This is a genomic window from Agathobaculum ammoniilyticum (assembly GCF_025567315.1).
Taxonomy (GTDB): Bacteria; Bacillota; Clostridia; order Oscillospirales; family Butyricicoccaceae; genus Agathobaculum; species Agathobaculum ammoniilyticum.
Genome location: NZ_JAOQJE010000003.1, coordinates 1 through 54,799, shown reverse-complemented (window position 1 = coordinate 54,799; position 54,799 = coordinate 1). Strand labels below are relative to the sequence as shown.

Below are 54,799 nucleotides of genomic sequence, written 5' to 3'. Positions count from 1 at the left end.
GTTTCGGCGCTGCTGACCCATATCCGCTCCTACGGCGCGCTGTGCAGCGGCTACACGGTGGATACGGTCTATATCGGCGGCGGCACGCCGACATGCCTGGGGCCGAAATACCTCGGCCGCATCCTGCAGGAGGTGCGGAACAAGTTTCCCCTTGCGGATGACGCGGAGATCACGGTCGAGTGCAATCCGGAAAGCACGGATAAAAAAATGCTGGAAATGATGAAAAAGCAGGGCGTGAACCGGCTGTCGTTCGGTGTGCAGTCCGCACATGACGACGAACTGAAGGCCATCGGCCGCCTCCATACGTTCCAGCAGGCGAAGGATGCGGTTGACCTGGCGCGGGAGAAAGGTTTTTCCAATATCAGTCTGGACCTGATGTACGGCCTGCCCGGGCAGACGCAGGAGCGGTTTCTCGACTCGGTGGAGCAGTGCCTTGCGCTCGGTCCGAAGCATCTGTCCTGCTACGGGCTGAAGCTCGAACCGGCCACGCCGATGGGGCGCGAAAACCCGACTCTGCCCGATGACGACGCGCAGGCGGACACCTATCTCGCCATGTGCGAGCTGCTCCGCAAGGACGGCTTTGAGCATTATGAAATATCCAACTTCGCCCGTCCGGGCTTTCGGTCGCGCCACAATCAGAAATACTGGGACCTGTCCGAGTATCTGGGGCTGGGGCCGGGCGCGCATTCGTTTATGAACGGGCGCCGGTTCGAGTTCGCGCGCGACATCAAGGCCTACATAAGCGGCGAGGATATCCTGCGGGACGAGGACGAGGTGCCGACGTTCCAGCGGCAGGGCGAATACCTGATGGTACGCCTGCGTACCTCGGACGGGGTGGACTTCCTCGATTTGGAGAAACGGTATAACATCGACTCCACACCCTATGAGGAAGCGTTCCGCGGCCTGATGGGAAACGAGCTGGTCGCCCATCAGGGTACGCGCTGGTACCTGACCGAAAAGGGGTTCCTGGTATCCAACAGTATTATCAACACCATTGTCGCGGCTGGCCAGCCGGACATGGGGGAACAATAATCAATTAATTTTTTGGAGGAATAAAACATGCGCGCAGTTATCACGGTGGTCGGTAAGGACCGCACGGGCATTATCGCTAAGATATCCGACACGCTGTACAGGCATCGGGTGAATATTGTCGATATTTCGCAGAATGTTATGGAGGATATGTTCGCCATGGTCATGCTGGTGAATATCGATCAGTGTACGGTGGATTTCACCGCGCTGGCCGACCTGCTCGATCAGGACGGAGAAACGCTTGGCATGAAGATCCATACCATGCATGAGGATATCTTCGACGCGATGCACAAAATATAAAAAACGACATTTTCCGCCAAACGGCGCTGCGCGCGGGAAGAGTGCGTGCGGAAGAAAAAATATCCTGTTATGGGTAAATACGAGGACTATTATTATGTCAATGATCAACACAAAAGATATACTGGAAACCATCAAGATGATAGAGGAGGAGCACCTCGACATCCGCACGATCACGATGGGCATTTCGCTGCGCGACCTGGCCAGCAGCGACATCCATGTGCTGGCGGACAAGGTGTATGACAAAATCACCCGCCGCGCGGAAAAGCTGGTCGCGACCGGCGAGCAGATCGAGCGCGAGCTGGGTATCCCGATCATCAACAAGCGTATTTCGGTCACCCCGATCGCGATGATCGGCGCAGTGACGGATGCGGACAGCTATGTGCCGCTGGCCAGGGCGCTCGACCGCGCTGCGTCGGCTACCGGCGTCAACTTTGTCGGCGGTTTTTCCGCGCTGGTGCAGAAAGGTTTTGCCAAGGGCGACGAGATCCTCATCAATTCCATACCCGAGGCGCTGGCTGAGACCAGTCTGGTCTGCTCGTCGGTCAACGTGGCCTCGACCAAGGCGGGCGTCAATCTGGACGCCATTGCGCTGATGGGGCGTATCATCAAGCAGACCGCCGAGCTGACAAAGGACAACGAATCCATGGGTTGCTCCAAGCTGGTCGTATTCGCCAACGCGGTGGACGACAACCCGTTCATGGCGGGTGCGTTCCATGGCATCGGCGAGCCGGAAACCGTTATCAATGTCGGCGTATCCGGCCCGGGCGTGGTGCAGTCGGCTATCCGACGCGCAGGCGACTGCCCGATTAACGAGGTGGCTGAAGTCATTAAAAAGACCGCGTTCAAGATTACCCGCATGGGCCAGCTTGTCGGCACGCTGGCGAGCCAGCGCTTAGGCGTGCCGTTCGGCATTGTAGACCTGTCGCTCGCGCCGACGCCGGCAATCGGTGACTCGGTCGCGCGCATCCTCGAAGAGGTCGGACTGGAGGTCTGCGGCTGCTGCGGTACGACTGCTATCCTGGCGATGCTCAACGACGCGGTCAAAAAGGGCGGCGTGATGGCGTCGTCCAGCGTCGGCGGGCTGTCGGGCGCGTTTATTCCGGTGTCCGAGGACGAGGGCATGATCGCCGCCGCGCAGGCGGGCGCACTCACGCTTGAGAAGCTCGAAGCCATGACTGCGGTCTGCTCGGTCGGCATCGACATGGTCGCCGTACCCGGCGACACGACCGCCGAGGTCATTTCCGGCCTGATCGCGGATGAAATCGCCATCGGCGTTGTCAACTCCAAGACGACCGCCGTGCGCGTCATTCCGGCCATTGGCAAAAAGGTGGGGGATATGGTGGAGTTCGGCGGCCTGCTGGGTAGCGCGCCCATCATGCCGATCGCCACCGGCTCGCCCGCGAGGTTCATCCACCGCGGCGGCCGCATTCCGGCGCCCATCCAGAGCTTGAAAAACTAAAACGAAACGCCGCATCAGGCCGATGCGGCGTTTTCCTTTGCGCGTTCGAGCAGAAAACGGCCCGCGGCGCTTAGATCCGTGCTGTGCTGCTTTAAGAAGCAGCCGGTGCGGGATACCGCCGCGAGAAACGTGTGGTTGTCCGCCGCGGGATCGGCCGGATAATGCACAAGCAGGTCGCAGAGGAATAAATCGATTAGTAGATCATCGGTCAACTGGTGCAGTTCTTCTTCCAGCTCTGCGATAGTTGGTTTGTGGAACATAAAAACACCCCTTTGCATATCTTTTGAAGTTATTATATAACGCATAAAATAACTTGTCAAGTTATAATAAAACTATAAAAGATATATATGGGCGTAATAATTGAAAAAAGTAACTTTTAATGCTAAGATTTTGATTATAAAGAGGTGATTTTATGCCGATTAAGATAAAGGTTTCCAACCTTTTAGGGGAACATAAAATGTCCATGAAGCAACTCTCTGAGATAACAGGTATCCGTCCCAATACGATTTCAAACTTGTACTATGAGGACATAAAGCGGATTGAAATTGCACAGATTGAAGCGTTGTGCAAAGCATTTCATTGCAGGGTGGAAGATATTTTTGAATATGTAGATGATTAAAAAGACCTGTTCCGACCGGAACAGGTCTTTTATATAATAGCTTTCTCTCATTCCCACGATGCCCAGACCTCGGGCTGGTATCCCACCGTCGCCTGCCGACCGTTGCGCACGACCGGCGTTTTCATCAGCGTCCCGTCCTCGAGCAGCTTTTCTTTTTTGTCCTCTTCATATGCGAGATAGGCGAGGGCGGCATAGCCCCTGCTTTTTTCGTCGAGCAGTGTATCCAGCCCGCCGACCGCCTTCAAAACGCTGTCCAGCTCGCCGCGGGACATGCCTTTCTGCGCCAGATCGATCATTTGGAATTTAATGCCGCGCTCCTTGAACCACCGCTGGGCCTTTTTGGTGTCAAAGCATTTGTTCTTGCCGAAAATCTGAATATTCATTTCGCCGCTCTCCTTTTTGTCTGCTATTATAACAAAAGCAGCCGGATAAAACAAGGGTTGACAAAACAATTGCATTATTGTATTATTTATACAGAACAATAACACGATGGAAAGGGAATCAACATGGAACAATCCGTATCACTGGAGCGGCGGCGGGGGCTGGACGGCTTCCAGCTCAAGCTCATGGCGCTTGTCATTATGACGATCGACCATATCCACTATTTCGGCTCGGCCTTAACCGATATGCCGCTGATTTTGACGCTAATCGGCCGTATTGCCGCGCCGGTTTTTGTGTTTTTCGTGGCCGAGGGCTTTGCCCATACGCACAGCCGATGGAAGTATCTGCTGCGTTTGTACATAGGCGGCGTGCTGATGTATATTATAAATACCATAGTGAATATCTATTTCCCGCTGCCGGGCGGGATGATTGTGATGAACGGCATTTTTACGACTATGGCGGTTATCGTCATTTACCTTTGGTGGATCGAGAACACGCGCAAGGCCCTGCGCGGACGCAGGTACGGCCTCGCGGCGCTGTACATACTGGCGATGGCAGCGCTTCTGCTTTCCATTGTGCCGGTGCAGATGCTTTTGCCGGTGTCGCCGCTGGCAGTGCAACTGGCAACCATTTTCGTACCCAGTCCGATCTGGTGCGAGGGCAGCATACTGATTGTGATGATCGGCATAGGCTTTTATTATTGCCGGAATAACAAACGGGCGCTTGCGATTTTCTATACGGTGTTCCTGGGGATCGTACTCGCCCTGCAATGCCTGGCTGCTTTTGACTGGGAGGTCGTTGCTTCGGTTTTCTTCATGTGGCTGGCGCTGCCGTTCCTTCTGCAGTATAACGGAAAGCGGGGGCGGGGCATGAAGTACCTTTTCTACCTCTATTATCCGGCGCATGTATATATTTTTGCAATAGCGGCCTCGCTGCTGGGGCGGCTGTAGCAAGGGGAGCGGGATGCGGAAGCATCCTGCTTTTTTGTGGGGCGGAGGCTTGAAAAAAGGAAGAAATATACTATAATAGATTCAGCCGAAACGATAAGGAGGGGCGGCAATGCGTATTTTAGTTGCGGAGGACGAGCGCGACCTGAACCGGCTGATCTGTCAAACGCTGGAGCGCGCCGGCTACAGCGTGGATACCTGCTATGACGGCGAGGCCGCGCTGGACAACCTGCTGGGTGCGGAATATGACTGCCTGCTGCTGGATATCATGATGCCGAAAAAGGACGGGCATGCCGTGCTGCGTGCGGTGCGTGCGCAGGGGAGTACGGTGCCGGTCATTTTCCTGACCGCGCGGGACAGTGTGCAGGACCGGATCGAGGGGCTGGACCTTGGCGCGGACGACTATCTGGTCAAGCCGTTTGATTTTGACGAGCTGCTCGCCCGAATCCGCGCGGCAACGCGGAAATACAGCGTGCAGAAAACCAGCGTGCTGACGCTGGCCGACCTGACGGTGGATACCAGCAGCCGCACGGTCACGCGCGGCGGGAAGGAGATCCGGCTGTCTGCCAAGGAATATGCAATCCTGCAATACCTGATGCAGCATAAGGGGACGGTCATTTCGCGCGCCCGCCTGGAGGACCATATATGGAATTATGACTATGCGGGCGGCTCGAACGTGGTGGACGTCTATATCACCTATCTGCGCAAGAAGATCGACGGAGGGTTTGATAAAAAGCTCCTCCATACGGTCCGCGGCGCGGGCTGGATATTAAAGGAGGAGCCGTGAAGCATCTTTCCGTCAAGCAGAAGCTCACGCTGTGGATCACGCTGCTCATGCTGCTGCTCAGCACGCTGGTACTGGGGTTCATGGTGGCGGTCAGCAGCTCGGTGGTGACAGAGAACGCTTACGACCAACTGACAAGCGCGGTGCAGAACAACCTGTCCGGCATTTCGCGGGAGAACGGTAGCCTAAAATTCAGCGAAGGGTTTTCCTTTACCAACAACGGCGTTTATACCGTCATATACAGTGACAGCGGCGCGCTGCTCGCGGGGCAGCTCCCGTTGGCTTTTCCAGAGGGGACGGCGTTGGAAAACGGTGCCATCCGACCGGTGCAGGGGGTGGACGACAGCTATTATGCGCTTGACCTGTGGCTTCCGTTCGGATGGCAGGATGGCGTCTGGGTGCGCGGTATCTTGCCCGCGCCCGATATTGCTGATGTACTGGACGACCTGGTCGGCATCGCGCTGCTGCTCCTGCCGCTGATGGTCGTGGTGAGCGGGCTGGGGGCGTATCTGCTCGCGCGCTCGACCTTCCGGCCAATCGGGCGCATCATCCAAGCGGCGGAGGCGATCGGCGAGGGGCGCGACTTGTCGCGCCGCATTGGGCTGCCGCCCGGGCGAGATGAGATCAGCCGTCTGGGACAGGCGTTCGACAATATGTTCGCCCGCTTGGAGGCTTCCTTTGAATCCGAGAAGCAGTTTACCTCGGATGCCTCGCATGAACTGCGCACGCCGACTGCGGTCATCCTCGCTCAGTGCGACTATGCCCGCAAGCACGCGGAGGACCCCGCGCAGTACGCGCAGGCGATCGAGGTGATCGAACGGCAGGCCGGCAAAATGTCCGTGCTGATCAGCCAGCTTCTGCAGATGACCCGCCTGGAGCAGGGGACGCAGCGCGCCTGCTTTGAGCAGGCGGATCTGAGCAGCCTGGTGGAAGTCGTTTGCACGGAGCAGCCCGAGTTTCCCAAGGATATTACCCTGCAGGCTGATATCCAGCCGGAGGTCGAAGCCTGCTTCGATGTCACGCTGATCAGCCGTCTGCTGCAAAACCTGATCGATAATGCCGCGCGGTACGGTAAGCAGGGCGGCCATATCTGGGTCACGCTGCGCAGGGAAAGGAAGGATATTCTGCTCGCTGTGCGGGACGATGGCATCGGTATCGCTCAGGAACAGCAGGAGAAGATATGGCAGCGGTTTTACCAGGTGGACGCTTCGCGCGGTAGCGAAGGGGGAACCGGACTGGGGTTGACCATGGTGCGCCAGATCGCCGCCCTGCACAGCGGAACGGTCACGGTGGAAAGCGCATCCGGACAGGGGAGCTGCTTTACTCTCCGATTTCCTGCGGAGAGCCGTCCGGAAGCGGACGGAACGTCCAGCTGAAAAATTTTCAGAAAAATTCACTTTTTTAATGTTCTTTTAATGTTGGGCTGGTATGCTGTATATGAACTTAAACGAAAGGTGTGAGCAGGATGAAAAAACAGCTTGCCATTATGACTGCCTCGCTGGTGCTGGCCGCAACTTTGGCCGGCTGTGCGCAGCCCGCGCAAAGAAGCGCCGCTCATATGAACTATATCGGCGCGGACGCGGCGAAAAACATGGCGGCAGCGGACGCGCAGGTCGATACCGCGAACGCGAGCTTTTCCGGCGCCAACTTGGGCGAAAAGAACGGGCTTTCCTATTATCAGGTTGACTTTACCGCAAATGGAAGGGAGTACCACTATGCGATTGACGCGATGACGGGTACGGTCATTGAATTGAGCAGCGCGGCTTCGGCGCAGCAGACCACGGGTACGGGCCAGCAGACCGCAACGGCAGGTCAGCAGGCCGCTGCCGCGGGGCAGGTGGATGAAAACCAAGCCAAGCAGATTGCGCTCGACCACGCCGGCGTCGCGGAAAGCGATACGTCGTTTTTGTGGGTAAAGCCGGATTATGAGGATGGCGTCGCGGTCTATGAGGTGGAATTCTACGTTGCGTCAACCAATACCGAGTATGACTATGAGATCGAAGCCGCAACCGGAAGCATCCGCAGCTACGATTACGACGCGGAAAACTACCGGCCGGGGCAGCAGGGCGTGACCGGAGAGACGAAAAGCGAGCAAGAGATTCGCGACATCGCGCTGGCCAAGGTGCCGGGGGCGACGGAAAAGGATATCCGCCTGAAGCTGGACCATGATGACGGCCGCCTGCTTTATGAAGGCAAGATCGTGTACCAGGGGATGGAATATGAATTTGAAATCGACGCTTACAGCGGCGCTATCCAGGAATGGGATGCGGAGTCGATTTTTGATTAAACCAACAAAAATAAAAGGAGGACAATACAATGAAAAAACTGATCTGCACGATGACGCTTGCCGCGCTGCTCTGCGGTGCTGCCAGCGCAGCAAACGGCTCTTACACAGTGTCTGCGGAGCTGAGTCCGGATATCACGGTCAAAATCGACGGTGTGGAGCGCATATTCTATAACGCGCAGGGCAAAGAGGTCCACCCGATCAGCTATGCAGGCACCACCTATGTGCCGATCCGTTCGATCGGCGAACTGATGGACAAAAATGTAAACTGGGATGAAGCGACCAGCACGGCGACGATCGGCGGCACGCGCGTCACACCGGATGCCACCGGCACGCCGGACCGGAATGCGAGGGAGCAGGAGATATCTCTGCGCATGGAGCCGTGCTATACCATTGTGATCGATGGGGTTAAGCGCACATTCTATGATGTGAATGGCAAACAGGTCGATCCCGCGCTGTATAATGGTTCTATCTATCTGCCCATCCGCGCGATTGGCGAGATCATGGGGAAAACGGTTTCCTGGAATGAAGCAACGGAAACGGTATTCCTTTCCGGCGGTTCGGCGGATGGCAGCGTGACGGATTTTGATACCTCTAACCCCACAAAGCCGACCAACCCCGTAAATCCCACGCAGCCTACCGGCTCGGTAACGCTGGAGCAGGCCAAACAGACCGCGCTTGACCATGCGGGCAAAACGGCATCGCAGGTCACCTTTGTCAAGGCCTATCAGGATTTTGACGATGGCCGCTGGGTTTACGATGTCGAATTCATCGTCCGGTCCGGCAGCGGTTATCTGGAATACGATTATGAGATCGATGCCTCGACCGGCAAGATTATCAGCTATGACTATGATGCGGAGGGCTATCAGCCTTCCGGCAGCGGGAATTCCAGCGCAGGCGTATCAATCAGCGAGTCCACCGCCAAGCAGACCGCGCTGAACCGTGTACCCGGCGCGAGCGCATCCAATATCTACAAGTTCAAGCTGGATTTTGACGATGGCCGCTGGGAGTACGAGGGAACGATCATTTACAACCAGATGGAGTACGAGTTTACGATCGATGCGAACACCGGCTCGATTGTCGAATGGGATGTGGAATCCATCTACGATTAAGGAGCGGTAAAAGGCAGGGAGACGTATCAGTCTCCCTGCCTTTTTATCTATTGCTGCCGGTGCGCCGGGCGGTCGGCCTCTTGGCCGAGCCGGAGGACGCCGTAAGAGTGCGTGACCGGCAGAAGTAGCACACAGGCCAGAGCCGCGCAGCGTCCCAGCTCGCATAGCAGCAGGGGAACGGCGAAAAACACCTCGCCATGCCGTGCAAAATCGCCGATCGCGGCCAAGCCGGCCGCGGAAAAATTGGGGTAGGGCAGCAGCGCGGCGGTATGCGGGCCGAGCAGCAGGAGGGCGCGCAGGGAAAGCAGCGCGAGCAGCGTGCCGCCTGCGCTCAGTCCGCGGGAGGCAGCACCGGCCAGCCCGTCCGGAAGCGCAAGAGAAAGCGCTAGCGCTGCAGGCAGCAGGGCACGGAGGATTGCGCCGGCCTGCCCGAGCAGCGGGGCGGCGGGCGCCTCCCAATAGCTGATACGAAGCTCGCCGAGCGTGAGGATGCCAGACAGCGCCAGCACCGCGCCCGCAGCCCACGCCACCGGCAGCGCCCACATGGCGCACCGGTTCAAACCGGTCGTGGCGGTCAGGAGCGTACACACGGTAAGAAGCAGAATAAGGCTCCAAAGCGGGCGGGCCGGAAACACGGTGTTCCGCAGGAAAAGCCCCATGCGCGCGAGGGACTGGGTCAGCGGCCAGAGCGCGAACAGCGCGAGCGCCCACTGCAATATACGGTACCGGCACCAAAATGGCGCGATGCGCGCCCCGCCGGCACAGAGCAGTGCGCAGACCAGGCTGGCTAACGCGGCGGCATACATGGTCTGGCCATCGACCGGCAGATAAAGAAGTTCGCTGAGCGGCAGCAGCGCGAACAGCGCCGCGCCCCAGCGGGGAAACAGCCGCTCACGCATCTGCGCCGCCTCCGATCTCGCCGCCATCCAGGAAGCAGGAAAGGCGCTCCTCAGAAAAAACCGCCGTGCCTGCGGGGGCGGTCTGGCCGAATTCATCCAGATACAGCGCGGGTAGGATCGCGGTGCCGTTGGCGTGCAGCACCTCGGTGGCGCGGTAAAGCGGCATGTCGGGTAGTGTGCCGGAGCGCGCGGCCTGGTCCAGCATTTCGCTGAGAGCGTAGACCTCGTCGTCGTTTTCCAGCAGCACATCCGCCGCGCCGCCGCGAACGACTGCAACGCGCAGGGAAAGGCGGACGTTGTTGTCCTCGCAAAGATAGTCCGCCAAAGGCAGGATGCTTTCCGAGGCCACGTCTTCTGAAATCAGAAGCACCTGCGCATGGCTGAGATACAGCTCGCCCGGCAGAATGTTGCGGAGATTGCGCACCAGTTCAGGCAGGTCGTGGCCGGTAACGGAAAGATAGGCGGGCGCCGCGGCGTCGTCCAGGCTGTCCTGCCGGACGACCTCGGCGGTGAGGCGGTAGCCCGCGTCGATCCGGTCGAGCGCCAGAGCCGATACGGGCGATACCTCGCGCGAACAGCCGCACAGCAGCAGCAAAAGCAAGGGAAAAAGCAAGTTTCGAACGGTTTTCAAGGATTGTCCCCCTTTGCAGATTTTCGGCTTCGTTTGACCGGAAAACGATCATACCGCATAAAGAACCAGGGGGAGCGGAGCCAGGCGTCCTCCTGTTCGGAACGGATACGTGGGACCAGATTGAGCAGATACGGGATGGAGCAGGAGTGCATGCGGCAGAGCCAGGCAAGAATGAGCGCAAGCGCAAGCCCCACGCCGTACAGGCCGTAGGCGGCCGCCGCGGCCAACAGGGCAAAGCGTAGCCAGAGCGCAGCGGCCTGCAGCTTGGGGACCATCAATCCGGTCACGCCCGCGATAGCGACAACAATGACGGTGGGGGCGGCGGCGAAACGGGCGGATACGGCGGCTTGTCCGAGTACGAGACCGCCGACGATGCTCATGGTCTGCCCCATGGCGCCGGGGGTGCGCGCGCCGGCCTCCTTGAGCGCTTCCAGCACCAGCAACAGCAGCAGGGTCTCCCAGCCGATCGGCAACGGCACGCCGCGCTGCGCGGCCGAAACCGCGAACAGCAGGCGGGCGGGTACCAGCTCCCGATGGTACAGCATCAGCGCGACATAGACCGCGGGAAAGGCGATCGTAAAGAAAAAACCCAGGACGCGCAGTACCCGTGAGAGGTTGGCCTGTAGAAAGCTGATATAGTAGTCGTCATTGGACTGAAAGCATTCCTGAAACAGGAACGGTGCGGTCAGTACCACAGGGCTGCCATCCACCACGAGCGCGCAGCGCCCTTCCAGCAGGCGGGCGGCCACGACATCCGGCCGCTCGGTCGTACCCAGCGTCGGGAAAGGAGACCAGCGGTGGTCCCGAATGCGCTCGGCCAGGTAGTTGGCATCCAGCACGCTGTCGATATCAAGCTCTTCCAGCTTGCGGCGCAGGTGCGCGACCAGCTTTTGCTCGCACACGCCGGACAGATAGCAGAGACAGACGACCGTATTGGTGCGCCTGCCCGCGCGCAGGAAGGTGAATTTCAGGCGCTTATCGTTCAGCCGGCGGCGGATCAGCGCAAGGTTGGGCATGAAGCACTCGGTAAAGCCCTCGCGCGGGCCGGAAAGCACCCGCTCGTTTTCCGGCTCGGAGGCGGACCGGACGGAAAAACCCTTGGTATTGACCACGACTGGCCGCGCGTCCCCCTCGGTGAACACGACCGAGTCGCCATAGAGGAAGGAGGCGAACAGTTTGCTGGCGTCGGTCTCCACGCGGCTGTCGTTTATTTGGAGGATGGTTTGGGAAAGCTCGTCGGCGGAGACGCGCTTGCAGTCCGAGCAAACGATCGGACGGATCACGCTCTGGTTGATGGCGATGGAGTTGACCATGCCGTCGAAGAAGAACACAGCGCAGGAAAGCCCCTTGTGACCTACGGCACGCCGGACCACAAAGGTATTATCTCCCTGGAAAATCGCCTGCATCAGGCGGATGTTGGTTTCAAGATCGGTGGAAAACGTTATTTTATCCATAGCTTCACCCCTTTGCCAGGGGTATTTTGCACCAAACCGCGAAAGCTTATGCACCGGTGAGGTCCTCGGCCAGCGTTTTGCCAAACAGGCGGATCGCCGCAAGCGCTTCGGGCATCGTATTGCCGGAGGAGCCGACCTCGACCAGCATCGAGCCCGGCCGCGCATGCTGGTTAAAGCGCTGGGTGCGCAGGTTGACCGGCCGCATCAGGCCGGGATAGGTGCGGTTGAGCTTATATTGTAAGCTGGCGACGTAATTGAGATTGTCGCGCCAGTCCGGATGGTTCAGGCCGCCGTCGTCCGTGCCGACAACGAACATCAACTGCGCCATTTCCTCTCCGTCGATCGTACAGGAGGTCTTATAGGCGCGTCCATCGTCTGTCAGAATGGAATCGCGGTGTACGTCGATCACGATCTGGATAGAAGGGTATTCGGTCAGCGCCTCCTCTATCGCGGCGAGGGAGCGGTCATAAGAGCCGGAATAGGCGGGGGAATCAAAAATATCGCGGATATGCACCGCCTGTACGCCGTTGGCCTCCAGAACCTTTTGCAGCTCGTCGCCGACGCGTACAACGTTGTATTTGGTATCGGTTGTGCGCTCGGTTTCGGTTGGCGTGTAGGGGAAAGCCGCGTCGGGCGTGTAGCTTTCGCTGCCATGGGTATGTACGATCAACACCTGCGGGCCTTCCCCATTGTCACGGATCGAGGTGTTGGCCGCGAGACAGGAGGAGACATCCACCTTATAAGAGGTTTCGTTGTTGATCGTTACGGTGGCCGCTTTATCGGCCGCGTGAAGGACGGGCGCGTCGTTTTCCTCCTCCAGCGGGATGTAGGCGCTTTCCGCAATCGGGTCTGATGCCTGTTCGTCGCGTGCCGCAGCCGCGGTGCGCGGGGCGAATACCTCGGTGGTTTCCGGAAAAAAGCCAAGCTCGAGGGAAACGGCGCGGGCGATGAAGCCTGTGTTGCCGGCCAAGCGGTCGAGTGCCTGCTGCGCCAACTCCTCGCCGCCCGCGCGGGCGAACATCAGGAGCGATACGGCCAGACACAGGGCGACAGCGGCGGAAAGCTGTATGCCGCCCCGCCGCTGGTGTTTGTGTCTACGTCTTCTCATATCCGCCACCTCCCTAAGTCTTGTCTCTATCATACGCGCGGCAACGTGCGAGTATGACCGAATCGTGACGATTGTTTCAGGACAGATACAGGTCGATATCCGAAACGGTGAGATGCGGGTGCAGAGCCATATTGACCGCGTAGCCGATCATACGGGAGATATCCGCGACCTCGCGGTCGATATCGCGCGTGGTAATCATCACGGGACGGGAAAGGTCTTCCAGCGCTTCGCAGGTCGGCCCGCCGAGCTGCCCCGCGATCTCGTGCGCGAGCGTCGCGCCATCCACGACGGTTGGCACACCGATGGCGATGACCGGCACGCCGAGCGTCTGTTCGTTCAGCGCGGCGCGTGCGTTGCCCACGCCCGCTCCCGGCGTGATGCCGGTGTCCGCAAGCTGAACCGTGCGCAGCAGGCGTGAGAGGCGTCCGGCCGCTAGCGCGTCGATAGCGAGCACGGCCGAGGGGCGGATACGGTCGAGTACGCCGCAAACCACCTCGCCCGTCTCAACGCCGGTTTGTCCCAGGACACCGGGCGCCAGCGCGGAAACCGGACGCCAGGAAGAAAACACATCGGGTACCTGTTCGACCAGATGTCGTGTGGCGATCACATGGTCGGCCGCCTGCGGGCCGATCGCGTCCGGCGTGATCATGCGGTTGCCGAGTCCGGCGACCAGAACGGGGCCGTCCGGAGCTTGGGAGGGAAGCAGCTCGCGCAGCAGCGTACTCAGTGCGCGGCAGGCGCGGGGGAATGCGTCCTCCTCACGGCGGATCAGCGCGTCTAACTCCAGCGTCAGGTACCGGCCGCGCGGCTTGCCGATCTCCCGTGCCGCATGATCGGTGCGGATCTCTACCTCATTGACGGAAAAGCCCTCCAGCGTACGTTCGGTTTGCCTGACCTGCTGGTGATCAGCGGCCTGATCCATGTTTTCGATCGCCTCGACCGCAAGGTCTGTGCGAAAAGACATGTCGCTCCCTCCTTTTTTTGTAGTTTGCGAGAGGCGGCCGGTTTTATACAGGGCGCGCGGGAAGAAAGGGCGGCGTCGGGGCGCCGCTGTCAGTGAGGGAAAGCGGGTGGGAGAATTAAAATTCGAAAAAGAGGAAAAAATGCTTGCAATTTGAAAAAACTGATGGTAGAATAGAACTACTGACGAATAGAGAAAAAAGGAGGTGTTTTCGGAATGCCCAACATCAAGTCTGCAAAGAAGCGCGTCAAGGTGAACGCTGTCAAGGCGATGAACAACCAGATGGCGAAGAGCGCGCTCAAGACCACGCTGAAGAAGTTCGATACGGCCGTTGCTGCTGGCGATAAGGCGGAAGCGACTGTTGCTTATACGACTGCTGTCAAGGCGGTTGATCAGGCGGCTGCCAAGCACCTCCTGCATAAGAACAACGCGGCCAACAAAAAGAGCAAGATGACCGTTAAGCTCAACGGCATGGCGTAACCTGCCTTCCAAAATCCCAAGGCTTTTGCCTTGGGATTTTTTATTGTAAGCGAGAACCACCTGCTAAGCCGGTGGTTATGATTGCCGGGAAATAGCCTTGCGGACAATCATTTAGAAAAATATCAAAATAATGCTTGACATCTTGAAGAAGGGATAGTATCTTTTATTTAGATAATTATCTAAATAAAATGCAGGCGCGGCTATGCGCCGGAAAGAGGTGTGCGGGAATGGGGTTCCAAAAAAGTTTTAAGGCGCTCAGCGACCCGATCCGGCGGGATATCCTCGCGCTGCTGCGCGCGGGTCCGATGGCGGCGGGTGATATCGCGGCCCATTTTCAGGTTTCCGGAGCGACGGTTTCGCACCATTTGTCGATTCTGCGTGACGCGGGGCTGGTGCTGGACGATAAGCAGGGAAAGTACATCTACTATGAACTCAACATGTCTGTGGTCGACGAGATCCTGGAATGGGTCACGGCATTGAAAGGTGGAGATAAGCATGAAAAAAATCGGTAAAGCCCAAATTTTTGTCTGGATATTGGCGCTGGTGCCGCTGGTACTGGCCGCGGCGGTATACAGCAGGCTACCGGCGCGGATCCCAATGAGCTGGGATTTCGGCGGCGAGGTGGGCTATGAGCCGAAGTGGCACCTGTGGCTGGTTGCGGGCCTGTCGCCGCTGCTAGCGGCGCTGTTCTATGGTATGCCGGCGCTCGACCCGAAGAGACGCAATTATAATAAGTTTTTCGGGTCCTATATCGGCTTCCAGCTCATGATGATGCTGTTCCTGATTATTATGAACGGCATCTGTGTGGTTGAGGGACTGCGCCCGGGTACGGTCAATGTGGCGATGGCGGTATGTTTGGTGGTCAGCTTGGTCATGGTGTATGTGGGGAATATGATGCCCAAAATCCGCATGAATTGGTACTGCGGCATCAAAAATCCGTGGACATTGTCCAGTGAAGCGGTATGGACACGCACACACCGCATTGGCGGCCGCATGTTTTTCGCGGCAGGCGTGGTCGGTCTGCTGGGCGCGTTTATACCCAATAATACGGCGCGGATCGCGCTGCTGTTCGGGCCGCTGCTGCTGGCGGCGTTGGTGCCGACCGTGCTGAGCTACCTGTGGTTCCGCGCGGAGCAAAGGGGGCGGGCATGAAACGCATCCTGATTTACTTGGTCACGACCTTCGGGCTGACATGGACGTTTTGGAGCATTGGCATCAGCGGACCGGTTGTGATGGGGATGCCTGTTGCGGAGCTGGCTGCGGCAGGGCTGGGAATGTTCGGCCCATCCGCAGGCGTGCTGGCGGTATGGATAGTAACCCGAAGCGAGGGAGGACTGGACCTGCCGCTGCACCCGCGCTTTCAAGGGAACGGGCGCTGGTATCTGACGGCCTGGTTCGCGCCCGCGCTGGCGGTGCTGCTGGGAGGCATTTTGTATTTTGGCTTGTTCCGCAGCCAGTTTGATCCCTCAATGGGATATATGCGCGCGTTTAGCGGTGCGGCGGCGCAGGCTTATTCGAATGGCCAGATTCGCGGCATGGCAGCATTGCAGATCGTGGTGGCGGTTTTTATGGGGCCGTTTCTCAACGTGGCCGCCGGCGCGGGAGAAGAGCTTGGCTGGCGCGGGCTGCTCTATCCAGCGCTGCGGCGCCGCCTGACTCCAGTGCCGGCCTGCCTGCTCGGCGGTGTTATCTGGGGCGTGTGGCATGCGCCGATGACGGTGCGCGGCCACAATTATGGCCTGGGTTATGCGGGATTTCCGTGGATGGGGGTCGTCATGATGTGTGTGTTCTGTACGGCCGTCGGCACGCTGCTGCATGCGCTGACAGAACGCTGTGGCAGCATTTGGCCCGCCGCACTGGCGCATGGCGGATTGAATGCAGTGATTTCGGCGCCGATGATGTTCCTGCCCTCGGCCGAGGCTGGAAGTCGCCTGCTGGGCCCCACGGTGGCTGGACTGGTGGGCGGAGTGCCGCTGCTCCTTGCCGCGGCGGCCTGGCTGACTGTAAAATGTCGTCCATCTGGGGAAAATACAGGGAAAATAGCGGGAAATGGTGCGTGAAAAGTTGGTAGCAAAGGCAGATGTGACATTTTTAGTCAAGTTATAACTTGTCAAGTGGGGAGCAATGTGTTATAATCTTGCAGTAAGTTTGCATGGGTGGTGAATACAACCCATGTTTTCAACCTTACAGCAAGGAGAAGATTATGACAAGAACGCGTAAGCTGGCAGCGTTGCTGCTGCTTGTTGCCGTCGTTGCGGTGAGCGTGCTGACTGCGGCGTTCGCGACGGACAACACAAAGACCTATGCGTATTTGCCCGATCACTCGGTTTATTTTTATGATGTTGCAGAGGGCTACGCATGGGCTCACCGCGAGATCGATACGCTGGCAATGAACGGCGTTGTCAAGGGCGGCGGGAACCATCTGTTCTATCCGGGCAACTCTATCACACGCGCGGATTTCATCGTTATGCTGGATCGGGCGTACGGCATGAGCGAGGCGTTGGACAGCGGTGCGATCGCGCCTCAGGGAAGCTTTGCCGATGTGCCGCAGGATGCCTATTACAGCAAGGCGGTGACAGCGGCCAAGGCCTTTGGCGTGGCGAACGGGACAGCGGATAACCGCTTCCTGCCCAGCCGGCCCATGACGCGCGAGGACGCGATGGTATTTCTCAAGCGCACGATCGACCGCACCCAGCTCGACCTGAGTGCTGGAACGCTCTCGGGCTTTTCGGATGCCGGCCAGGTTGCCGTGTATGCAGCGGATTCCGTCAGTGCGCTGGTGGCTGCAAAGGTGATCGGCGGCTCGGATGGCAGGCTGAACCCCAAGATGAACGTCACGCGCGCGGAGATGGCGGTCATGCTGTATCGCGCCACCCATTTGCGCGAGCAGGGCGGCGGCGCAGCCTATCAAGCCCGCGGCGATATTGTCAACGTCTGCATCGGCGCGCAGAGCTACTGCGACGTGGTGATTGAGAATTATGACCCGACCGTCCATTATGGCGAGCTGATGCGCTATTCCAAGCTGCGGCAGGAAAATGGCGTGATGTATATTACGCTGGAGGAAAACCAGCCGATCGACCGAACGGGTGTTTATACTGCCGGCCAGCTTGTACTGAATCATCAGGCCGGAGAGGCAGCGGGGACTACCGCTTATCCGGTCGCTGCGAGCTGCGTGGCAATTGATGTGTCGCAGCCTTATCATCAGATAAAATCGCCGGTCAGTACGGGCAGCATTTATAACTACTGCTATCCTTCGATCGTAAACGGAGAAGTGACCGTCATTTATTATACCCGCCCGTAAACAACAGATCCATCGGAAAAATCCGGTGGATCTTTTTTTGTTCAAGGGCTTGACTCTGACACGGTGTAAGGGGCTATACTGGCCGTGAGCTCAAGAAAAGACACGGATATCTGTGAAAGGAGAATAACCATGCTAAAAATCGGCGAGTTTTCCGGCCTTTCCCGCATCAGTATTCGCATGCTGCGGTATTATGATGAGAACGGCCTGCTCTGTCCCGCGTATATCGATGAAACATCCGGATACCGCTACTATGAGGAGTGCCAGCTTGTGGAAGCGGCGCGAATCGCGGCGCTGCGCGATATAGGGTTTGGTGTGGCTCTGATCGGAGAAATCATACGGGGTGGGGAGCGGACGCTGGAGCGCGCGCTCCGCCAGCGGAGAAAAGAGCTGCTTGAGGAACGGGAGCGGGCAAACAGCCAGCTTCTACGGCTGGAAAGCGCGCTGCATCGATTGGGAAAGGATGAATGCAATATGAAATACGAAGTGACGTGTAAAACCTTGCCCGCAAGATATGTCGCGAGCGTGCGGGATATCCTGCCGGCGTACAGCTATGAGGGACGGCTGTGGCATACGCTGATGAAAGAAACCGCCGCGCTGGGGCTGCAGCCGGACGGCCCGTGCTGCGCGGTGGGCATATACCATGATACGGAATATCGGGACCGCGATGTGGACGTGGAGATACAGTATTCGGTCAAGGGCAGGTATCAGGATACGGAGCATGTCAAATTCAAGACAGTGCCGCCGGTTTTCATGGCTTCCGCCGTTTACACGGGAAGCTACGAAAAGATCAGCGAGGTGAACGCCGCGGTTGCGGCATGGGTACGGGACAATGGATATGTGTTTGATGGGCTGTCGTTCTCGATCTATCATGTCGGCCCGAACGAAACGCAAAATCCGGATGAACTGGTGACCGAGGTGTGCTATCCGGTCCGCAAAAAGGGGGCATAAAAGAAAAGCAGCCGTACCGGTAGGTGCGGCTGCTTGCTTCTTATAACTGTGCGGCAAATACCCGGTCGAGCGCGGGCCAGCTTCGCTTCAGCGAGACGGGACGCCCCTCGCGCCCCATAAAGCAGTGCCGGCTTTCTCCCTCGCAGCGCAACTCGCCGGTCTGCGCGTCGCGCACCTCATACCGCAGCGCCATACGGACGCCGTTGTATTCGATGATATGCGCGGAGATTGACACCATATCTCCGAAATGCGCCATGGTTTTGTATTTGCAGCAGACCTCGAGCACCGGACTGCCGAAGCCCTCGGCCTCGATGCGGTCGTATCCGTAACCGAGCTGTTCGAGCAGGTCGACGCGGGCTTCCTCGAACCAGCGGATATAGTTGGAGTGATGGACGATACCCATACCGTCCGTCTCGTAATATTGGACCTTGTGTTCATAGGGGGTCATGGAAAACGCTCCTTTTGGGAATAAAGCGCCCCTTGCGGGGCGCTTTTCCGGTTGCTATCACTTGAAGTATTGCACGCCGCCCGCAAAGATCGGCTGGTACTTTTCGCCGTAGATATTTCTGCCGACGAACGGGCTGTAACGCTCGGTGTGGCCCATCTTGCCGAGCACGCGGCCGTCCGGACTGGTGATGCCCTCGATCGCGCATAGCGAGCCGTTCGGGTTCCAAGCGATGTCCATGGAAGGCTCGCCCGTCAGGTCGGTGTACTGGAACGCGATCTGCCCGTTCTGCGCAAGGCTGTCAATCACATGCTGCGGGGCAACAAAGCGGCCCTCACCGTGCGACACCGCGATCGAATGCAGGTCGCCCACCGCGCAGGCAGACAGCCACGGGCTCTTGACCGAGGCCACGCGCGTGGTGACATAGCAGCTTTGGTGGCGGCCGATCAGGTTGAAGGTCAGCGTCGGGTCGTCGCCGGTCATTTCGTCGCGGATCTCGCCGTAGGGGACAAGGCCGAGCTTAATGAGCGCTTGGAAGCCGTTGCAGATGCCGAGCATCAGGCCGTCGCGCTTTTGCAACAGCTCGTGGATGCTATCCTTGATGGCGGGGTTGCGCAGGAACGAGGCGATAAACTTACCCGAGCCATCCGGCTCGTCGCCGCCGGAGAAGCCGCCCGGAAGAATGACCATCTGCGCGCGGCGGACAGCCTGCTCAAGCTGCTCGGCGGACTGGTGCAGCGCATCCGCAGAGAAGTTACGCACCACAACGATCTCGGCCGCGCCGCCCGCGTTTTCAACCGCGCGCGCGGTGTCATATTCGCAGTTCGTGCCGGGGAACACCGGAATAACGGCAAGGGGCTTGGCGGTTTTGACTGTCGGGGCCTTGCAGCTGCGCTCGGTCCAGGATACCTTGGCCAGATGCTCGTCCGCCGCGTCCGCGCGGGTCGGGAACACGCTCTCCAGGCGGCTTTCGAACGCCGCGGTCAACTCGTCCAGCGGCACGCGTTCGCCCGCGACTGTGACCGCGCCGTCGTCCGTCGTGCGGCCGACCAGCCAGTAAGCGGGTAGGTCCTCCGCCGCTTCGATCAGGATGCCGCCGAAGTTCTTGAGATACAGCGCTTCGGTGGGGAATGACTCATCAAACGCAAAGCCGATCTGGTTGCCGAGCGCCATCTTGCCCACGCCCTCGGCGATGCCGCCCACGGACAGAGCCCATGCGGATACCGCCTTGCCGGCGGCGATAAGGTTCGCGACCTCGTTCCAGACGTGCTTCATGGTCTGGTAATCGGGCGAGCCGTCCTGGAAATACGGCGCGTCAAAGAAGTAGACGGGGTGGCCCGCAGCCTTGAATTCGGGCGAGATCAGGCGGGACGCGTCCTGCGGGGCGATCGCAAAGGAAACCAGCGTCGGCGGCACGTCCATATCGTCGAACGAACCGCTCATGGAGTCCTTGCCACCGATTGCACCGAGGCACAGCTCCTCCTGCGCGTTGTATGCGCCGAGCAGCGCGGAAAGCGGCTTGCCGAAGCGCTTGGGATCCTTGCCCAGCCGCTCAAAATATTCTTGGAAAGTGAGGTAGGCGGTCTCAAAGTCACAGCCCGCCGCCACCAGCTTGGCGACCGACTCGATCACCGCCGCCGACGCGCCGAGGAAAGGGTTGCGCTCGGTGTAGTAGGGGTCGAAGCCGAACGCCATCACGGAGGCAGTTTCGCACTGGCCGGAGAGCGCGGGCATGGTCGCGGCCATGACCTGCGCCGGGGTGAGCTGGTACTTGCCGCCAAACGGCATGAACACCGAGTTTGCGCCGATCGAACCGTCAAACCGCTCGACAAGGCCGCGTTCCAGGCAGATACCGAGGGTGGAAGCGTGGTTTAACAGCTTTTCCTTTTCGGTCTGGCCCTCCGGTACACACGCGATGGACGGCACAGGCAGGGCGGCGACCTCGGCGGTCACATGCTTGGCGCAGCCGTTGGTGTTTAGGAAGCCGCGGGAAATATCGACAATGGTGTTTCCGTTCCAAGTCATGCACAGGCGGTTTTTGTCTGTGACCGTCGCCACGGCGACCGCTTCGATGTTTTCCCTTGCGGCGGCGGCGATGAACGCATCCGCGTCTTTCGCACGCACGACGACCGCCATACGCTCCTGCGATTCGGAAATCGCCAGCTCGGTACCGTCCAGCCCGTCATATTTCTTGGGTACAGCATCCAGATTGATGTCCAGACCGTCCGCCAGTTCGCCGATCGCGACAGACACGCCGCCCGCGCCGAAGTCGTTGCAGCGGCGGATCATGCGGGTGACCTCGCCGTTTCGGAACAGGCGCTGGATCTTGCGCTCTTCCGGCGGGTTGCCTTTCTGCACCTCCGCGCCGCAAGTTTCAAGCGATTCCTCGGTGTGCTTTTTGGAGGAGCCGGTGGCGCCACCGCAGCCGTCTCGGCCGGTCTTGCCGCCGAGCAGGATGACGATATCGCCGGCCTCGGGTACCTCGCGGATGACGTTTTCCAGCGGGGCCGCGCCGACAACCGCGCCGATCTCCATACGCTTGGCTACATAACCCGGGTGATAGATCTCATGCACCAGGCCGGTAGCCAGGCCGATCTGGTTGCCGTAGGACGAATAGCCCGCCGCCGCGGTTTGGCACAGTTTGCGCTGCGGCAGCTTGTGCTCGAGTGTTTCGGAGAGCGGCACCGTCGGGTCGCCCGCGCCGGTCACGCGCATGGCCTGATAAACATAGGAACGGCCGGAGAGCGGGTCGCGGATCGCGCCGCCGAGGCAGGTCGCCGCGCCGCCGAACGGCTCGATCTCGGTCGGGTGGTTGTGGGTCTCGTTTTTGAACATCAGCAGCCAGTCCTCATAGCGGCCGTCCACCAGCGCCTTGACCTTGATCGAGCAGGCGTTGATCTCCTCTGACTCATCGAGATTCTTGAGGTAGCCGCGCTTTTTGAGTACCTTTGCGCCTGCGGTGGCAATGTCCATCAGGGTGACCGGACGCTTTGCTGCCTTCTCCTCGCCGTAGACCTCGACGCGCGCCCTGAGATACCGGTCGAATGCGTCCTGCACCATCGGGTCGTCAATCTTCACGCCGTCAATCTCGGTCAGGAACGTGGTGTGACGGCAGTGGTCGGACCAGTAGGTGTCCACCATGCGCACCTCGGTGATGGTCGGGTCGCGCTTTTCCTCGTCGCGGAAGTAGGCTTGCAGGAACTTGAGGTCGTCCAAGTCCATGGCAAGCCCCATGTTCGCCAGCAGGTCGGAGAGCGCGGCCTCGTCCATATGGATAAAGCCGACGACCGAGGCGACCGTGGTCGGGATCGCATATTCGACCCTAAGGGTCGCGGGCTTGTCCATCGAAGCCTCGCGCGCCTCGACCGGGTTGATGAGGTAGCCGCGGATCTTATCCATGTCCGCGTCGGTCAGTGCGCCTTCAAATACATAGATTTTTGCCGCGGAGACCGCCGGCCGCTCGCCGCCGGTCAGGAGCTGGATGCACTGCGCGCACGAATCCGCGCGCTGATCGAACTGGCCGGGCAGCGGCTCGACCGCAAGCACGGTATGAGCGCCCGCCGGACGGGGGAAGCCCTCGTCGTAGCACACGTCCGCCATCGGCTCGGAAAAGACGATGCCCTTGGCTTTTTCATAGGCTTCGGGGGCGAGGCCCTCGGTATCGTAGCGGCAGAGATAACGGACGTGGGTCAGCCCTTTGATCTCCAGCAGGTCGTGCAGGCTGGCGAACAGGCTGCGCGCCTCAACGTCGAAGCCGGGCTTTTTTTCGGAATAACAACGATTGACGCTCATGGTATCGTGTCCTCTCTTTTTATTCTTAACAAGATACTATCTATTTTACCTGTTTTACCCGTATAAATCAATCGGTGAGGGCGACAAATTCCGGAGGAATTCAGGGTTTTCTCTGTATATCCTTGCTGCGCGGACAAATCCCAACCGGATAAATAGCGATGAATTTGCTTTCCGGTTTTCTTTGAAACTCGCGCGTATCAGGTCTTGTAAAACCCGCCGGATGCGGTATAATAAAATCAAAGGGGGAGCGGCGGAATCCCGCCGCTCCCGTATTCAAAAAGACGGGCCGCAGCGCTGAAAAGGGGAGGCGCGGCCGCGCCTGGTATCAAATTATGCCGCGCTTTCCCGCGCGGTTACAGGAGGAAAAACCAATGGAAATCAAGCTCTCACCGTCTATTTTGTCCGCTGATTTCGCAAATCTTGCACGCGATATCAAAATTGCCACCGACGCGGGCGCGGAATATGTGCATGTCGATGTCATGGACGGGCATTTTGTTCCAAACATCACGATCGGCGCGCCTGTTGTCAAGGCGCTGCGCAAGGCGACCGACAAGGTGCTTGACGTACATCTGATGATCAGCGATCCGGACCGGTATCTGGATGATTTTATCAAGGCCGGTTCGGATATCATCACCGTACACTACGAATCCAACGGGGATACACTGGAGCAGCTCAAAAAAATCAAGGCGGCGGGCGTCAAGGCTTCCTGCACGATCAAGCCGGGTACGCCGGCGGACGTGTTGTTCCCGCTGCTGCCATACTGTGATATGGTGCTGATTATGACGGTGGAGCCGGGATTCGGCGGCCAGGGCTTCATTCCGGAATGCATGGACAAGATCCGCACGGTGCGCGCGGAAATCCAGAAGCACGGCTATCCCTGTGAACTGGAGATCGACGGCGGCGCGAAGCTGAACAATACCGTGGATATTGTAGCAGCGGGCGCGGATGTGATCGTTGCCGGCTCGGCCGTGTTTGGCGGCGATATTGCGGCAAACGTCAAGGGCTTCCATCAGGCCTTTGCAGAGGGGGCAGCCAAAGCAGCTTGGACGAAATAATCCGGCGGAGCCGGAAAATACGGGCGGATTTTACTCCGCCCGTATTTTTTTGTTGACAAAAAGGACGGATCGGGGTATACTCAAAACAGAAATTAAAAAAGTATTAAAAAGTAAGATAAAAAGGAGGGGAGGTAAATGGCGGATGCCGGACGTCTCAAGCAGGTCAATATGACGTTGATCCGAGAGGCTATGCGCGGGGGCGGCGAGCACAGCAAGAACGAGCTGGCGCGCCGGACCGGCCTCAGCTTTCCGACAGTCAGCCGCATCGTAGACGATCTGGTGGAAGCGGGAGAGGCGAAGGAAACCGGAACGGCGGCCTCCACCGGCGGGCGGTGCGCGAAGCAGTATGCGCTGGATCCGGCATACCGCCTGTGCCTGTGCCTGCGGCTGGAGGGGCGGCGGCTCAGCTGGTTTGTGTGCGATTTGAATGGAACACGTCTGGAGCAGGAGGAGGCCGAAAGCACAAACGGTATCCTGCACGATATAGACACGCTGGCGATGCGTGTGAAAGCGCGTTACCCGCAGCTTGCGGCTGCTGCAATGGGCTATGACGGCCCGCTGCAGAATGGCGTGGCGGCCAGCTCGGTCGGCCATCCGGAGCTGCGGGGCGTGAGCTTGCAGGCGCATCTGGAACATAGCTTCGGCCTGCCCGTGGCGGTCGAACGGGATATGTATCTGGTGTCGATCGGCTGCTGCTGCCGGAGAAAGCAGGCGCCCAAAGCATTGGTATGCGTTTATCTGGGGCGGTCGGGCATCGGCGCGGGCGCCGCGATCGGCGGAAAGGCGTTTCATGGCGCGAATGGGTTTGCCGGGGAGCTGCATTATCTACCGATCAAAAACAATTTGGAATATGCCAAAAGCCATTTTGCGGGAGCGGATATGGTGGCGTACTATATGCAGGTGATTCGGGCGTATGCCGCGCTGCTCAATCCGGACCGCGTGGTGCTGTACGACGACCCGCTGATTTCCGGCAAGGTGGAGCGTATCCGCAACGCCTGTGCGCAGACGCTGCCGCCGCAGGCGCTGCCGGTAATCGAGCTTTCGCGGGAATTCACACAGGATTATGAGGCTGGACTGTGCGCGCTTGCACTCGGATTGGTGGAGGAACGCCTATGAACTGTTTTGTTTTTGATATTGACGGGACCCTGATCGATACGGCAGCGGTTGACCAGCAATCCTTTCAACAGGCGCTGCGGGAGTTCGGATACCACTACTCGTTGGAGGAGCTGCGCTTTTCGTTCGGCATGCCGGGACGAAAGTCCCTGGAAAAGCTGGCTATCCCGGCGGAAAGGATAGAGCCGGTCATGGCGCGCTGGGAGACGCTGTCGCGCGACCGCCTGCATGAGGTGGAGGTTTACGAGGGGATCATCCCCGTGCTCGAGGCGCTGCACGCCGCGGGGAAGCGTTGCGGGATCGTGACCTCGCGCACTAGGCTGCAGTTGGGGTACGGGTTTACCCCTTTGGGGCTGAACCACTATTTTGACGCGATCGTCTGCGCGGACGATATCGAGCATCCGAAACCCGCGCCGGACGGGCTGGTGGAATGCATCCGCCGCCTGGGCGGTTCGGCGGAGCAGGCCGTTTACATTGGGGACAGTGCCTACGATATGCAGTGTGCCGCGGCGGCGGGGGTCAAAAGCGGTCTGGCCATGTGGGGCAGTGAAACGCCGGATGCGCTGCAGGCTGATATGCGGCTGACGCATCCGTCTGAGCTCCTCCTGCTGTAACAAAAAACACCGGCTTTTTGCCGGTGTTTTGCTTTGTCAGTTGACTGCCTGTTCGTCCCTCGCTTCAGCCTGTGCGCTGAGCTGCGCTTCCAGCCAGCGGGAAATATCGCCGAACGCCTGCAGCCGGTCAAGCTCGTTGAAGATATCGTGCCGCGCATCCTTATAGAAAATCACCTCGATGTTTTTCAGACCCGCGCCGCGATACAGGTTGACGACCCGCCGCACGCCCTCTCCATATTTTCCGACAGGATCCTTATCTCCGGACAGAAACAGGAGCGGAAGCGTGTTTGGCGTCCGGCGGAACGTGCTGTTCGCGTTGGCCTTGATGACCAGAGTGTACAGGTCGCGAAAGCCGGTTGCAGTGAAGATAAAATTGCATTTTTCATCCGACTGGTAAAGGGAAACCACATCCCTGTCACGGCTGATCCAGTCGAAGATCGAGTGCGGGTTCTTGATCCGGCGGTTATAGCCCCGAAACGTGATGGTGGATAGGAAGCCGCTGCGGTAGGTCACGCCGCGGCTGCGTGCGATCGAGTCGGCAAGGTGCGCGGCGCTGATCGCCGCCGGCTGCGGGCCGGCCGTGCCGGTCAGGATACAGCCGGATAAGCGGTCGCCGTACTCGGTCAGGTACAGGCGCACGATCAAAGACCCCATGGAATGCCCCAAGATAAAGTAGGGCAGGTTCGGGTATCGGTGCTGCATCAGGTCGGTGAGCTGCTTGACGTCTTCAACAAGGTACTTCCAGCCGTCCCGTACGGAAAAAAAGCCGAGGTCGGCATCGCGGGAAACCGAAGCGCCGTGGCCGATATGGTCGTTCCCGCAGACGATAAAGCCGAGACCGCACAGATATTTTGCAAAAGCGGTATAACGCGAAAAATATTCGCACATGCCGTGGGACAACTGCACGATACCGCGCAGCTCGGACTGTTCCGGCGTCAGGATATAGTATGTGACATTGGACACACCGTTCGCGCTTTTATAAATATTTTGGGTACACTTGATATTCATATAGCACACATCCGTTCGGCGGGTAGAGTTACTGCCAATATCATACCACAAAACAGGCCGTGTGTGCATAGAATTTGAGCAAAATTAACAAAGCGTTTATAAATTTGTTTGCTTGTCACAGGGGCGGCAGGATGCTATAATAAAAGAAACAGTTGAAAACGGGGTGCTTATTATGCCTTATATTGGTATTTCTACGTCCAAAATCCTTTCCGAAGAGCAAAAAGACGCGCTCAAAAGCGAGTTGGGCCGCAAAATCAGCGTGATCCCGGGCAAGACCGAGGCAAAGCTGATGGTTGATATTTCGGATGGACACAGCATGTATTTTGCGGGGGGAAAACGGGAGTTGGCGTTCCTGGATGTGCGCTGCTACGGCTCTACCGAGTTTGAAAACAAGAAAGCCTTTACTGAGGCCGCGTTCACCGCGGTGCAGCAGACGACCGGCCTGCCGCAGGATGGCATTTACCTTTCCTATGGGGAATTTGCCAACTGGGGTACTCTGGGTAGCATGAAATAAGGCTTTTCGGTGTGCGGAACGGCCGCTCCCTGCGCTGTGGGGACGGCCGTTTTGATTTTGCAAATTGTTTACAAATAAATGGTTGATGCTGTTAACAAATTGAAGTACCATAGAGATAATGGAAGCATTCGGAAGGGAGGCCGTGGAATGCTCCACTGGGAAGACGATTTTTTGAAGGATACGGCCAAGCTGGAAAAGCTGTACCGAAGCTGCCTTCAGGATGCGGCCGCTGGATACCAGCTTTCGCCGAACGAAACCGCGGTGCTGCTGTTCCTGTGCCACTATGCGCCGGAGCAGGATACCGCAACCGACATCGCGCAGTCCCGCGGCATTTCCAAGGCGCTGGTCGCGCGCAGCGTGGATGGGCTGCACCGGCGCGGCTTCCTTGCCTGCGAGCGGGATGAAAGCGACCGCCGCGTCGTGCATCTCCGCCTGTGCGGGGAAGGCGCCGCAGCGGCGGCGCAGCTGCAGAAAAGCTGTTGGGAGGTTGCACGGCAGCTGCGGCAGGGTATCTCGGACGAGGAATTGCTGACCGTGCATCGGATTATGAAGAAAATGCAGCGCAATCTGGACGCGCTGCTGGAACAACGGGAAAGAAAGGTGAAATGATATGGTTGGACCTGCAAATGGTTCCAAAACGCCGAAAAAACCGCTTATTTTTTATTACGCGGTCACATTGGTCGTGCTCATGTTGCTCAATTGGCTGCTGTTCCCAATGCTGGCGCAGCGGCAGGTGACCGAAGTCGGCTATGATGAATTCCTGTCCATGGTGGACGATGGACGGGTGGAAACGGTTGCCTACGACAAGCAGGAGGAGCAGATCGTATTTGAAGGTAAAAACGAGGACGGGAAGGCTGCGGTCTATAAAACCGGCATCTTTCCGGATCAGGATTTGGTCGAGCGCCTGCTGGACGCAGACAGCGTAAAATTTGCTTCCGAGATCCCGACACAGGCCTCGCCGTTGCTGAGCCTGCTGCTTGGCTATGCGATCCCAATCGTCATTATCTTGGTGGTCGGCCAGTGGCTCAGCAAAAAAATGATGAAGAGTATGGGCGGGAACGCCATGAGCTTCGGCAAATCCAACGCCAAGATCTATGCCGAAACCGAAACCGGCAAGACCTTTGCGGACGTCGCCGGACAGGACGAGGCGAAGGAGGCCCTGCGGGAGATTGTAGACTTCCTCCACAACCCGGGAAAGTATGCGTCGATCGGTGCCAAGCTGCCCAAGGGCGCGTTGCTCGTCGGCCCGCCGGGTACCGGTAAAACGCTGCTTGCCAAGGCGGTCGCGGGTGAGGCGCATGTACCGTTCTTCTCGATCTCCGGCTCGGAGTTTGTCGAGATGTTTGTCGGCATGGGCGCGGCCAAGGTGCGCGACCTGTTCAAGCAGGCGAGCGAGAAAGCGCCCTGCATCGTATTCATTGACGAGATTGATACCATCGGTAAAAAGCGCGATGGCGCGGGCTTTGGCGGCAACGACGAGCGTGAACAGACGCTCAACCAGCTTTTGACCGAAATGGACGGTTTTGACGGGACCAAGGGCGTTGTGATCCTGGCCGCGACCAACCGGCCGGAATCGCTCGACCCCGCGCTGCTGCGCCCAGGCCGGTTTGACCGCCGCATCCCTGTCGAACTGCCCGACCTGCAGGGACGTATTGCGATTTTGAAGGTCCACGCTAAGGACGTGCATATGTCCGGTCATATCGATTTCAATGCGATCGCGCGGGCAACCTCGGGCGCGTCCGGCGCGGACTTGGCAAACATCATCAACGAGGCGGCGCTGCGGGCGGTCCGGCTGGGGCGGAACGCGGTCGAGCAGCCCGATCTGGAGGAAAGCGTGGAGACGGTTATCGCGGGTGCGCAGCGCAAAAACGCGGTGCTCAGTCCCAAGGAAAAGGAGATTGTTGCATACCACGAGATCGGTCACGCGCTGGTCGCGGCCAAGCAGAGCAATTCGGCGCCGGTTACCAAAATCACGATCGTGCCGCGCACCTCGGGCGCGCTGGGTTATACCATGCAGGTGGACGAGGGCGAGCATTATCTGATGAGCAGGGAGGAACTGCTGAACAAGGTGACGACGCTTACCGGCGGCCGTTCGGCCGAGGAGCTGGTCTTCGGTTCGGTCACGACAGGCGCCTCCAATGATATTGAGCAGGCGACCAAACTGACGCGCGCGATGATCGCCCGGTATGGCATGAGCCGCAAATTCGATATGGTTGCGTTGGAAACCGTGACGAACCAGTATTTGTCGAGCGACGCTTCGCTGGCCTGCTCAGCGGAAACTGCGGCGCACATCGATCAGGAGGTCGTGGCGACCGTTAAGGCGGCGCATGAGAAAGCGATCGGCATTTTGCAGGAAAATATGGAGTCGCTGCACCGGCTGGCGCATTTCCTGCTGGAAAAGGAAACCATCACAGGAGAGGAATTTATGGGGATGCTGGAAAAGAAACAGGAATAAAGGACTAAGGAGGGGCTGCAATGAAAGATTGGTTTGGACGTGGTATCTGGTTTCTAGTGGGCATGTTTCTGGTGATTATGGGGCTGTATTTCCTGATCCATCCAGATGCGGCGCTGGTGTCGATCGCGTGGCTGCTGGGGGCGGCCATGCTAGTGTCGGGTGCGTCCGACCTAGTGGTGTATCTGGCGCGGCATCGGGCGTATATCGCTTCGGGATGGTTTTTGGCGGACGGGATCATCGACCTGCTGCTCGGCCTCCTGTTCGTCTGCAACAGCTGGCTGGCGGCGGAACTGCTGCCCTATGCGCTGGCCGGATGGGCGATCCTGTCCGGTGTGATCAAATGCGTCGGCGCGGCGATCTATCGCCGGGCGGGCATGTTGTTCTGGGGCGCGCCGCTGGCGATCGGCCTGGTCATACTGATTTTCGGCCTGGCGACCTTTTTCAAGCCGGATATTGCTGCAATCGCGATATCCGCAGTGGTAGCGGTTGTTTTGATGGCGCAGGGACTGATGGCGGTGATGCGCGGCCTGTTTGCTTCCTCCCTGCATCGGTAAGGGGTGAAAAAAGAGCCTGCTCGGCTGAGCAGGCTCTTTTTTCACCGTCAATCGTGGTTCAGATCCCAGTCGATCGGCTCGACGCCGTTCCTTTCCAGGAAAGCATTGCATTTGGAAAAATGCCGGCAGCCCAAAAAACCGTTAAACGCCGACAGCGGCGACGGGTGCGCGCATTCGAGCACCAGATGCTGCGGCGCGGTAATCAGGCTCTTTTTGCTGCGCGCGTTGCCGCCCCAGAGCAGGAATACAACCGGCCGTTCATGCTCGTTAAGCTTCTGGATGACGTGATCGGTAAAGGTTGTCCAACCGATGTTCCTATGGCTGTTGGCCTGTCCGCGCCGTACGGTCAGGGTGGTGTTGAGCAGCAGCACGCCGCGCTCGGCCCATTTGGTCAGCGTGCCGCCCGCCGGAGGCGTGATGCCGAGATCGCTCTGTAGTTCCTGAAAAATGTTCAGCAGGCTCGGCGGCGGCTGTACGCCCGGCTGGACGGAAAAACAGAGGCCGTGCGCCTGCCCTGGGCCGTGGTAAGGGTCCTGCCCCAGAATAACAGCCTTTACCTCGTGATAGGGCGTGTAGCGCAGGGCGTTAAAAATATCCTCCATAGGGGGATAGACTGTCTGCTCGGCATATTCTTTCTTGAGCCAGTAGCGTATTTTCTTATAATATTCCTGCTGGAATTCGCCGGCAAGCAGCGTATCCCAGTCGTTTCCCAAATGTACCATGTGCGGCCTCCTGAACAGTGTTTGCAACCAGTATAGCATACATCGCGCAAAAAAGCGATTGACAAGGGGAAAAAGATTTGCTATACTCCAAGTGTATTGGAACGAATAATACAGATAGAACATGTGGAACACGACTGGAAAGGAGGCGCGCGATGTGATAAAAATCGATTATCGGGATCCGCGGCCCATCTATGAACAGGTGGTGGACGGTATTGAGGAGCTTGCGCTGCGCGGGGCGCTGCCTGCGGATACGCAGATCCCCAGCGTACGCCAGCTTGCGATGGAGCTTTCGATCAACCCAAACACGATCCAGCGCGCGTATGGAGAGCTGGAGCGGCGCGGCGTGATCTACGCGGCCAAGGGACGGGGGAATTTTATTTCGGATAACATGACGGTGCTGCGGGAGCGGCGCTTGGAAGAGATCGGCGCACAGATCGGCGCGCTGGCGGCGCAGGCGCGCACGCTTGGCGCGGACGAGGATCGGTTGCGCGGCTGGCTGCAGAAGAAAGGAGTGGATGGGGCATGATTACGGCTGAAAACGCGACCAAACGCTTTGGAAGCATCACGGCGGTCGACCATATATGCGCAGAGGTGCGGGACGGTTCGGTGTATGGGCTGATCGGTTCGAACGGCGCGGGCAAATCGACGTTCCTGCGCATGCTGGCGGGCATCCTGTCGCCGGACGAGGGTGCGGTACGCATCGATGGGGCGGATATTTTTGAAAATGTAGCAATCAAGGCACGGTTTTTCTTTATTTCCGACGAACAGTTCTTTTTTCCGAACAGCACGCCTGCAGAAATGAAGAACTATTACAAGCGATTTTACCGCTATTTTGACGAGGCGCGCTACCACAAGCTGATGGACGGCTTCGGCCTGGATGAGAACCGAAAGATACGCACGTTCTCCAAGGGCATGAAAAAACAGGTTTCCGTGATCTGCGGCATCTGCGCGGGAACGGATTACCTGTTCTGCGACGAAACGTTCGACGGGCTGGATCCGGTCGTGCGGCAGACGGTCAAAAGCCTGTTTGCGGAGGATGTGGAAAGCCGCGGCATGACGCCGGTTATCGCCTCCCACAATCTGCGCGAGCTGGAGGATATCTGCGACCATGTCGGCCTGCTGCACCGCGGCGGTATCCTGTTCTCGCGCGATCTGGATGAGATGAAGCTCGGAATGTTCAAGCTGCAGTGTATTTTTACCGGCACGCTTCCGGAAAACGCATGGCAGGAGTTTGACCTGCTGCGCCTGGAGCAGCGCGGCTCTCTGTATACGCTGACTGCGCGCGGCAGCCGCGAGGAGCTGCTGGCGCGGATCAACGCCATGAACCCCAGCTTCTGCGAAATGCTTCCGCTGACGCTGGAAGAAATATTCATCAATGAAACGGAGGTGGCCGGTTATGACGTCAAAAAGCTTCTCTTCTAAAGGGCTTGCTGGGGACAGCATGCGCCGCAGCCTGTGGGCGCTCGTCCTTTCCGGCGTGGGCTTTTTCCTGTCCCTGCTGCTGCCCGTGCTGATGACGATGCAGCGGGCGCTGGAGCAGAAAGCGTATAATCTGAATAATTCCCCGCAGTATATGGAGGATGCCTGGCAGGGCGCGCTTGACCAGGTGGCCGTGCTGCTCGGCTACAATCCTTTTGTCAAGGTAACCTTTGTGGTCATGGCGGTCGTGTGCGGCGTCGCGCTGTTCGCCTACCTGCACAACCGGCAGAAGGTGGATTTTTACCACTCGCTCCCCCTCTCGCGCACACGCCTGTTCGCCAACAACTTCCTGACCGGCGCGCTGTGTACGCTTTCCACCTATTTTGTCATGCTCGCCATTACGCTGGCCTGCGCTTATGCGATGGGCTTTGGCGAAGCGGCCGATTGGGGGGCGATCGGCGGCACGGTGCTGTGCAACCTGATTTTCTTCCTGCTCATTTATGCGCTGGCCGTGCTGACAACTATCGTCTGCGGAAATACGGTCGTCACCCTGCTGCTGCTCGCCTGGGTGTACTTTTCGCCCCTGCTGGTGCGCATGCTGCAGATCGCGATGCTCGGCAAATTTTATGAGACGTATTCGTCGGAAGGCGGACTGGATGGTACGATAGCGGCGGTACGGCTTTGCCCGGTGATGGAGTACTTCACGGTGGACGGTATCCGGTACGGCGGCGTTGCCACACTCGGGCAGACTGGCTCGGCGGCCGGCCTGCTGGCGGGGTATCTGGCCGCTGCGGCGGTAGTGACCGCGCTGGCGGTATTTCTGTTCCGCATCCGCAAAAGCGAGCGGGCGGGAACGGCGCTTGCGTTCGACCGGTCAAAGCTGCCCATCAAGGTATATATCTGTCTGATTATGAGCGTTGCGTTCGGCACGCTGTTCAACCTGATTGCGGGAGATTTCTGGTTCTGGCCCGGCCTGGTGATCGGCGCGGTGCTGTTCCATTGGATCGTTGAGATCATCTATGCCTTTGATTTCCGCGCGATCTTTGCCAAACCGTTGCACTTGGCGGTGATGCTGGTCGTTCTGGTCGGGGGGATACTGCTGATGAAAGCGGATGTGACCGGCTATGACACTTGGCTGCCGGACGAGGGCGAGCTGGAGGCGGTGGATGTTGCCGCATACAGCAGCAGGGAGATGCTGAGCGAGCCGGAGAATATCGCGGCGGTGTGCCGGCTGGCGGAGATCGGCGTTGCCATGACGGCGGCGGAAGACGCCGCGCCGGAGGGCGAGCTGCAGGCGCAGTTCGGTTCGTTTGACGACTCTTTCGGTATTACACTCAAGTTCCGCCTTAACGGCGGGCGCATGGAGGCGCGCTACTATAGGCTGCCGCAGACCGAAGAGGTGGAGGCGCTGCTGGTGCAGCTCCAAACCTCAGCGGAGTACAAACAGAAAAAGTGGGACCTGTTCTGCCTCGATAATATGACTGAGGACGAGGTCGCGGTGCTTATGTTTACGGATAATGCCGGCGCCTTTCTGGGTAACCTGTATGACGAGCCGGAGAAAATCAGTGAAATACTGGAAACGCTGCGCGAAGAAGAACTGGCGCGTCAGGAAAGCAGTATGCCGGTGTTCCGACTGGAACTGGCGTACGAAAACAGGCAGGACGGCATTCGGTCCGCAAGCTGGAGCAATATTTATGTGTGTGAGGCGGATACCAGAACGCTGGCGCTCATTAAGCAGTTGACCGGCTATGAGCCGCAGCCGCAGGCGCTGACCGCAGATCAGATCAGCACGGTAGAAATCGGCTATGTGGTGCAGCGCGATGAAGAAGGCACAGCTTGGAGCAACGTGACCGTGACCGATGCCGGGGATATTGAGAAGCTGCTGGAAAATGCGGTTTATGCCGACGCAATGGATATATACAACAGTGTGTTTTATCTCGGCAGCGGAGCGCCCCTGATGGAAAGCACAGATACGGTCAATGTATATGCAACGTTAAAAGACGGCGATCGCACGACAGAGCTGCGCTACCTGCTCGGCACGCAGCCCACGGACGTGATCGAAAAGTACCGGCCCGACGGGGCGGCGGATGAAGCCGCGGCAGTCATTGGCGCGGCGGCAGCGGCTGAGATGCCGTCGGTCGGATGAGACGGCGGGATTTCTGCGGCGCTGCGGTACTCCTGCTGTACCTGCTGTGCGTCGGTCTGGTAACAGGGCCGTCGCTGTACCAATTGCTGGCAGGCAGCTTGCCCGCGCCGCGGCTGGAGCTGGTCCCGTTTGCGGATATTGCGGCGGTATTGAACGATCCTGCTTCGCCCGGCCTGGGGGTGTTCGCCAACATCGCGGGCAACGCGGCGCTGCTCGCGCCGCTGGGGTTCCTGCTGCCGCTGTTCTGGCGGTATTTTGGGCGCGCGAGGCGCACGATTCTGTTCGGCTTCGGCGTATCGCTCAGCATTGAACTGATCCAGCTTGTTGCGGGCGGCGTGACCTCGGTGGATGACCTGCTCCTGAATACATTGGGCGCGGCGGCCGGATTTGCTTTGGCAAAGCTGCTACTGTGCGCGTGTCCGCGCCTTGCGCCGGCGCGGCAGGGGCGCGCCGAGTGGGCGTATCCGCTTGCGTGCTGGCTGGCGGTGATTGTGTCGGCCACGGCTTCCGACCTGCTTCTGCTGGGCGGGCTTTGACTGTAAACGCGGCGTACCGGACAACTGAAAAGCAAAGGGAAGGGCTTCCGCTGTAGGGCGGAAGCCCTTCTGCCGCATTGACAAGCGGAAACGGACATTTTATAATAATAAGGTATGCAGCCGAAGACTTGGCCGCAGCAGGGGGATAAAATGAAGACACTCAACCATTTAAAAACCGGCGAGAGCGGCGTGGTGGACTATATCACGGCGGATGGCGCGCTCAAGCGCCATTTTCTTGATATGGGCATTACGAAAGGCGTGGTCGTGACTATGGAGCGGATCGCGCCCTTTGGCGATCCGGTCGCCGTGCGCCTGAGGGGATACAGCCTGTCGCTTCGGCGCGAAGAAGCAAAAAAGATTGTGCTGGAGGCGGGCGGATGAACGGGGATAAAAAAACCATTGCGATTATTGGCAATCCGAACAGCGGCAAGACGACGCTGTTCAACCGACTGACCGGCTCCAACCAGCATGTCGGGAACTGGCCCGGCGTGACGGTCGACCGCAAGACCGGTCATATCTGCCACGACGGGGCGGGCATTGACATCGTGGACCTGCCGGGAATCTATTCGCTTTCGCCCTATACACAGGAGGAAATTATCGCGCGCGAGTTCGTGCTGTCGGACGAGCTGGACGGCATCCTTAATATCGTGGATGCGGCCAATATTGAGCGCAACCTGTATCTGACGCTGCAACTTGTTGCGCTGGGGCTGCCGATGGTGGTCGCCCTCGGCTTTATGGATGACGTGCGCGCGCAGGGCATCGAGATCGACTGCGAGGAGATGAGCGCGCGGCTGGGCGTGCCGGTCGTGCCGATATCGGCCAAAAAGGGCGAGAATATGCATGATCTTCTGGACGCGCTGGCGCACGGGATGCGCGCGCCGGCACAGCAGCCGGCCTATCTGCATGGCGTGGGGGCGGCGATCCGACGCGCGTCCGGCCTACTGCGGCCGCTTCCACTGCGCGCGTGCAGCCTACCGTTTTACGCGGCCAAGCTGCTCGAGGGCGATAAGGCGATGTGGGAGCAGATGGACCGGCGCGGCATGCCGCAGAAGATACGGGAGGAACTGAACACGATCGCGGCAGGCATGCAGAGCCACGCCAACCAGACGGATAAGGAAATGGTGCTGGCGGACGCGCTGTACGACTATATTGAGGAGCTGGTGCGCGCCAGCTACCGAAGGCCGGCGGTGCATAAGGCGACCGTGACCGAGCGCATCGACCGGATCGTGCTGCACCGTGTCTGGGCGCTGCCGATTTTCGCGTTTTTCATGTTTCTGATGTTCTGGTGTACGTTTGGCCCGTTCGGGTCCTGGCTGGGCGACGGGATGGAATACCTGATTCAGGAGGTACTCTCGCCTGCCATACGCGGACTGCTGACAACAGCGCAGGCCGCGCCGTGGATGATCGGGCTGGTGTGCGACGGTGTGATCGGCGGCGTGGGCGGCGTGCTGAGCTTTTTGCCGCAGATCGTGATTCTATTTTTCTTCCTCTCTGTTCTGGAGGACACCGGCTACTTGGCGCGCGTGGCGTTTATCATGGATACGCTGCTGCGGCGCATCGGACTGTCCGGCAAGTCGTTCGTACCCATGCTGATGGGCTTTGGCTGCACCACGCCCGCGGTCATGGCGGCACGCACGATGGAAAATGACGACGACCGCCGCATGACCATCATGCTCACCCCGTTTATGTCGTGCGGTGCCAAGCTGCCGGTTTATGCGCTTGTCGCGGGCGCGTTGTTTGGGGAGAACCAGGGGCTGATCGTGATCAGTCTGTATGTGCTGGGTATCCTGGTGGGGATCGCCGCGGGCTTCATTCTCAAAAAAACGGTGTTCAAGGGCGTATCCTCGGGCTTTGTGCTGGAACTGCCGACCTACCGTATGCCGAGCTTCAAGGGTACAGTACTCAACATGTGGCAGAAGGCGAAGGATTTCATCACTCGCGCTGGCACGGTCATCTTTTTGATGAGCGTGGTCATCTGGCTGCTGCAGAACTTTACGCCGACGCTTGCGGTCGCGCAGGACGCGGGGGAAAGCATCCTCGGTGTGTTTGGAACGGCGATCGCGCCGGTGTTTGGCCCGCTGGGCTTTGGGAACTGGCAGGAATCGGTGGCGCTGCTGACCGGTCTGGTCGCCAAGGAGGCGGTAGTTTCCACAATGAGCGTGCTGTACGGCGCGGGCGGGGACAGTGCGGTGCTGTCCGGCCTGCTCGGTTCGGTGTTCACCCCGCTTACGGGCTATTCGTTCCTGGTATTTACGCTGCTGTACATGCCCTGCATGTCCGCGTTTGCCACGATCAAGCGCGAGATGGGCGGCTGGAGATGGGCGTTCGGCGCCGCCGCGTTCCAGACGGGGCTGGCGTATTTGGCCGCGTTGGCGGTGTACCAAATCGGCAGCCTGCTGCTATAAGGACGGAAAATAGGGGCTGCGCTGTTCAAAGCGCGGCCCCTGTGTTATACTGGAAAGGAAATCTGTCGGTATGGAGAAAGAGGAGGAGACCTGTCATGTCCATCAAGCTGATTGCCGCAGACCTGGACGGAACGTTGCTGACAAGCGAGCGGAAGCTTTCGCCCGACCTGTTCCCTCTGATTGGGGAGCTACGCGGGCGCGGCATCCGGTTTGCTCCAGCGTCGGGACGGCAGTATTACAACCTGCGCGAGCTGTTCGCGCCGATCGCGGACGAACTGCTGTATATCAGTGAAAACGGCGCGATGGTCTGCGACGGGGCGGAGCTCCTCTCGTTCGAGGCCATGCCGCCGGACGAGGTCGTCCGAGCGGTGGTGGCGGCCCGATCGATTCCCAAAACCCACGCGATCCTGGCCTGTCGGGAGGGAGGCTATTATGAGAATCGGACAGATACCGTGTTTCTGGAAAACATGTCGTATTACTATGCGCGCCGGCACTATACGGACGACCTGCTTGCGGTCGCGCGCAGCCAGCCTGTGTGCAAGGTAGCGCTGTTCTGCTCGCGCAGCGCGGAGCGGGTGCTGATGCCGGCGTTCCGGCCGTTTGCGCAGACCAGCCAAGTCGCGCTTTCCGGCGAGGATTGGATTGACCTGATGCGCCCGGGAATGAACAAGGGACTTGCGGTCCGGATAATCTGCGGCCGCTTGGGCATCGCGCCGGACGAGTGCATGGCGTTCGGAGACTACCTAAATGACCTGGAACTGCTGCAGGCGGTCGGAGAGTCCTACGCCATGGCGAACGGACACGAAGCCCTTCGGTCTGCGGCAAAGCATATCTGCCCCTCTAACGATGACGACGGGGTCTGCCGCACGATCCGGCGGACACTTGGTATTGACAAGACGTAAAAGCGTGATACAATAGAACAGGAAAAAGCAGAGTAGGTCACAATGCGTTAAGTGCCGCTGAGACGGGGAGTTGTTCAGCGGACGAAAGGGACGAAAATCCCCCTGCGGTATTGTGGCCGCATCCCGCTGCTGCAACTGTTTAGGCATCTCCTAAATCGCTGTGGCAACAGATGAATTTTTTACAGGAGGTGTCTTTTTCTATGCAAAAAAAACAGAATATTTTCGTCCAGTCTCTCCGAGAGCTGAAAAGTACGCGCTGCCTGGCGCTTACCGCGCTGTTGATCGCGGTCAACATCACACTGGATCTGCTCGGACTGACCATCAAGCTGCCGCCGAACCTGCGCATCGGTTTTGGCTTCCTGTGCAACGCGGCGATCGGCATGCTGTTCGGACCGGCGGTCGCTATGATGGCGGGCATAGGTACCGATGTGTTGGGTTATTTTGCCGGTAACCTGACGATGGGCGCATATTTCCCGGGCTTTACCGTTACCGCGATCATGGGCGGCTTATTCTGGGGGGTGTGGCTGTATCCCCGCCGGCTGACAGTCGGCCGCGCAATCGGAGCCAAGGTGTGCATCAACCTGTTCTGTAATATCGGCCTGAACTCCCTCTGGCTTTCCATGACAGGCGGCGAAGCGATGAATGTCCTGCTCGCGCTCCGTATCCCCAAAAACCTGCTGGTGCTGCCGCTGGAGGTCGTGTTGCTTTACTTCGGCATGAAAATGGTCCTGAAGATTTACATGGCGCTGCCGGGTACTGCAGGCGATGCGTGTGCGGTCAAAGCGGATACGACAAGATAAAAAGCACACCCCGAACCGGAAAGGGTTCGGGGTGTTTTTCTGTTTATAGGCTGCCGTTCTGCGCCGCCTGCCGAAGGCCGGGGGCAAAGGTCAGCCATTTGGTGCCGCGGAAACGCGTTGTAAAGCAGATTGCGCGGCAGATCCAGTCCGCGACCATGGCGATCCAGATGCCGATCGCGCCGAGGCCGAACTGCACGGCAAGGATGTAGCCGCCGCCCAGACGCAGCAACATCATGGAGGCGATCGCGCAGAACATGGGATAGCGCACATCGTTGGCCGCGCGCAGCGCATTGGTCAGGGTAAAGGAGATCGGCCAGAACAGGATAGCGGAGCCGTTATGGATGAGAATCAGGATGCGGGCGAGGGAGAGCGCTTCGGGAGAGAGGCTGTAGATCCGCAGGACGAGCGGGCTGAACAGCATGCACAGCAGGCAGGTGCTGCCCAAAATAAGATATGTGATCTTGACCAGCTTTTTCGCCATGCGGCGTGCCTGCTCCGCGTCCCCAGCGCCGATGCATTGGCCGACGACCGTGATCATGGCGAGATTGATCGCTTGGCCGGGGATGATTCCGATCGAATCCAGATTGTTTGCGACCGCGTTTGCGGCGATCTGCGTTGTTCCGAACAGTGCAATAATGCTGACAACCAGCACGCGCCCCAACTGGAACAGGCTGTTTTCCAGGCCGTTAGGGACGCCGATCTGCAGGATGCGGCGGATCAGCCGGTTATCCGGCCGGAATGCCGTGCCGCGCCGCAGGGACACGGTGTGCGCGGGATTGAACAGCAGGATGGTAATAACTACCGCTGCGACAATGCGCGCGAACATCGAGGCGAGCGCCGCGCCCGCGACGCCTGTGTGAAAGCCGTAGATCATTGTTGCGTTGCCAACTATATTGACAATATTAATCAGCCCCGCGATCATCATGGAAACATTGGAATTGCCCTGCGCGCGGAACAGCGCCGCGCCGGCATTATAGATCGCTAGGACCGGATAGGAGAATATGCTGATGGTCAGATAGGTCAGCGCGCTTTGCATAACGTCCGGTTCGGTCGAGCCGAACAGCAGGCGGAGCAGCGGCTCGCGCAGGAGCATGACGATCGTGGCGATGCCGATCGAGATCAGCGTGACGACGAAATAAAGCTGCTTGGCCGCGTCGCATGCGCGTTCGCGCTCCTTGGAGCCGAGCAGCTGCGCCACCACGACCGCGCCGCCTGTTGCCAGGGCGGCAAAGATATTGATAATCAGCACGTTGAGCATATCGACCAGGGAAACGCCGGAAACAGCGGCCTCCCCAACCGAGGATACCATAATGGTGTCGGCCAGGCCGATGGTGATGGACAGGATTTGCTCCAATATCAGCGGCCAGATGAGTTTTTTCAGCGCTTTTGCTGAGAACAGATCCTTTTTCGTTTGCAATACGCCCTCTTTCTATAAAATGACGCGGTATGCTTCAATCAGGCGCTCCAACGACCACGCGGCGTTGGCCGGACTGGTGGAGGGGAGCTGTGTGATCGGCACATGGGTCTGCGGTTCGATAAGCTTGCGGTACAGCTCCGCAGATTTGCCGCCGGTGGCGAAAATACGCTCTATTTTGCTTTCCCGCAGCAGGCGGCCGATGTCGTTCGGCACGGCGTTTTTGATGCTGGTATCTGACGCGCCGGCGATATCGCATCGGGCGATAGTATCCCACAGAGCGATATGGTGGCGCAGGCACATGGCGCGTTTTTCTTCGATGGTCTGCGGAGGCTGCTCGCCTAATACGGCGGAAAGCACGCGCCAAAAGCGGTTTTGCGGATGGCCGTAAAAGAAACGGAGTTCGCGTGATTTGGGGCTGGGAATTGAGCCGAGCAACAGCACGCGGGATTCACTGTCATATAGCGGCGGGAAATTGTGGACAACGGTCTGGGTTTTCATAGTTCCTCCTCGATCACGTTGAGAAAGGCGCGAAATGCGCTGGGCAGCGCGTATGTGGCGCGCAGCGCTGGAGGGCTGACAAAGGTAAGCGGTTCCGGCTGGTTATCCAGCTCGATGTAATAGCCGTTCATATGCCACTCCACATGGGTGAAAATATGCCTGGCAGGACGGAGGGAAAGCATCCGGCGGAGCTGCCAGCCGAGTCCGGCAAGCGCGCTCCGCGTTTCCTCGGGCGAAAGATGCCCGTCGAGCGAGGGAAGCTCCCACAGGCCGGCAAGCAGGCCGGCGGAGGGGCGCTGCCGCAGGCCGACGAGCGTGCCGCAGCGCACGAGCAGTACGGTGCGGTTTTCGATGCGCCGCGCCTTTTTAGCGGCACGTAGCGGCAGGGAGGACGCATTTTTGTGGTGATAGCCCAAGCACAAGTGCTGCAGCGGACAGTCCCCGCAGCGCGGCGCGCCGTTGGGCAGGCATATGGTTGCGCCAAGCTCCATCAGCGCCTGATTGAGATCGCCCGGCCGATCCGCGGGCATCCATGCGGCAAAGCGTTCGCGCGTCTGCTTTTTATACCTGGCATCCGTGATCGGTGTGAAATCGTTATCCAGCCGCGCGGCAACGCGCAGCACGTTTCCATCCACCGCGGGAACGGGAATCCCATAGGCGATCGACGCGATCGCGCCGGCCGTGTATTCGCCGATGCCGGGAAGCGAAAGCAGCTTGTCATAATCCGCGGGAAGCTGGCCGCCGTATTCCTGGCAGAGTACGACAGCGGCGCGGTGCAGGTTGCGCACCCGATTGTAGTAGCCGAGCCCTTCCCACAGCTTCATGTAAACGGACTCCTCCGCTTCCGCCAGCGCGCGGATGTCCGGCAGCGCATCCATCCAGCCGTCGAAGTATCTACGCACAGCCTCAACGCGCGTCTGCTGAAGCATGATTTCGCTGATCCATACACGGTAAGGCGTGGGCAACGTGCGCCACGGCAGGTCGCGGTGTCCTTGGTCATACCAGCCGAGCAGCGGAGGAACAAGCGCGGGGGAAAGACCGTTCAACTTGTCTTGTCTCCCAGCGTTTCCCCAGTATAGAACATGGTGAAAACGGCGTCCGCGATATGGCGCCGCGCTTCGTCATGCACCTCTACCATATAGACGGCCGTCTTGCTGCCGCGCTTACGCTCATAGGCGACCGCGGTAAGCGTCGTACCCGCATGCCCAGGCCGGTAATAATGGATATTGCTGTCCAGCGTAACGGCGACGATACCGTGCGAAGCGGCGGCTGAGCCTGCGGCGATGTCGCAGAGCGTGAAAATCGTGCCGCCGTGCGCCATGCCGAGCGGATTGAGCAGCTCGTCGGTCAGGTCAAGCTCCACCGTCGCGCCGCCGTCCTCATCGAGGGTGATGACGCGCATATGCATCAGCTTGTTCAGGCCGTTTGCTTCCTGACGTAGTTTCAGGATTCTTTCGATTTCAGTTTTCATAAGCAAGGCTCCTTTGCATGGACATGGTGCGGCAATGCGCAGGCAGCCGCACCATGGAAGAATTGTTGAATTACTTTTATTATAATAGACCGCGAGGGATGCAGTCAAGCAAAGCGGCGGTGGATTCCATTACGAAAATAAAAAAGAATTGTTAAGGGAATGGAAAAACAACGGCATACAAGATGTAGTTATCACGGCACGATAGTGCAACAAAATAACGTGAAAATGATAAAAACAGGACGAAATGAAAGCTGAAAAGGACGAAAAAGGTTTTTTCGGTGCTTTACAAACGCTAATACAGCGAGTATAATAACAATAGTTTTATGATGGGGTAACAGAGATATGGCCAGTGATTTCTCTCGCACGCTCGCGCTTTTGCGGCGGGAAAAGAAAATAAGCCAGCGTACTGCTGCCGCCGACTTGGGGGTATCGCAGGCATTGCTCAGCCATTATGAAAATGGCCTGCGCGAACCGGGGCTGTCTTTTGTGGTACGCGCGGCGGATTACTATGGCGTATCCTGTGATTACCTGTTGGGGCGCTCGATGGCAAGAGACGGTTCGGCCGTGCCTGCCGGCAGGATGGATGGCAGGGAGGATGCTGAACAGGAAAAGAACCGTGTTGTGGAAGCGGCGGCGCTGCTGCTTGACTTGGCCGGCCAGACCGGAAGCGTGCAGCTCCCGCGCGAAGTGGAAGCGTACCTGTCGGTTGCCGTTTATAAGGCATACCGATATATCTATATGGCCGATCCGGCGGGCGTAGAGGCTGTGTTCCGCGCGTCGCGGGAGCAATTTGAGTACCTGTGCGATGCGCGCCTGAAGCAGCATGAGTTGCGCATCCGCACAGCAGCGCAGGGGGCGGCGGGCTTCGGCCTTTCGGCAGAGGAACTGCATCGTTTTCCGATGTCGCCCAACGAGATCAGCAAACGCTATCCGGAGCAGGCAGGGGCTTTCTTGACGATTTTGCAGCAGGTATCGGATTCAATTGAAGCGCTTGGAAAAAATGTGAGTATAAAATAAGAAAATTGAAAAAAACTGTTGACAGGTGGCGGTGGATTGTGATAATATAAATAACGTCGCTAAGACAGACAAAACCTGCGAAAACGCTGGTGTAGCTCAGTTGGTAGAGCAGCTGATTTGTAATCAGCAGGTCGGGGGTTCAAGTCCGTCCACCAGCTCCACCCTTTTAAGGCGGCATGCAATCGAATATGGGAGGTTTCCCGAGTGGCCAAAGGGAACAGACTGTAAATCTGTCGTCTATGACTTCGGTGGTTCGAATCCACCACCTCCCACCAGTTATGAAAAAGCACTCCAAGCGGAGTGCTTTTTGCATTAATATATCATTTTATTTAGTCTCCCGCTTAAATGCGTGAGCGGCAAAGCGTTGCCAGGTACGGAAGGCTGTAATCAGATAAGGCGGAGCGGGGACACAGGACAGCCCTCGGGCAATTCTGCTTTCCCAGAATTGCCCGAGGGTCATATGCAGGGAACGTGCCTACGATCCGGCCCACCAGCTCGGACAGTTCCCTAGAAGTCAGGGTGCGGTTGAACTCAATGACCGCGGGCCTCTCGGCGTTATCCCTAACAATTTGCTGAAAAAGAGAATCGATCGTATCCATCTTGCTGTTCCTCCATTGTGCTAATGCTGACAGGCTGGACACTTCGCCCGCCGAGTACGACGCGGCGCAGCGGCGTCCCGCAGATGGGGCAAGGCTAGCCCTAATGCCTGTAGACCTGCAAAAACGGTGTGTTGCGTTAGGCCTGCCCCTTGGTTTCATGTATTCCTCGGGCGTGGTCGCGTTTTTTCTCGATAAAGTAGGCGAGCCCTTCCTGGATGGCGGTCGATAGCCGCGCCCACTCCCCGCCGGTCAGGCTGCTTGCAGCGCGCACGGGTGCGATGCGCGCCGCGAATAGGATCTCGTCCGCATAGATATTGACGATGCCGGCGATGAATGCCTGGTTCATCAGGCATTCCCTGACGGTCTTTTCCGCCTTCCCAGGAGGGCGCGCAGGTAGTTTGCGAAAACGTCCGCGTCGAACGGCTCCTTGCCCAGCTTTGCGATGCCGCTGTAAGTATCGGCTTCCCCGTCTTGGAGCAGCCAGAAACGTCCGAACCGACGCGTATCCGAAAAGTGTGGCTCCCTGCCGCTGCTGAACGCTAGGATCAGGTGGGTGTGCTTCTCTTCCGGCATTTCGGCAGGGGGCAACAGGCAGCCGGTCAGCCGCAGGTGAAGAATTGCGCAGCCGCCGAGCGTCAGCCGGAAACGCAGGAATTTTTCCCAGCGCTCCAAACCGGATACCGTCTGTCCGGCCAGTTTCCGGCAGAATGCCTCCGTGGCGGGGGATGCGACCACCACCTGCCGTCGTATCTGGACGCGCTCGATCGTCAGCTCTTGTATCTGGGGCGCTATGACCCGCTTGATGGTTTTAACCTCCAACAGTTTCGGCATGGCGGCTCCCGTCCTTTCTGGCAGAGCGCTTGATCTGCTCGTGATAGAAATGGTTGACGACGACCGGCGGCGCGTCGAACGGCCACTGCATGCTGTCGTCGTTGGTCATATAGTCCAGCCCGAGCGAGGCGGCGTCGGCTTTGAGTTCTTGGTCCAGCATGCGCCAATAGCCGCGGTTTCCCTGTACATAAATTTCCTGATACAGCGGCAGCCGGTGAGGGTGTTTTTCACGGATATAATCCAATATTATCGTCTTGTAGTCGCCCCGCAGGTTGAGGTTTTCTAGCCAGATCAGGTTGCACTGCCCCTTGACCCGCCGGATGATGGCCGGCATATCGGTGATGCCCGGGAAAATAGGCGAGATAAAGCAGGTGGTGCGCCTCCAGCGCTATGAAAGGCTTGCATCGCGGCCAGCCGCTGTTCGATGGAGACCGCACCGTCCATGTCCTGCTGAAAGCACTCGTCCAGGGTGTTGATGAACCAGCGGGTGCAGAATGATATCGACCGGTTCCATCTGGTGCAGGACGTGCTGATGCGCCTGCCGCAGTTGGGTAATCGGGGGGACGCACCTTTGGAAGGAGATGGAGAAGCGCCTGATCGAGCACAAGCGGTATATTACCCAGTACGGCGTCGATATGCCCAAAGTGAGAGGGTGGGTGTGGAGCGGCACAGAAAAATAACAGTGCCTTTGCGCCATAAAGCCCGTGAAACTGTTAACGGTTTCGCGGGCTTTTGATATAGGGAGAAGGGCGCAGGCGATACCCGTCCAGCCTGCAGCCAATACGGCGCTGCCTTGCCGCATCAAACAATATTCCCCGCCAGCACGATCGGACAGGAAATGCGCAGGGAGGGTGATACAATGATAATCCGCGGTTCAGGGCGGGGAAGCCATGCTGACAGGGCAGCTCCCGCATAGGCGGCAAATAATGTGAGAAATGGGGAGGCGCCATACATGAAAGCAACGATATTTGCGCAGAGGGAACAGGTGGAGAACGCGGAAACGGGGAGAAGAGAACTGCCGGCTGCGCGGGAGGTACAACTCATAACAGGGGAAACGGTCGTCCTGTATGCGCTCGACACCGGTGAGATGCCGCTTGCCGACACCAATCAGATTACCTCGGTCCGCGCAGGGCTGGTGCTGAACAGTACGGCGGTCCGCTTGGGCGAGCACGGCACGGTGCGCGAACTGGCGGAGAGCGAGCTGTACCACTGGACGGATGCGAACGAATTTGACCGGTTTCAATACACACGGCCAGTGAGGATCAATAACCGGCGGTACGCCGTTCATCTGCGGTTTGAAAATACAAAGGTAGGGATGGAGCAGGTGGTTGTTTATACGGATACCGGAGCGGGGACAGCCCGTGTAGACCGGTTGTGGCGCGCCATTCCGGATATTCGTATCGATCAGGGATCGAGCATGCTGGAAATGACCGCCGCCTATCTGCTTTCGGAGGAAACTATGTAAAAAGGCTGCGGCGGACCACTTTTTTCGTGTCTGCCGCAGCCTTTTTATAGGAAAATATTTGCTGACAGGGAAAGAAACCGCAGGCCTTTTCGCACGGAAATCCCTGTTCGGCGTCGTCCAGCGTGGATTATTCCACGCGGTAGAACACCAGGGACTCGTATGGCTGCAGGTGCAGATGCTTCTGTACCGCAGCGTCTTCATAGTTGAAAGGCAGACAGCGGAAGCCGGTCAGGTCGACCGGACAGTCCTACTCGGTTTCCCTGCGGTAAAAGTTGTTGACCACGACCAGCGTTTCGCCGGCAGTACGGCGGGTGTAGGCGAGTATAGACGGATGCCCGCTGTCAAGCGGTGCAAAGTCGCCGTTGGCGGTCACATCATACTGCTTACGGAGCGCGATCAGCTTCTGGTAGTGGGCGACGAACACAGAATCGGGATCGTCTATCTGGCTGGCAGCATTGATCGCCGTATGGTTGGGATTCATTTCGATCCACGGCACGGCGGCGGAGAAGTCGCCAATTTTGCTGCCATCCCATTGCATAGGCGTGCGGCTGTTATTGCGCGATTGTACGCGGAGGATATCATAGGCGCTGTCCTCATGCAGTCCACAGCCGCGCAGGATGTGGAAATGGTTGATGCTTTCCACGTCGCGGTATTGGTCGAGCGAGGAAAAGCCCAGGGGGGTCATGCCGGTCTCCTCGCCCTGATAGATATAGGGCGTGCCGTGCAGACAGTGGATAACCGTACCCAGCATCTTGGCCGACAGTTTCCAATATTCGCCCTTGTCGCCAAAGCGGGATACCACGCGCGGCTGGTCGTGGTTGCACCAGAAAACCGCGTTCCAGGCGTTGTGCTCGCTCATGCCAGTCTGCCACGAAAACAGGATATCCTTGAGCTTTTGAAAATCAAATGGCACAAGCCACCATTGCTTACATAATCCACCTTCTTGAGGTGATGGAACGAGAATACCATGCTCAACTCGCCGGTATCCGCCCCCGCATATTGGTAGCAGTTCTGCATCAAAGCGGAAGCCCTTGTTGAGGTCAGCCTGCGTGAGGTCGAACAGGTGCAGGTACCATTTGCCCTTTTCCGGAAGATACTTCCAGGCGTTGCCACCGAATTTGCTTTCCCAGTTGTTTGGCGGCGTGCCGTCGGGACCGCCTTCGCGCCAGATATAATAATCCTCGTAATTAGGATCGCCGGAAAGCGCTTTCCGAAACCATTTATGTGGTTGAACCCCATAAGGAGAAGATCGAATCCGGCCAGTATCCGCCGCAGGAACTGCTGCCATCCGAGCATACGCTGATCGCTGGGCTGCCCGCGCAACACGCTGCGACGTGCGGTCGGCGAGTTGGCGCGGGCCGGTTATGTGCGGACTATGCGGGGAAAAGGTGTGCGCAATATTTTTGAACCCGCGCGGCAGGCCACATTTACCCTTGGTACGATCGAAACCTTTGCCGAATCGGCCGCGCGCAATCACTGGAAAGGAACGAGCGGGGTGCTGCGCTTTTCAGAGGTGGCGACCAATCCGGCGCTGGCGGAAAAGACCGGCTTTTCGGAGGGGACAAGGCTGTATTCTATCCAGCGTCTGCACTATCTGAACGGACGGCCGTTGATCCTGAACCGCAGCTCCTTCCGGCAGGATGTGGCATGAAACCTGACACAGGAGGTTGCTTCCGGCTCGATTTACCGTTATCTGGAACAGGAGCTGCATGTTTCGATCGTCAATAGCAAACGGGTGGTAACGGTGGAAAAGGCGACGCCACTTGACTAGGAGTATCTGAATTTGGGGGACTGCAACGGTCTTGCGGTTGTCATCAGCCAAACCTATAACGGCGATGGCGTCATGTTTGAATATACCCGGTCCCGCCATCACCCGCAGTATTTCCGCTTTCAGGACAACGCTGTGCGTAAGACGGGGAGTGCGTCCTGACGAAAGACGCGCGGAGCGGGTTGGGAAAAACGCTTCAACGAACGGTGCCTGACCGGCGTCTAACTATATGAAAGGAGGACACAGGATATGAGGCTGCTGAAAAAGAAATCAAATGTCGACGAAGAATAATTCATGGAGTTGATTGATGCGCGGAAAGACTCGTTTTACTGCGTGGCCTATAGCTATACCAGAAACCGAGAGGATGCGCTCGACGTCGTCTCGGAGAGTGTGTGTAAGGCATATACGCATCTGCACCGGCTGGAGGATGTTGATGCGTTCTATCCGCAGTGTCCAACACGGCGCTATCTTTGCGGCGGAAACGGAAAAAATCATGTATTGCTCGAGTATATATCCGAAACCGCCGCGGAGCCGGAACCTGTAGCGGATATCATTGCGCTGCTCAACTAGTCGACCGATATCCAGCCAGTACAGGCGTTTTTGGAGGAGCATTTTACCGCCGCTGATGAAGAGGTGCGGGAGCGCTTCTGACCGGCCTGACCGGATGGCTGGCTACCGAATTAGAAAACGTTGCCTAAACAATAATTATTGTAAACCTAAAAATAAAATAGGTTGACGGTGGGGTGTGGGTATGTTATACTGATTCTCGATTAAAAGGCAGGAAATGCATCCACGGGAAAAAGGCGCTTGCGGAAAATATGCGATAGATCGGAAGCGTACCATAGGAGAGAAAGAATGAGAACGGCAAAAACGAAAAACTTGATTCTTTGCGGTTTGTTTACCTCGCTGATCGTTGTAGGGGCGTTTATTCGGATTCCCATTCCAGTGGTGCCGTTTACGCTGCAGCTTTTATTTACCATGCTGGCAGGGCTGCTGCTGGGAGGAAAATGGGGCGCTGCTTCGGTCTGCATCTACATTGTGCTTGGGCTTATGGGGCTGCCGGTATTTGCGGAAGGTGGCGGCTTGGCCTATGTGCTGAAACCGAGCTTTGGCTATATTATCGGGTTTGCCATCGCATCCTATGTCACGGGACGCATCGCAAACAAAGCCGCCAATCCGGGATATAAGCGGTTGCTTACCGCTAACTTTATCGGGCTTGGAATCGTGTACCTATTCGGAATGGTATATTATTATCTGATAAGCAATTTCTATTTGGGCACTCCAATCGGTTTGTGGCCCTTGTTCCTGTACTGTTTTATTCTGGTCGTGCCTGGTGATATTGTGCTGTGCATTCTCGGCGCCATCCTGGGAAAACGGCTGATCCCTATCATGAATCGGATGTGATGTGATGATGAAAGCTTTACAGCAGTTGACGGAAAAAGTTCTAAGCGGCGAACCGATCACAAAGGTGGAAGCGATGTGCCTTTACCAGCAGCCACTGGACGAACTGTGTAAAAGCGCGGATGCTATCCGGCGACATTTTTGCGGCAACCGGTTTGATATCTGCACGATTATCAACGGGAAGAGCGGGCGCTGCTCGGAAAATTGCAGGTTTTGCGCGCAGTCCGCGCATAACCATACCGGCGCCGCACAGTACCCTTTGCTGCCAGAAGAGGAGATCATTGCGCAGGCAAAGCGCAATCAGGAACGGGGAGTACTCCGTTATTCCATCGTCACATCGGGCAAACGGCTGTCTGATGGGGAGGTGGAGCAGATGTGCTGGGTTGTGCAAGAAATAAAAAGGACGGTTGGCATTTCGGTCTGCGTATCCTTTGGCCTGCTGGACAAGAGGCAATTCCGCAAGCTGAAGGAGGCGGGCGTAACGAGAGTACACAACAATCTGGAAACCTCCCGCAGGAATTTTCCGCATATTTGCACGACGCATACCTTTGACGACAAGGTGCAGGCGATCCACGCGGCGCAGGCGGCAGGGCTTTCGGTATGCAGCGGGGGGATCATGGGGCTTGGCGAAAGAGCTGAAGACCGGATCGACATGGCGATAGAGCTGCGCAGGCTGCAGATCAAAAGCGTTCCGGTCAATATGCTCAACCCCATTCCCGGTACACCGATGGAAAATAACCCTCGATTGACCGTGGAGGATATGCGGCGGATCGTTGCAGTATACCGTTTTATTCTGCCGGACGCTTCGATCCGGCTGGCAGGCGGCAGGGGGCAGCTGCCGGATAAGGGCAGGAGCTGCTTTACCTCCGGCGCTAACGCGGCGATTTCCGGCGATATGCTGACAACTGCCGGCATTACCACGCAAACCGATATGGAGCTGCTGAAAGGTCTGGGATACGAGGTGGGCCTTTGCAATGAGTAAAAAAATATTTATTACAGGCACGGGAACCGATGTTGGTAAGACCTATGTAACGGGTCTGATCATCAAAAAGCTTTGGGGAAATAAAAGGAACGCCGCCTATTACAAGGCGGCGATGAGCGGGAATGACCGCAGGGCGGACGGCAGTCTGCTTGCGGGCGACGCCCTACATGTAAAGGCGGTTTCCGGTATTGCGCAGCCGATAAGCGAGATGTGTCCCTATCTCTATGAAACAGCGGTTTCTCCGCATCTGGCGGCCCGCATGGAGGGCAATCCAGTGGAGCTGAAGCGGGTGCTCCATGATTTTGATAAAGTGTGCGGCCGTCATGAATATGTTACGGCGGAGGGTTCAGGCGGCATTGTCTGCCCGCTCCGCTTCGACGGACAGGAACTGCTGTTGGAAGATTTCATCAAGGCGAGGAAGCTGAGCAGCCTGATAGTGACGGATGCGGGGCTGGGTACGATCAATGCCGTGGTGCTGACCACGGAATATATGAAGGCGCATCAGCTTCCGGTCAAAGGGATCATTTTTAACCACTTCGATCCGGAGAGTATGATGCATCAGGATAATCGATCGATGTGTGAATACATGACAGGGTTAAAGGTGCTGGCCTGCGTAAAAAACGGGGACACGGATTTGGATATCCCACTGGAAACGCTGGAATCCTTATATGAATAAAACAGGAAGGGAATAAAATGATCTGGTATCCATATCAACAGATGAAAACCATGAAGCCGCCTTACCAGATTGTAGATGCGGAAGGGGTTTACCTTTATACAGAAAACCGGAAGCTGATCGACTCCGTATCTTCCTGGTGGAGCGTTATCCATGGGTATAAGCATCCGGAGATTAACCAGGCGATCACGGAGCAGTTGGGGAAATTTGCTCACGTCATGCTGGGAGGGCTGACCCATGAACCGGCGCAGAAGCTGTCTGACAAGATGCAGGAATGGCTCCCAGGCGATCTGGACTGCTGCTTCTTTTCGGATTCCGGCAGTGTCGCTGTGGAGGTCGCGCTGAAGATCGCCCTGCAGTATTACGTCAATCGGGACGAAACGCAGCGGACCATGGTGCTGGCACTGGAACACGCCTATCACGGGGACACGTTCAAGGCCATGGAGGTAGGCGACGACGAGGATTATCATTTTGTTTTGAAGGCCTATGGGAAAAGAGAAAAGGTCATCCATATCCCGACGGAAATCAAAGCGCTGGAAAAAGCCTTTGCGGCGTACCATGAGCGCCTGAACTGCTTTATTGTCGAACCACTGCTGCAGGGGGCGGGCGGCATGCGGATGTATGATATATCTTTCCTGAAGCGCGCCAGGGAGCTTTGCGACCGCTATGGCGTACTCCTGATTTTTGATGAGGTCGCTACGGGCTTCGGCCGTACCGGAAACCGTTTTGTTGCGGATCTGGTCCTGCCGGATATCCTTGTGCTTGGAAAAGCGTTGACCGGCGGATATATCGGTCATGCCGTCACGGTTACAAGCCACAGGGTATACGAAGGCTTTTATGACGACGATCCCGCCCATGCCTTGATGCACGGGCCGACCTTTATGGGGAATGCTTTGGCCTGCAGTGTAGCGCTGAAATCCATTGAGCTGTTTGAAAAACAGGATTATATGTCCAAAATACATAGGATAGAGGCGATCACACGCAGGGAAATGAGAGGCTTTTCCGATCCGCGGATCAAGGAGATCCGCATTATGGGTGCCTGCGTGTGTGTTGAGGTATACGATCCCCAGACGATTGCGGGATACCAACAGTTTGCCTTTGAGCGGGGCGTGTTCAGCCGGCCTTTCCTGAATTATATGTATGCGATGGTACCTTATGTGATTACGGAGGAAGCGCTTGTCAGGGTTTTGGATACCATGAAAGCATGGTTTGCCGAGGGATGAAACAAAACGGGAGGAACGGCGATCGGCGTTCTCAATGCCTATGAGCGGACGTGCAACTGCAATAGAGCGACCCGAACAGGAGACTGTTAATGAAACGGGTAAAAAGGGCATGATTGGCAGATCGGGGCCGCTGTTGTTTATGATCCCTCCGAAAGCTGCTTTTGGAAAGAATGTATTCCAGCACAAAAACAAATTCGCCCATATCTGCCTGCGCGACAGGCTTTTGCCGTTTCCCATGAGAAAAATCTTGCCGGAGACGGTTTTTTTTGCTTTCTGGCATATTGCAGCAGCTTGCGGCACAGTTTAGCAGGCAGCAGGGTGGTGCGTATCTTCCCCTTGAGGGGGATTCCCGCGCGGCTTCGACAGTGATATACCATGCTTCGGAAACGCGGATGCCGGTGGCGTAGATGGCTTCCAAGAGCAGGGAGAGACGTTCTCGGCCCTGGGCGCGGGCGGCGTCCAGCAGGTATTTTTCGAACGTGCCGGTACCGCGCTCCTCCGCGCGTAAATAGCGGATGTAGCCCGTGATCAGCTTTTCTGCTAATTGGTATTGTTTCATTCTGATTTCCCCCCGTCTGCAAAAGTAGTGCTTTTATTGTTCTTTGCAGACATGTACTTATCCGAAAAAGCCGGGGCAGATACGATACCTTTTCATATCGGACATGCCATGCTCCGGTGGATAATACAGCAGAGGCTCACAGCATGATTTGCTGTGAGCCTCCGCTGTTTGAAAGGGAAAATCGGGGGGATAACCGACGAGGGATCAGCCGATGCCGCCCCATGCAATGCCCAAAACAAAGCAGAGGACACATAATGGGACGAACACATATTTACCAAACGGGATAAACCACTTCATGACCGGTTTTTCCGAGCCAAGCTGTGCTGCAGCGATCGCCGTATCTTTCTTCATGATCCAGAAGAACATGATGCCAGCGGTCACTGCACCAAGCGGGAGGATGTAGATCGAAACCATATCCATCCACTGAGAAGTCCAGGGCTGGATCATCAACGCGATAGCCAGGGAGACAGCATGTACAATCACCGTCGGGACCCAGCGTTTCAGTTTGAACTGATCCTGCAGGAAGTTGATCGGCACCTCGAGCAGGTTGATGACCGACGAAACGCCTGCGAACAGGATCGCCACATAAAAGAAGATAACGATCAGTCTTGCGACGCCGCCCATGCTGTTAAATACAGGCAGCACGGAGACGAACATCAGACCGGGGCCGCCGTCGCCGAGATCGCCGCCAGCGGAAGCCATAGCGGGGATAATGACGAACATTGCCAGCAGCGCCGCGGAGGTGTCCATGATCGCGCAGATGATAGCGGACTGGCGGATCTTGACATTATCGCCCAGATAAGAGCCGTATACGACCGAGCCGGAGCCTGCAACGGACAGCGAGAAGAAGCACTGCCCAAATGCGTAAACCCATACTTCCGGACTCTTGAGCCCTTCCGGATTCAGCGTGAAGATATACTTGTAGCCTTCCGAGGTACCCGGAGTGAAGATCATCAGGACTGCCAGTGCGATAAACAGCACATACAGTGCCGGAATCATGATCTTACAGGATTTTTCGATGCCGCCCGCAACGCCCATGACCATGATCAGCAGGGAAACGATTACGCCGACGATGATCCACAGGTTATTTGCGCCGCCGGTAGCGAAGGTCATCTTGATCGCTTCGCCAAGGCTATCTGCTTCCGGAGCAACTGCGCCGAACGCGCCGCCGATAGCGCCCATATCCTGCCCCATCGCGGTGAGCTCGCCAGTGATCGCCATTTTGGTCCAGTAGAACACCCAGCCCATAATGACCGCGTAGCCGGTAGCCAGGCAGAAAGCGCCGATAATCGGAACTGCGCCCAGCCATTCGCCGACCGATTTTGATTTGCCGCCGTTTTCCATAGCCTTACCGAACGCGCCGGACGGGCCGCTTTTCGCCCAGCGGCCAAACGAAAATTCTTCCATCATACCGGACTGGCAGATGATAAATGCAAATATGAAATAAGGGATCAGGAACGTTAATCCCCCGTACTTGGACACCAGCATCGGGAAGCGCCATACGTTTGCCATACCGACGCAGGAACCAACAGCGGCCATGATAAAGCCCCACTGGGACCGAAAGCCATCCTGATTTTGAAGCTTGCCGTTATTCTCCATTCTTTACACCCCTTCATGACATGAGCCAAACATGAACCGGTAAGGCCGCGGAAACTATTCAGTTATCCGCGGCCCGATTCATCACACTTGCCCTGCGCGCTTTCCACGCGGCGCAGGTT

The 54,799-nt window shown here is 57.8% G+C and carries 59 protein-coding genes, 2 tRNA genes and 1 riboswitch (1 of these 62 cut by a window edge); of the genes, 40 read left to right on the top strand and 21 right to left on the bottom strand.

Features of this window, described 5'->3' with window-relative positions; genetic code table 11:
• The 3 genes from hemW to OCV66_RS04265 all read left to right on the top strand — a co-directional run.
• Positions 1-1,032, top strand: partial view of a radical SAM family heme chaperone HemW gene (gene hemW / locus OCV66_RS04275; RefSeq protein ID WP_054326237.1) — the 3' portion only. Its footprint begins 123 nt before the window's first position; the window shows 1,032 of its 1,155 coding nt (coding positions 124-1,155); its start codon lies beyond the left edge, outside the window; its stop codon occupies positions 1,030-1,032.
• A gap of 27 nt (positions 1,033-1,059) precedes the next feature.
• Positions 1,060-1,329, top strand: a complete 270-nt coding sequence (locus OCV66_RS04270; RefSeq protein WP_054326238.1) for an ACT domain-containing protein — start codon at positions 1,060-1,062, stop codon at positions 1,327-1,329.
• A gap of 100 nt (positions 1,330-1,429) precedes the next feature.
• The gene (locus OCV66_RS04265; RefSeq protein WP_147573858.1) at positions 1,430-2,788 is read left to right on the top strand and encodes a PFL family protein; all 1,359 of its coding nucleotides are present in this window, start codon (positions 1,430-1,432) and stop codon (positions 2,786-2,788) included.
• Between the two features lie 14 nt (positions 2,789-2,802).
• Here OCV66_RS04265 and OCV66_RS04260 read toward each other — a convergent pair whose 3' ends face one another.
• Entirely contained in the window at positions 2,803-3,048 is a 246-nt protein-coding gene (locus OCV66_RS04260; RefSeq protein WP_107630619.1) for a hypothetical protein, read from the bottom strand.
• 152 nt (positions 3,049-3,200) lie between these two features.
• On the opposite strand from OCV66_RS04260, the gene OCV66_RS04255 reads away from it, so the two are divergent.
• Positions 3,201-3,407: a helix-turn-helix domain-containing protein gene (locus OCV66_RS04255; protein WP_054326240.1), complete on the top strand. Its 207-nt coding sequence runs from the start codon at positions 3,201-3,203 to the stop codon at positions 3,405-3,407.
• 47 nt (positions 3,408-3,454) lie between these two features.
• Here OCV66_RS04255 and OCV66_RS04250 read toward each other — a convergent pair whose 3' ends face one another.
• Complete coding sequence (locus OCV66_RS04250; protein WP_147573827.1) at positions 3,455-3,790, bottom strand: arsenate reductase family protein; 336 nt, start codon at positions 3,788-3,790, stop codon at positions 3,455-3,457.
• 123 nt (positions 3,791-3,913) lie between these two features.
• On the opposite strand from OCV66_RS04250, the gene OCV66_RS04245 reads away from it, so the two are divergent.
• From OCV66_RS04245 to OCV66_RS04225, 5 genes are all read left to right on the top strand, one after another.
• The gene (locus OCV66_RS04245; protein WP_107630617.1) at positions 3,914-4,738 is read left to right on the top strand and encodes a TraX family protein; all 825 of its coding nucleotides are present in this window, start codon (positions 3,914-3,916) and stop codon (positions 4,736-4,738) included.
• Positions 4,739-4,847: 109 nt separating this feature from the next.
• A complete protein-coding gene (locus OCV66_RS04240; RefSeq protein WP_054326244.1) occupies positions 4,848-5,522 on the top strand; it encodes a response regulator transcription factor in 675 nt (224 codons plus the stop codon).
• Positions 5,519-6,895, top strand: a complete 1,377-nt coding sequence (locus tag OCV66_RS04235) for a sensor histidine kinase (protein WP_054326245.1) — start codon at positions 5,519-5,521, stop codon at positions 6,893-6,895. Before OCV66_RS04240 ends, OCV66_RS04235 begins: the two co-directional genes overlap by 4 nt.
• An 89-nt stretch (positions 6,896-6,984) precedes the next feature.
• Positions 6,985-7,806, top strand: a complete 822-nt coding sequence (locus tag OCV66_RS04230; RefSeq protein ID WP_147573826.1) for a PepSY domain-containing protein — start codon at positions 6,985-6,987, stop codon at positions 7,804-7,806.
• A gap of 29 nt (positions 7,807-7,835) precedes the next feature.
• Positions 7,836-8,915, top strand: a complete 1,080-nt coding sequence (locus OCV66_RS04225; protein WP_054326247.1) for a PepSY domain-containing protein — start codon at positions 7,836-7,838, stop codon at positions 8,913-8,915.
• 47 nt (positions 8,916-8,962) lie between these two features.
• Here OCV66_RS04225 and OCV66_RS04220 read toward each other — a convergent pair whose 3' ends face one another.
• The 5 genes from OCV66_RS04220 to gpr all read right to left on the bottom strand — a co-directional run bounded on the left by OCV66_RS04220 (position 8,963) and on the right by gpr (position 13,971).
• Entirely contained in the window at positions 8,963-9,814 is an 852-nt protein-coding gene (locus tag OCV66_RS04220; protein WP_054326248.1) for a hypothetical protein, read from the bottom strand.
• Positions 9,807-10,445, bottom strand: a complete 639-nt coding sequence (locus OCV66_RS04215) for a Ger(x)C family spore germination protein (protein ID WP_054326249.1) — start codon at positions 10,443-10,445, stop codon at positions 9,807-9,809. Before OCV66_RS04215 ends, OCV66_RS04220 begins: the two co-directional genes overlap by 8 nt.
• A complete protein-coding gene (locus OCV66_RS04210) occupies positions 10,442-11,899 on the bottom strand; it encodes a spore germination protein (RefSeq protein ID WP_107630614.1) in 1,458 nt (485 codons plus the stop codon). Before OCV66_RS04210 ends, OCV66_RS04215 begins: the two co-directional genes overlap by 4 nt.
• Before the next feature lie 46 nt (positions 11,900-11,945).
• Positions 11,946-13,007 (bottom strand): stage II sporulation protein P, encoded by a 1,062-nt coding sequence (spoIIP, locus tag OCV66_RS04205; protein WP_054326252.1) that lies wholly within the window; start codon positions 13,005-13,007, stop codon positions 11,946-11,948.
• Positions 13,008-13,083: 76 nt separating this feature from the next.
• Positions 13,084-13,971, bottom strand: coding sequence for a GPR endopeptidase (gene gpr, locus OCV66_RS04200; RefSeq protein ID WP_054326253.1), 888 nt, complete (start codon positions 13,969-13,971; stop codon positions 13,084-13,086).
• A gap of 213 nt (positions 13,972-14,184) precedes the next feature.
• Between gpr and rpsT the strand changes: the two genes are divergently transcribed.
• The 6 genes from rpsT (at position 14,185) to OCV66_RS04170 (ending at position 18,697) form a co-directional block, all read left to right on the top strand.
• Positions 14,185-14,448, top strand: coding sequence for a 30S ribosomal protein S20 (gene rpsT, locus OCV66_RS04195; RefSeq protein ID WP_054326254.1), 264 nt, complete (start codon positions 14,185-14,187; stop codon positions 14,446-14,448).
• Between the two features lie 227 nt (positions 14,449-14,675).
• Entirely contained in the window at positions 14,676-14,960 is a 285-nt protein-coding gene (locus OCV66_RS04190; protein WP_107630612.1) for an autorepressor SdpR family transcription factor, read from the top strand.
• Positions 14,944-15,600: an SdpI family protein gene (locus tag OCV66_RS04185; RefSeq protein WP_107630611.1), complete on the top strand. Its 657-nt coding sequence runs from the start codon at positions 14,944-14,946 to the stop codon at positions 15,598-15,600. The genes OCV66_RS04190 and OCV66_RS04185 overlap by 17 nt, the downstream gene beginning before the upstream one ends.
• The gene (locus OCV66_RS04180) at positions 15,597-16,508 is read left to right on the top strand and encodes a CPBP family intramembrane glutamic endopeptidase (protein WP_054326256.1); all 912 of its coding nucleotides are present in this window, start codon (positions 15,597-15,599) and stop codon (positions 16,506-16,508) included. The genes OCV66_RS04185 and OCV66_RS04180 overlap by 4 nt, the downstream gene beginning before the upstream one ends.
• Before the next feature lie 143 nt (positions 16,509-16,651).
• On the top strand, positions 16,652-17,749 hold the full coding sequence (locus OCV66_RS04175; RefSeq protein WP_054326257.1) for an S-layer homology domain-containing protein: 1,098 nt from the start codon (positions 16,652-16,654) through the stop codon (positions 17,747-17,749).
• 129 nt (positions 17,750-17,878) lie between these two features.
• Positions 17,879-18,697: a MerR family transcriptional regulator gene (locus OCV66_RS04170; RefSeq protein WP_054326258.1), complete on the top strand. Its 819-nt coding sequence runs from the start codon at positions 17,879-17,881 to the stop codon at positions 18,695-18,697.
• 40 nt (positions 18,698-18,737) lie between these two features.
• Here OCV66_RS04170 and OCV66_RS04165 read toward each other — a convergent pair whose 3' ends face one another.
• Entirely contained in the window at positions 18,738-19,145 is a 408-nt protein-coding gene (locus tag OCV66_RS04165) for an acyl-CoA thioesterase (RefSeq protein WP_054326259.1), read from the bottom strand.
• A 57-nt stretch (positions 19,146-19,202) separates the two neighbouring features.
• Complete coding sequence (locus tag OCV66_RS04160; protein ID WP_147573824.1) at positions 19,203-22,934, bottom strand: phosphoribosylformylglycinamidine synthase; 3,732 nt, start codon at positions 22,932-22,934, stop codon at positions 19,203-19,205.
• A 371-nt stretch (positions 22,935-23,305) separates the two neighbouring features.
• Between OCV66_RS04160 and rpe the strand changes: the two genes are divergently transcribed.
• From rpe to OCV66_RS04145, 3 genes are all read left to right on the top strand, one after another.
• Positions 23,306-23,989, top strand: coding sequence for a ribulose-phosphate 3-epimerase (gene rpe / locus OCV66_RS04155; RefSeq protein ID WP_147573823.1), 684 nt, complete (start codon positions 23,306-23,308; stop codon positions 23,987-23,989).
• A gap of 135 nt (positions 23,990-24,124) precedes the next feature.
• Complete coding sequence (locus tag OCV66_RS04150; RefSeq protein WP_054326260.1) at positions 24,125-25,105, top strand: ROK family protein; 981 nt, start codon at positions 24,125-24,127, stop codon at positions 25,103-25,105.
• A complete protein-coding gene (locus tag OCV66_RS04145; protein WP_054326261.1) occupies positions 25,102-25,716 on the top strand; it encodes an HAD family hydrolase in 615 nt (204 codons plus the stop codon). Before OCV66_RS04150 ends, OCV66_RS04145 begins: the two co-directional genes overlap by 4 nt.
• A gap of 36 nt (positions 25,717-25,752) precedes the next feature.
• On the opposite strand, the gene OCV66_RS04140 is transcribed toward OCV66_RS04145, so the two are convergent.
• Positions 25,753-26,724 carry an alpha/beta fold hydrolase gene (locus OCV66_RS04140; protein WP_159068029.1) on the bottom strand — a complete coding sequence of 324 codons (972 nt, stop codon included), beginning with the start codon at positions 26,722-26,724 and terminating at the stop codon, positions 25,753-25,755.
• Between the two features lie 172 nt (positions 26,725-26,896).
• On the opposite strand from OCV66_RS04140, the gene OCV66_RS04135 reads away from it, so the two are divergent.
• The 4 genes from OCV66_RS04135 to OCV66_RS04120 all read left to right on the top strand — a co-directional run bounded on the left by OCV66_RS04135 (position 26,897) and on the right by OCV66_RS04120 (position 30,247).
• Entirely contained in the window at positions 26,897-27,238 is a 342-nt protein-coding gene (locus tag OCV66_RS04135) for a phenylpyruvate tautomerase MIF-related protein (RefSeq protein ID WP_107630603.1), read from the top strand.
• Positions 27,239-27,385: 147 nt separating this feature from the next.
• Complete coding sequence (locus OCV66_RS04130) at positions 27,386-27,847, top strand: MarR family winged helix-turn-helix transcriptional regulator (RefSeq protein ID WP_159068028.1); 462 nt, start codon at positions 27,386-27,388, stop codon at positions 27,845-27,847.
• 1 nt (position 27,848) lies between these two features.
• Positions 27,849-29,693: an ATP-dependent zinc metalloprotease FtsH gene (ftsH, locus tag OCV66_RS04125; protein WP_107630601.1), complete on the top strand. Its 1,845-nt coding sequence runs from the start codon at positions 27,849-27,851 to the stop codon at positions 29,691-29,693.
• A gap of 20 nt (positions 29,694-29,713) precedes the next feature.
• On the top strand, positions 29,714-30,247 hold the full coding sequence (locus tag OCV66_RS04120) for a DUF308 domain-containing protein (protein ID WP_054326266.1): 534 nt from the start codon (positions 29,714-29,716) through the stop codon (positions 30,245-30,247).
• A 47-nt stretch (positions 30,248-30,294) separates the two neighbouring features.
• Here OCV66_RS04120 and ung read toward each other — a convergent pair whose 3' ends face one another.
• On the bottom strand, positions 30,295-30,969 hold the full coding sequence (ung, locus tag OCV66_RS04115) for a uracil-DNA glycosylase (protein ID WP_054326267.1): 675 nt from the start codon (positions 30,967-30,969) through the stop codon (positions 30,295-30,297).
• Positions 30,970-31,123: 154 nt separating this feature from the next.
• Between ung and OCV66_RS04110 the strand changes: the two genes are divergently transcribed.
• The 8 genes from OCV66_RS04110 to OCV66_RS04075 all read left to right on the top strand — a co-directional run bounded on the left by OCV66_RS04110 (position 31,124) and on the right by OCV66_RS04075 (position 39,177).
• Positions 31,124-31,495 carry a GntR family transcriptional regulator gene (locus tag OCV66_RS04110; protein WP_054326268.1) on the top strand — a complete coding sequence of 124 codons (372 nt, stop codon included), beginning with the start codon at positions 31,124-31,126 and terminating at the stop codon, positions 31,493-31,495.
• Complete coding sequence (locus OCV66_RS04105) at positions 31,492-32,391, top strand: ABC transporter ATP-binding protein (protein ID WP_054326269.1); 900 nt, start codon at positions 31,492-31,494, stop codon at positions 32,389-32,391. Before OCV66_RS04110 ends, OCV66_RS04105 begins: the two co-directional genes overlap by 4 nt.
• Positions 32,366-34,534, top strand: coding sequence for a hypothetical protein (locus OCV66_RS04100; RefSeq protein ID WP_147573822.1), 2,169 nt, complete (start codon positions 32,366-32,368; stop codon positions 34,532-34,534). Before OCV66_RS04105 ends, OCV66_RS04100 begins: the two co-directional genes overlap by 26 nt.
• Entirely contained in the window at positions 34,531-35,070 is a 540-nt protein-coding gene (locus OCV66_RS04095) for a VanZ family protein (RefSeq protein WP_107630595.1), read from the top strand. Before OCV66_RS04100 ends, OCV66_RS04095 begins: the two co-directional genes overlap by 4 nt.
• A gap of 150 nt (positions 35,071-35,220) precedes the next feature.
• Positions 35,221-35,451, top strand: a complete 231-nt coding sequence (locus OCV66_RS04090) for a FeoA family protein (protein WP_199855173.1) — start codon at positions 35,221-35,223, stop codon at positions 35,449-35,451.
• The gene (gene feoB, locus OCV66_RS04085) at positions 35,448-37,475 is read left to right on the top strand and encodes a ferrous iron transport protein B (RefSeq protein WP_199855172.1); all 2,028 of its coding nucleotides are present in this window, start codon (positions 35,448-35,450) and stop codon (positions 37,473-37,475) included. Before OCV66_RS04090 ends, feoB begins: the two co-directional genes overlap by 4 nt.
• 95 nt (positions 37,476-37,570) lie before the next feature.
• Positions 37,571-38,377 carry a Cof-type HAD-IIB family hydrolase gene (locus tag OCV66_RS04080; RefSeq protein ID WP_054326273.1) on the top strand — a complete coding sequence of 269 codons (807 nt, stop codon included), beginning with the start codon at positions 37,571-37,573 and terminating at the stop codon, positions 38,375-38,377.
• 26 nt (positions 38,378-38,403) lie between these two features.
• Positions 38,404-38,508: riboswitch (THF riboswitch) on the top strand.
• 69 nt (positions 38,509-38,577) lie between these two features.
• Positions 38,578-39,177: a folate family ECF transporter S component gene (locus OCV66_RS04075; protein ID WP_159068027.1), complete on the top strand. Its 600-nt coding sequence runs from the start codon at positions 38,578-38,580 to the stop codon at positions 39,175-39,177.
• Between the two features lie 43 nt (positions 39,178-39,220).
• Here the strand turns inward: OCV66_RS04075 and OCV66_RS04070 are convergent, their stop codons facing one another.
• From OCV66_RS04070 to OCV66_RS04055, 4 genes are read right to left on the bottom strand one after another with little or no spacing between them, the layout of a single operon-like run.
• Positions 39,221-40,594 carry an MATE family efflux transporter gene (locus OCV66_RS04070; protein ID WP_243182393.1) on the bottom strand — a complete coding sequence of 458 codons (1,374 nt, stop codon included), beginning with the start codon at positions 40,592-40,594 and terminating at the stop codon, positions 39,221-39,223.
• A 12-nt stretch (positions 40,595-40,606) separates the two neighbouring features.
• Positions 40,607-41,092: a DNA-deoxyinosine glycosylase gene (locus tag OCV66_RS04065; RefSeq protein WP_054326275.1), complete on the bottom strand. Its 486-nt coding sequence runs from the start codon at positions 41,090-41,092 to the stop codon at positions 40,607-40,609.
• Positions 41,089-42,138: an A/G-specific adenine glycosylase gene (locus OCV66_RS04060; RefSeq protein WP_054326276.1), complete on the bottom strand. Its 1,050-nt coding sequence runs from the start codon at positions 42,136-42,138 to the stop codon at positions 41,089-41,091. Before OCV66_RS04060 ends, OCV66_RS04065 begins: the two co-directional genes overlap by 4 nt.
• On the bottom strand, positions 42,135-42,563 hold the full coding sequence (locus OCV66_RS04055; protein WP_054326277.1) for a PaaI family thioesterase: 429 nt from the start codon (positions 42,561-42,563) through the stop codon (positions 42,135-42,137). Before OCV66_RS04055 ends, OCV66_RS04060 begins: the two co-directional genes overlap by 4 nt.
• Positions 42,564-42,905: 342 nt before the next feature.
• Between OCV66_RS04055 and OCV66_RS04050 the strand changes: the two genes are divergently transcribed.
• From OCV66_RS04050 to OCV66_RS04040, 3 genes are all read left to right on the top strand, one after another.
• Positions 42,906-43,580, top strand: a complete 675-nt coding sequence (locus tag OCV66_RS04050) for a helix-turn-helix domain-containing protein (protein ID WP_054326278.1) — start codon at positions 42,906-42,908, stop codon at positions 43,578-43,580.
• An 85-nt stretch (positions 43,581-43,665) separates the two neighbouring features.
• Positions 43,666-43,741: transfer RNA gene (locus OCV66_RS04045), tRNA-Thr, on the top strand.
• 29 nt (positions 43,742-43,770) lie between these two features.
• A tRNA-Tyr gene (locus OCV66_RS04040) sits at positions 43,771-43,855 on the top strand.
• 460 nt (positions 43,856-44,315) lie between these two features.
• On the opposite strand, the gene OCV66_RS04035 is transcribed toward OCV66_RS04040, so the two are convergent.
• From OCV66_RS04035 to OCV66_RS04025, 3 genes are read right to left on the bottom strand one after another with little or no spacing between them, the layout of a single operon-like run.
• Positions 44,316-44,525 carry an Fpg/Nei family DNA glycosylase gene (locus tag OCV66_RS04035; protein WP_107630590.1) on the bottom strand — a complete coding sequence of 70 codons (210 nt, stop codon included), beginning with the start codon at positions 44,523-44,525 and terminating at the stop codon, positions 44,316-44,318.
• The gene (locus tag OCV66_RS04030) at positions 44,525-45,010 is read right to left on the bottom strand and encodes a DNA-formamidopyrimidine glycosylase family protein (RefSeq protein WP_147573821.1); all 486 of its coding nucleotides are present in this window, start codon (positions 45,008-45,010) and stop codon (positions 44,525-44,527) included. The genes OCV66_RS04035 and OCV66_RS04030 overlap by 1 nt, the downstream gene beginning before the upstream one ends.
• Complete coding sequence (locus OCV66_RS04025; protein ID WP_147573820.1) at positions 44,988-45,344, bottom strand: hypothetical protein; 357 nt, start codon at positions 45,342-45,344, stop codon at positions 44,988-44,990. Before OCV66_RS04025 ends, OCV66_RS04030 begins: the two co-directional genes overlap by 23 nt.
• Before the next feature lie 618 nt (positions 45,345-45,962).
• On the opposite strand from OCV66_RS04025, the gene OCV66_RS04020 reads away from it, so the two are divergent.
• Positions 45,963-46,475 (top strand): hypothetical protein, encoded by a 513-nt coding sequence (locus OCV66_RS04020; RefSeq protein ID WP_054328431.1) that lies wholly within the window; start codon positions 45,963-45,965, stop codon positions 46,473-46,475.
• A 247-nt stretch (positions 46,476-46,722) separates the two neighbouring features.
• Here OCV66_RS04020 and OCV66_RS15605 read toward each other — a convergent pair whose 3' ends face one another.
• On the bottom strand, positions 46,723-47,763 hold the full coding sequence (locus OCV66_RS15605; protein WP_147573819.1) for an alpha-amylase family glycosyl hydrolase: 1,041 nt from the start codon (positions 47,761-47,763) through the stop codon (positions 46,723-46,725).
• A 102-nt stretch (positions 47,764-47,865) separates the two neighbouring features.
• Between OCV66_RS15605 and OCV66_RS15525 the strand changes: the two genes are divergently transcribed.
• The 6 genes from OCV66_RS15525 (at position 47,866) to bioA (ending at position 52,522) form a co-directional block, all read left to right on the top strand.
• Positions 47,866-48,126 carry a UTRA domain-containing protein gene (locus OCV66_RS15525; RefSeq protein ID WP_307718884.1) on the top strand — a complete coding sequence of 87 codons (261 nt, stop codon included), beginning with the start codon at positions 47,866-47,868 and terminating at the stop codon, positions 48,124-48,126.
• 411 nt (positions 48,127-48,537) lie between these two features.
• On the top strand, positions 48,538-48,813 hold the full coding sequence (locus OCV66_RS04000) for a hypothetical protein (protein ID WP_054328429.1): 276 nt from the start codon (positions 48,538-48,540) through the stop codon (positions 48,811-48,813).
• Positions 48,814-49,098: 285 nt separating this feature from the next.
• Positions 49,099-49,647 carry a biotin transporter BioY gene (locus tag OCV66_RS03995; RefSeq protein ID WP_054328428.1) on the top strand — a complete coding sequence of 183 codons (549 nt, stop codon included), beginning with the start codon at positions 49,099-49,101 and terminating at the stop codon, positions 49,645-49,647.
• Positions 49,648-49,654: 7 nt separating this feature from the next.
• Positions 49,655-50,626 carry a biotin synthase BioB gene (gene bioB / locus OCV66_RS03990; protein WP_054328434.1) on the top strand — a complete coding sequence of 324 codons (972 nt, stop codon included), beginning with the start codon at positions 49,655-49,657 and terminating at the stop codon, positions 50,624-50,626.
• Positions 50,619-51,302, top strand: coding sequence for a dethiobiotin synthase (gene bioD, locus OCV66_RS03985; RefSeq protein ID WP_054328427.1), 684 nt, complete (start codon positions 50,619-50,621; stop codon positions 51,300-51,302). Before bioB ends, bioD begins: the two co-directional genes overlap by 8 nt.
• 17 nt (positions 51,303-51,319) lie before the next feature.
• Entirely contained in the window at positions 51,320-52,522 is a 1,203-nt protein-coding gene (bioA, locus tag OCV66_RS03980; protein ID WP_054328426.1) for an adenosylmethionine--8-amino-7-oxononanoate transaminase, read from the top strand.
• Between the two features lie 31 nt (positions 52,523-52,553).
• Here bioA and OCV66_RS03975 read toward each other — a convergent pair whose 3' ends face one another.
• Together OCV66_RS03975 and OCV66_RS03970 are read right to left on the bottom strand one after the other, a co-directional pair.
• Complete coding sequence (locus tag OCV66_RS03975; protein WP_147573818.1) at positions 52,554-53,081, bottom strand: hypothetical protein; 528 nt, start codon at positions 53,079-53,081, stop codon at positions 52,554-52,556.
• A gap of 204 nt (positions 53,082-53,285) precedes the next feature.
• Positions 53,286-54,680, bottom strand: coding sequence for a sodium-dependent transporter (locus OCV66_RS03970; RefSeq protein WP_147573817.1), 1,395 nt, complete (start codon positions 54,678-54,680; stop codon positions 53,286-53,288).
• Positions 54,681-54,799: the final 119 nt, after the last annotated feature.

Excerpts from the sequence above, each read along its gene's own strand:
- OCV66_RS04050 (WP_054326278.1), top strand. The coding sequence starts at position 42,906 with ATGGCCAGTGATTTCTCTCGCACGCTCGCGCTTTTGCGGCGGGAAAAG.
- OCV66_RS15605 (WP_147573819.1), bottom strand. The coding sequence starts at position 47,763 with ATGGCAGCAGTTCCTGCGGCGGATACTGGCCGGATTCGATCTTCTCCT.
- bioB (WP_054328434.1), top strand. The coding sequence starts at position 49,655 with ATGAAAGCTTTACAGCAGTTGACGGAAAAAGTTCTAAGCGGCGAACCG.
- OCV66_RS04065 (WP_054326275.1), bottom strand. The coding sequence starts at position 41,092 with ATGAAAACCCAGACCGTTGTCCACAATTTCCCGCCGCTATATGACAGT.
- OCV66_RS04245 (WP_107630617.1), top strand. The coding sequence starts at position 3,914 with ATGGAACAATCCGTATCACTGGAGCGGCGGCGGGGGCTGGACGGCTTC.
- OCV66_RS04135 (WP_107630603.1), top strand. The coding sequence starts at position 26,897 with ATGCCTTATATTGGTATTTCTACGTCCAAAATCCTTTCCGAAGAGCAA.
- OCV66_RS04175 (WP_054326257.1), top strand. The coding sequence starts at position 16,652 with ATGACAAGAACGCGTAAGCTGGCAGCGTTGCTGCTGCTTGTTGCCGTC.
- OCV66_RS03995 (WP_054328428.1), top strand. The coding sequence starts at position 49,099 with ATGAGAACGGCAAAAACGAAAAACTTGATTCTTTGCGGTTTGTTTACC.
- bioD (WP_054328427.1), top strand. The coding sequence starts at position 50,619 with ATGAGTAAAAAAATATTTATTACAGGCACGGGAACCGATGTTGGTAAG.
- OCV66_RS04000 (WP_054328429.1), top strand. The coding sequence starts at position 48,538 with ATGGAGTTGATTGATGCGCGGAAAGACTCGTTTTACTGCGTGGCCTAT.
- feoB (WP_199855172.1), top strand. The coding sequence starts at position 35,448 with ATGAACGGGGATAAAAAAACCATTGCGATTATTGGCAATCCGAACAGC.
- OCV66_RS04030 (WP_147573821.1), bottom strand. The coding sequence starts at position 45,010 with ATGCCGAAACTGTTGGAGGTTAAAACCATCAAGCGGGTCATAGCGCCC.
- rpe (WP_147573823.1), top strand. The coding sequence starts at position 23,306 with ATGGAAATCAAGCTCTCACCGTCTATTTTGTCCGCTGATTTCGCAAAT.
- OCV66_RS04095 (WP_107630595.1), top strand. The coding sequence starts at position 34,531 with ATGAGACGGCGGGATTTCTGCGGCGCTGCGGTACTCCTGCTGTACCTG.
- ftsH (WP_107630601.1), top strand. The coding sequence starts at position 27,849 with ATGGTTGGACCTGCAAATGGTTCCAAAACGCCGAAAAAACCGCTTATT.
- OCV66_RS04190 (WP_107630612.1), top strand. The coding sequence starts at position 14,676 with ATGGGGTTCCAAAAAAGTTTTAAGGCGCTCAGCGACCCGATCCGGCGG.
- OCV66_RS04165 (WP_054326259.1), bottom strand. The coding sequence starts at position 19,145 with ATGACCCCCTATGAACACAAGGTCCAATATTACGAGACGGACGGTATG.
- OCV66_RS04220 (WP_054326248.1), bottom strand. The coding sequence starts at position 9,814 with ATGCGTGAGCGGCTGTTTCCCCGCTGGGGCGCGGCGCTGTTCGCGCTG.
- spoIIP (WP_054326252.1), bottom strand. The coding sequence starts at position 13,007 with ATGAGAAGACGTAGACACAAACACCAGCGGCGGGGCGGCATACAGCTT.
- OCV66_RS04025 (WP_147573820.1), bottom strand. The coding sequence starts at position 45,344 with ATGCCGGCCATCATCCGGCGGGTCAAGGGGCAGTGCAACCTGATCTGG.
- OCV66_RS04265 (WP_147573858.1), top strand. The coding sequence starts at position 1,430 with ATGATCAACACAAAAGATATACTGGAAACCATCAAGATGATAGAGGAG.
- OCV66_RS04140 (WP_159068029.1), bottom strand. The coding sequence starts at position 26,724 with ATGAATATCAAGTGTACCCAAAATATTTATAAAAGCGCGAACGGTGTG.
- OCV66_RS04180 (WP_054326256.1), top strand. The coding sequence starts at position 15,597 with ATGAAACGCATCCTGATTTACTTGGTCACGACCTTCGGGCTGACATGG.
- OCV66_RS04225 (WP_054326247.1), top strand. The coding sequence starts at position 7,836 with ATGAAAAAACTGATCTGCACGATGACGCTTGCCGCGCTGCTCTGCGGT.
- OCV66_RS04080 (WP_054326273.1), top strand. The coding sequence starts at position 37,571 with ATGTCCATCAAGCTGATTGCCGCAGACCTGGACGGAACGTTGCTGACA.
- OCV66_RS04020 (WP_054328431.1), top strand. The coding sequence starts at position 45,963 with ATGAAAGCAACGATATTTGCGCAGAGGGAACAGGTGGAGAACGCGGAA.
- OCV66_RS04240 (WP_054326244.1), top strand. The coding sequence starts at position 4,848 with ATGCGTATTTTAGTTGCGGAGGACGAGCGCGACCTGAACCGGCTGATC.
- OCV66_RS04100 (WP_147573822.1), top strand. The coding sequence starts at position 32,366 with ATGACGTCAAAAAGCTTCTCTTCTAAAGGGCTTGCTGGGGACAGCATG.
- OCV66_RS04145 (WP_054326261.1), top strand. The coding sequence starts at position 25,102 with ATGAACTGTTTTGTTTTTGATATTGACGGGACCCTGATCGATACGGCA.
- ung (WP_054326267.1), bottom strand. The coding sequence starts at position 30,969 with ATGGTACATTTGGGAAACGACTGGGATACGCTGCTTGCCGGCGAATTC.
- OCV66_RS04185 (WP_107630611.1), top strand. The coding sequence starts at position 14,944 with ATGAAAAAAATCGGTAAAGCCCAAATTTTTGTCTGGATATTGGCGCTG.
- OCV66_RS04270 (WP_054326238.1), top strand. The coding sequence starts at position 1,060 with ATGCGCGCAGTTATCACGGTGGTCGGTAAGGACCGCACGGGCATTATC.
- OCV66_RS04075 (WP_159068027.1), top strand. The coding sequence starts at position 38,578 with ATGCAAAAAAAACAGAATATTTTCGTCCAGTCTCTCCGAGAGCTGAAA.
- OCV66_RS03975 (WP_147573818.1), bottom strand. The coding sequence starts at position 53,081 with ATGAAACAATACCAATTAGCAGAAAAGCTGATCACGGGCTACATCCGC.
- OCV66_RS04230 (WP_147573826.1), top strand. The coding sequence starts at position 6,985 with ATGAAAAAACAGCTTGCCATTATGACTGCCTCGCTGGTGCTGGCCGCA.
- OCV66_RS04055 (WP_054326277.1), bottom strand. The coding sequence starts at position 42,563 with ATGAAAACTGAAATCGAAAGAATCCTGAAACTACGTCAGGAAGCAAAC.
- OCV66_RS04105 (WP_054326269.1), top strand. The coding sequence starts at position 31,492 with ATGATTACGGCTGAAAACGCGACCAAACGCTTTGGAAGCATCACGGCG.
- OCV66_RS04120 (WP_054326266.1), top strand. The coding sequence starts at position 29,714 with ATGAAAGATTGGTTTGGACGTGGTATCTGGTTTCTAGTGGGCATGTTT.
- OCV66_RS04130 (WP_159068028.1), top strand. The coding sequence starts at position 27,386 with ATGCTCCACTGGGAAGACGATTTTTTGAAGGATACGGCCAAGCTGGAA.
- OCV66_RS04090 (WP_199855173.1), top strand. The coding sequence starts at position 35,221 with ATGAAGACACTCAACCATTTAAAAACCGGCGAGAGCGGCGTGGTGGAC.
- bioA (WP_054328426.1), top strand. The coding sequence starts at position 51,320 with ATGATCTGGTATCCATATCAACAGATGAAAACCATGAAGCCGCCTTAC.
- OCV66_RS04250 (WP_147573827.1), bottom strand. The coding sequence starts at position 3,790 with ATGAATATTCAGATTTTCGGCAAGAACAAATGCTTTGACACCAAAAAG.
- OCV66_RS04255 (WP_054326240.1), top strand. The coding sequence starts at position 3,201 with ATGCCGATTAAGATAAAGGTTTCCAACCTTTTAGGGGAACATAAAATG.
- OCV66_RS03970 (WP_147573817.1), bottom strand. The coding sequence starts at position 54,680 with ATGGAGAATAACGGCAAGCTTCAAAATCAGGATGGCTTTCGGTCCCAG.
- OCV66_RS04170 (WP_054326258.1), top strand. The coding sequence starts at position 17,879 with ATGCTAAAAATCGGCGAGTTTTCCGGCCTTTCCCGCATCAGTATTCGC.
- OCV66_RS04260 (WP_107630619.1), bottom strand. The coding sequence starts at position 3,048 with ATGTTCCACAAACCAACTATCGCAGAGCTGGAAGAAGAACTGCACCAG.
- OCV66_RS04210 (WP_107630614.1), bottom strand. The coding sequence starts at position 11,899 with ATGGATAAAATAACGTTTTCCACCGATCTTGAAACCAACATCCGCCTG.
- OCV66_RS04160 (WP_147573824.1), bottom strand. The coding sequence starts at position 22,934 with ATGAGCGTCAATCGTTGTTATTCCGAAAAAAAGCCCGGCTTCGACGTT.
- OCV66_RS04150 (WP_054326260.1), top strand. The coding sequence starts at position 24,125 with ATGGCGGATGCCGGACGTCTCAAGCAGGTCAATATGACGTTGATCCGA.
- gpr (WP_054326253.1), bottom strand. The coding sequence starts at position 13,971 with ATGTCTTTTCGCACAGACCTTGCGGTCGAGGCGATCGAAAACATGGAT.
- rpsT (WP_054326254.1), top strand. The coding sequence starts at position 14,185 with ATGCCCAACATCAAGTCTGCAAAGAAGCGCGTCAAGGTGAACGCTGTC.
- OCV66_RS04035 (WP_107630590.1), bottom strand. The coding sequence starts at position 44,525 with ATGAACCAGGCATTCATCGCCGGCATCGTCAATATCTATGCGGACGAG.